The organism is Streptomyces musisoli, from assembly GCF_016741855.1.
GTDB lineage: Bacteria > Actinomycetota > Actinomycetes > Streptomycetales > Streptomycetaceae > Streptomyces > Streptomyces musisoli.
Genome location: NZ_JAERRH010000002.1, coordinates 228478 through 284833 on the forward strand (window position 1 = coordinate 228478; position 56356 = coordinate 284833).

Annotated in this window: 53 protein-coding genes (2 of these 53 running past the window's edge); 30 read left to right on the plus strand and 23 right to left on the minus strand. The window is 73.8% G+C overall.

The genetic code is table 11. The features are described 5' to 3' along the window. From JK361_RS04975 to rhaI, 4 genes are all read right to left on the minus strand, one after another. Positions 1-297: the 5' end (the start) of a (Fe-S)-binding protein gene (locus tag JK361_RS04975; RefSeq protein ID WP_201814423.1), read on the minus strand. The gene continues 459 nt to the left of window position 1, outside the view; 297 of the gene's 756 nt are visible here — the first part of the coding sequence; its start codon is at positions 295-297; its stop codon lies beyond the left edge, outside the window. A 79-nt stretch (positions 298-376) separates the two neighbouring features. Continuing rightward, a complete protein-coding gene (locus tag JK361_RS04980; RefSeq protein WP_201814424.1) occupies positions 377-1825 on the minus strand; it encodes a rhamnulokinase in 1449 nt (482 codons plus the stop codon). Next, the gene (locus JK361_RS04985; protein WP_201814425.1) at positions 1822-3861 is read right to left on the minus strand and encodes a bifunctional aldolase/short-chain dehydrogenase; all 2040 of its coding nucleotides are present in this window, start codon (positions 3859-3861) and stop codon (positions 1822-1824) included. Before JK361_RS04985 ends, JK361_RS04980 begins: the two co-directional genes overlap by 4 nt. Before the next feature lie 191 nt (positions 3862-4052). Then, entirely contained in the window at positions 4053-5213 is a 1161-nt protein-coding gene (rhaI, locus tag JK361_RS04990) for an L-rhamnose isomerase (protein ID WP_201814426.1), read from the minus strand. Positions 5214-5479: 266 nt separating this feature from the next. On the opposite strand from rhaI, the gene JK361_RS04995 reads away from it, so the two are divergent. From JK361_RS04995 to JK361_RS05040, 10 genes are all read left to right on the plus strand, one after another. Continuing rightward, the gene (locus JK361_RS04995) at positions 5480-6997 is read left to right on the plus strand and encodes a sugar ABC transporter ATP-binding protein (protein WP_201814427.1); all 1518 of its coding nucleotides are present in this window, start codon (positions 5480-5482) and stop codon (positions 6995-6997) included. Then, entirely contained in the window at positions 6994-8064 is a 1071-nt protein-coding gene (locus JK361_RS05000) for an ABC transporter permease (RefSeq protein WP_201814428.1), read from the plus strand. The genes JK361_RS04995 and JK361_RS05000 overlap by 4 nt, the downstream gene beginning before the upstream one ends. Beyond that, on the plus strand, positions 8057-9025 hold the full coding sequence (locus tag JK361_RS05005) for an ABC transporter permease (RefSeq protein ID WP_201814429.1): 969 nt from the start codon (positions 8057-8059) through the stop codon (positions 9023-9025). The genes JK361_RS05000 and JK361_RS05005 overlap by 8 nt, the downstream gene beginning before the upstream one ends. A gap of 149 nt (positions 9026-9174) precedes the next feature. Beyond that, positions 9175-10251: a rhamnose ABC transporter substrate-binding protein gene (gene rhaS / locus JK361_RS05010; protein ID WP_201814430.1), complete on the plus strand. Its 1077-nt coding sequence runs from the start codon at positions 9175-9177 to the stop codon at positions 10249-10251. 227 nt (positions 10252-10478) lie between these two features. Continuing rightward, positions 10479-11504, plus strand: coding sequence for a LacI family DNA-binding transcriptional regulator (locus JK361_RS05015; RefSeq protein WP_201814431.1), 1026 nt, complete (start codon positions 10479-10481; stop codon positions 11502-11504). A 98-nt stretch (positions 11505-11602) separates the two neighbouring features. Then, complete coding sequence (locus JK361_RS05020; protein ID WP_201814432.1) at positions 11603-12904, plus strand: alpha/beta fold hydrolase; 1302 nt, start codon at positions 11603-11605, stop codon at positions 12902-12904. A gap of 51 nt (positions 12905-12955) precedes the next feature. After that, a complete protein-coding gene (locus JK361_RS05025; protein ID WP_201814433.1) occupies positions 12956-13699 on the plus strand; it encodes a PIG-L deacetylase family protein in 744 nt (247 codons plus the stop codon). A 71-nt stretch (positions 13700-13770) separates the two neighbouring features. After that, complete coding sequence (locus tag JK361_RS05030; RefSeq protein ID WP_201814977.1) at positions 13771-14571, plus strand: MerR family transcriptional regulator; 801 nt, start codon at positions 13771-13773, stop codon at positions 14569-14571. Beyond that, positions 14568-15797: a glycosyltransferase gene (locus JK361_RS05035; protein ID WP_201814434.1), complete on the plus strand. Its 1230-nt coding sequence runs from the start codon at positions 14568-14570 to the stop codon at positions 15795-15797. Before JK361_RS05030 ends, JK361_RS05035 begins: the two co-directional genes overlap by 4 nt. 351 nt (positions 15798-16148) lie before the next feature. Next, entirely contained in the window at positions 16149-16991 is an 843-nt protein-coding gene (locus JK361_RS05040; RefSeq protein WP_201814435.1) for a pentapeptide repeat-containing protein, read from the plus strand. Here JK361_RS05040 and JK361_RS05045 read toward each other — a convergent pair. Then, positions 16953-18566, minus strand: coding sequence for a cytochrome P450 (locus JK361_RS05045; RefSeq protein ID WP_201814436.1), 1614 nt, complete (start codon positions 18564-18566; stop codon positions 16953-16955). The genes JK361_RS05040 and JK361_RS05045 overlap by 39 nt on opposite strands. A 122-nt stretch (positions 18567-18688) precedes the next feature. Between JK361_RS05045 and JK361_RS05050 the strand changes: the two genes are divergently transcribed. Together JK361_RS05050 and JK361_RS05055 are read left to right on the plus strand one after the other, a co-directional pair. Next, positions 18689-19297 (plus strand): TetR/AcrR family transcriptional regulator, encoded by a 609-nt coding sequence (locus JK361_RS05050; protein WP_201814437.1) that lies wholly within the window; start codon positions 18689-18691, stop codon positions 19295-19297. Positions 19298-19378: 81 nt separating this feature from the next. Beyond that, a complete protein-coding gene (locus JK361_RS05055; protein ID WP_201814438.1) occupies positions 19379-20104 on the plus strand; it encodes a DUF2470 domain-containing protein in 726 nt (241 codons plus the stop codon). On the opposite strand, the gene JK361_RS05060 is transcribed toward JK361_RS05055, so the two are convergent. The 5 genes from JK361_RS05060 to JK361_RS05080 all read right to left on the minus strand — a co-directional run bounded on the left by JK361_RS05060 (position 20072) and on the right by JK361_RS05080 (position 26039). After that, complete coding sequence (locus JK361_RS05060) at positions 20072-21217, minus strand: lactonase family protein (protein WP_307787216.1); 1146 nt, start codon at positions 21215-21217, stop codon at positions 20072-20074. The two genes, JK361_RS05055 and JK361_RS05060, sit on opposite strands and share 33 nt — an antisense overlap. A 358-nt stretch (positions 21218-21575) precedes the next feature. Continuing rightward, positions 21576-22649 (minus strand): hypothetical protein, encoded by a 1074-nt coding sequence (locus tag JK361_RS05065; RefSeq protein WP_201814439.1) that lies wholly within the window; start codon positions 22647-22649, stop codon positions 21576-21578. 46 nt (positions 22650-22695) lie between these two features. Further along, positions 22696-23949: an FUSC family protein gene (locus tag JK361_RS05070; protein ID WP_201814440.1), complete on the minus strand. Its 1254-nt coding sequence runs from the start codon at positions 23947-23949 to the stop codon at positions 22696-22698. 357 nt (positions 23950-24306) lie between these two features. After that, the gene (locus tag JK361_RS05075; protein ID WP_201814441.1) at positions 24307-24801 is read right to left on the minus strand and encodes an FBP domain-containing protein; all 495 of its coding nucleotides are present in this window, start codon (positions 24799-24801) and stop codon (positions 24307-24309) included. A gap of 590 nt (positions 24802-25391) precedes the next feature. After that, positions 25392-26039, minus strand: a complete 648-nt coding sequence (locus JK361_RS05080; protein ID WP_201814442.1) for a PAS domain-containing protein — start codon at positions 26037-26039, stop codon at positions 25392-25394. A gap of 564 nt (positions 26040-26603) precedes the next feature. Between JK361_RS05080 and JK361_RS05085 the strand changes: the two genes are divergently transcribed. The 3 genes from JK361_RS05085 (at position 26604) to JK361_RS05095 (ending at position 32390) form a co-directional block, all read left to right on the plus strand. Then, positions 26604-29801: a bifunctional cytochrome P450/NADPH--P450 reductase gene (locus JK361_RS05085; RefSeq protein WP_201814443.1), complete on the plus strand. Its 3198-nt coding sequence runs from the start codon at positions 26604-26606 to the stop codon at positions 29799-29801. Between the two features lie 317 nt (positions 29802-30118). Beyond that, positions 30119-31408, plus strand: coding sequence for an ROK family transcriptional regulator (locus JK361_RS05090; RefSeq protein ID WP_201814444.1), 1290 nt, complete (start codon positions 30119-30121; stop codon positions 31406-31408). A 262-nt stretch (positions 31409-31670) separates the two neighbouring features. After that, complete coding sequence (locus tag JK361_RS05095) at positions 31671-32390, plus strand: alpha/beta fold hydrolase (protein ID WP_201814445.1); 720 nt, start codon at positions 31671-31673, stop codon at positions 32388-32390. A gap of 139 nt (positions 32391-32529) precedes the next feature. On the opposite strand, the gene JK361_RS05100 is transcribed toward JK361_RS05095, so the two are convergent. From JK361_RS05100 to JK361_RS05115, 4 genes are all read right to left on the minus strand, one after another. Further along, positions 32530-32784 carry a hypothetical protein gene (locus JK361_RS05100; RefSeq protein WP_201814446.1) on the minus strand — a complete coding sequence of 85 codons (255 nt, stop codon included), beginning with the start codon at positions 32782-32784 and terminating at the stop codon, positions 32530-32532. Between the two features lie 40 nt (positions 32785-32824). Further along, positions 32825-33856 (minus strand): SDR family oxidoreductase, encoded by a 1032-nt coding sequence (locus JK361_RS05105; protein WP_201814447.1) that lies wholly within the window; start codon positions 33854-33856, stop codon positions 32825-32827. Between the two features lie 393 nt (positions 33857-34249). Next, the gene (locus JK361_RS05110) at positions 34250-34906 is read right to left on the minus strand and encodes an HAD family hydrolase (protein ID WP_201814448.1); all 657 of its coding nucleotides are present in this window, start codon (positions 34904-34906) and stop codon (positions 34250-34252) included. 51 nt (positions 34907-34957) lie between these two features. Then, positions 34958-36001, minus strand: coding sequence for a PHP domain-containing protein (locus JK361_RS05115; protein ID WP_201814449.1), 1044 nt, complete (start codon positions 35999-36001; stop codon positions 34958-34960). Positions 36002-36218: 217 nt separating this feature from the next. Here JK361_RS05115 and JK361_RS05120 point away from each other — a divergent pair, with 217 nt between their 5' ends. The 3 genes from JK361_RS05120 to JK361_RS05130 are packed head-to-tail and all read left to right on the plus strand — an operon-like array spanning position 36219 to position 38321. Next, positions 36219-37007 carry an SDR family oxidoreductase gene (locus tag JK361_RS05120; RefSeq protein ID WP_201814450.1) on the plus strand — a complete coding sequence of 263 codons (789 nt, stop codon included), beginning with the start codon at positions 36219-36221 and terminating at the stop codon, positions 37005-37007. A 7-nt stretch (positions 37008-37014) separates the two neighbouring features. Continuing rightward, positions 37015-38040, plus strand: coding sequence for a DNA topoisomerase IB (locus tag JK361_RS05125; protein ID WP_201814451.1), 1026 nt, complete (start codon positions 37015-37017; stop codon positions 38038-38040). 35 nt (positions 38041-38075) lie between these two features. Further along, the gene (locus tag JK361_RS05130) at positions 38076-38321 is read left to right on the plus strand and encodes a hypothetical protein (RefSeq protein WP_201814452.1); all 246 of its coding nucleotides are present in this window, start codon (positions 38076-38078) and stop codon (positions 38319-38321) included. 21 nt (positions 38322-38342) lie between these two features. Here JK361_RS05130 and JK361_RS05135 read toward each other — a convergent pair whose 3' ends face one another. Together JK361_RS05135 and JK361_RS40990 are read right to left on the minus strand one after the other, a co-directional pair. Then, positions 38343-39575 carry a ricin-type beta-trefoil lectin domain protein gene (locus tag JK361_RS05135; protein ID WP_201814453.1) on the minus strand — a complete coding sequence of 411 codons (1233 nt, stop codon included), beginning with the start codon at positions 39573-39575 and terminating at the stop codon, positions 38343-38345. 93 nt (positions 39576-39668) lie between these two features. Beyond that, on the minus strand, positions 39669-40352 hold the full coding sequence (locus JK361_RS40990; RefSeq protein ID WP_236052494.1) for a VanZ family protein: 684 nt from the start codon (positions 40350-40352) through the stop codon (positions 39669-39671). A 236-nt stretch (positions 40353-40588) separates the two neighbouring features. Between JK361_RS40990 and JK361_RS05145 the strand changes: the two genes are divergently transcribed. Genes JK361_RS05145 through JK361_RS05170 form a run of 6 tightly spaced genes read left to right on the plus strand, consistent with a single transcriptional unit; the run spans position 40589 to position 44367 of the window. Next, entirely contained in the window at positions 40589-40783 is a 195-nt protein-coding gene (locus JK361_RS05145; RefSeq protein WP_201814454.1) for a hypothetical protein, read from the plus strand. Beyond that, the gene (locus tag JK361_RS05150) at positions 40780-41232 is read left to right on the plus strand and encodes an MrpF/PhaF family protein (protein WP_201814455.1); all 453 of its coding nucleotides are present in this window, start codon (positions 40780-40782) and stop codon (positions 41230-41232) included. Before JK361_RS05145 ends, JK361_RS05150 begins: the two co-directional genes overlap by 4 nt. Positions 41233-41253: 21 nt before the next feature. Further along, entirely contained in the window at positions 41254-41514 is a 261-nt protein-coding gene (locus tag JK361_RS05155; RefSeq protein WP_201814456.1) for a Na(+)/H(+) antiporter subunit B, read from the plus strand. After that, the gene (locus JK361_RS05160) at positions 41511-42248 is read left to right on the plus strand and encodes an MnhB domain-containing protein (protein ID WP_201814457.1); all 738 of its coding nucleotides are present in this window, start codon (positions 41511-41513) and stop codon (positions 42246-42248) included. Before JK361_RS05155 ends, JK361_RS05160 begins: the two co-directional genes overlap by 4 nt. A gap of 8 nt (positions 42249-42256) precedes the next feature. Then, positions 42257-42604 (plus strand): sodium:proton antiporter, encoded by a 348-nt coding sequence (locus tag JK361_RS05165; RefSeq protein WP_201814980.1) that lies wholly within the window; start codon positions 42257-42259, stop codon positions 42602-42604. Then, a complete protein-coding gene (locus JK361_RS05170) occupies positions 42604-44367 on the plus strand; it encodes a complex I subunit 5 family protein (protein WP_201814458.1) in 1764 nt (587 codons plus the stop codon). Before JK361_RS05165 ends, JK361_RS05170 begins: the two co-directional genes overlap by 1 nt. On the opposite strand, the gene JK361_RS05175 is transcribed toward JK361_RS05170, so the two are convergent. The 4 genes from JK361_RS05175 to JK361_RS05190 all read right to left on the minus strand — a co-directional run bounded on the left by JK361_RS05175 (position 44368) and on the right by JK361_RS05190 (position 48866). Beyond that, positions 44368-45024 carry a DUF4230 domain-containing protein gene (locus JK361_RS05175; RefSeq protein WP_201814459.1) on the minus strand — a complete coding sequence of 219 codons (657 nt, stop codon included), beginning with the start codon at positions 45022-45024 and terminating at the stop codon, positions 44368-44370. 122 nt (positions 45025-45146) lie between these two features. Further along, positions 45147-45527, minus strand: coding sequence for an anti-sigma factor antagonist (locus JK361_RS05180; protein ID WP_201814460.1), 381 nt, complete (start codon positions 45525-45527; stop codon positions 45147-45149). A 192-nt stretch (positions 45528-45719) separates the two neighbouring features. After that, a complete protein-coding gene (locus JK361_RS05185) occupies positions 45720-47345 on the minus strand; it encodes an amidohydrolase (RefSeq protein WP_201814461.1) in 1626 nt (541 codons plus the stop codon). 18 nt (positions 47346-47363) lie between these two features. After that, complete coding sequence (locus JK361_RS05190; RefSeq protein WP_201814462.1) at positions 47364-48866, minus strand: APC family permease; 1503 nt, start codon at positions 48864-48866, stop codon at positions 47364-47366. A 127-nt stretch (positions 48867-48993) separates the two neighbouring features. Here JK361_RS05190 and JK361_RS05195 point away from each other — a divergent pair, with 127 nt between their 5' ends. The 4 genes from JK361_RS05195 (at position 48994) to JK361_RS05210 (ending at position 51707) form a co-directional block, all read left to right on the plus strand. Then, positions 48994-49725 carry a TetR/AcrR family transcriptional regulator gene (locus tag JK361_RS05195; protein WP_201814463.1) on the plus strand — a complete coding sequence of 244 codons (732 nt, stop codon included), beginning with the start codon at positions 48994-48996 and terminating at the stop codon, positions 49723-49725. A gap of 33 nt (positions 49726-49758) precedes the next feature. Continuing rightward, entirely contained in the window at positions 49759-50223 is a 465-nt protein-coding gene (locus tag JK361_RS05200) for a pyridoxamine 5'-phosphate oxidase family protein (RefSeq protein ID WP_201814464.1), read from the plus strand. Between the two features lie 53 nt (positions 50224-50276). After that, positions 50277-50669, plus strand: a complete 393-nt coding sequence (locus JK361_RS05205; RefSeq protein WP_201814465.1) for a VOC family protein — start codon at positions 50277-50279, stop codon at positions 50667-50669. A gap of 309 nt (positions 50670-50978) precedes the next feature. Beyond that, positions 50979-51707 carry a dienelactone hydrolase family protein gene (locus JK361_RS05210; RefSeq protein ID WP_201814466.1) on the plus strand — a complete coding sequence of 243 codons (729 nt, stop codon included), beginning with the start codon at positions 50979-50981 and terminating at the stop codon, positions 51705-51707. 208 nt (positions 51708-51915) lie between these two features. Here JK361_RS05210 and JK361_RS05215 read toward each other — a convergent pair whose 3' ends face one another. Together JK361_RS05215 and JK361_RS05220 are read right to left on the minus strand one after the other, a co-directional pair. Continuing rightward, positions 51916-52218 carry a DUF4235 domain-containing protein gene (locus JK361_RS05215; protein ID WP_201814467.1) on the minus strand — a complete coding sequence of 101 codons (303 nt, stop codon included), beginning with the start codon at positions 52216-52218 and terminating at the stop codon, positions 51916-51918. A 28-nt stretch (positions 52219-52246) separates the two neighbouring features. Further along, the gene (locus JK361_RS05220) at positions 52247-53263 is read right to left on the minus strand and encodes a glutathione S-transferase family protein (protein WP_201814468.1); all 1017 of its coding nucleotides are present in this window, start codon (positions 53261-53263) and stop codon (positions 52247-52249) included. Positions 53264-53414: 151 nt separating this feature from the next. Here JK361_RS05220 and JK361_RS05225 point away from each other — a divergent pair, with 151 nt between their 5' ends. After that, complete coding sequence (locus tag JK361_RS05225) at positions 53415-54470, plus strand: cation diffusion facilitator family transporter (RefSeq protein WP_372448684.1); 1056 nt, start codon at positions 53415-53417, stop codon at positions 54468-54470. 261 nt (positions 54471-54731) lie between these two features. Here the strand turns inward: JK361_RS05225 and JK361_RS05230 are convergent, their stop codons facing one another. Next, the gene (locus tag JK361_RS05230; protein ID WP_201814470.1) at positions 54732-55181 is read right to left on the minus strand and encodes a nitroreductase family deazaflavin-dependent oxidoreductase; all 450 of its coding nucleotides are present in this window, start codon (positions 55179-55181) and stop codon (positions 54732-54734) included. Between the two features lie 282 nt (positions 55182-55463). Here JK361_RS05230 and JK361_RS05235 point away from each other — a divergent pair, with 282 nt between their 5' ends. Continuing rightward, positions 55464-56356 carry the 5' portion of a cytochrome P450 gene (locus JK361_RS05235; RefSeq protein WP_201814471.1) on the plus strand. It continues 337 nt past the right edge of the window, so the window shows 893 of its 1230 coding nt (coding positions 1-893); its start codon is at positions 55464-55466; its stop codon lies off the right edge, out of view.

The following is a 56356-nucleotide window of genomic DNA, read 5'->3' on the forward strand; positions in this document are numbered from 1 at the left end:
GCGCCCCTCGGCCCGGGCCCGCTCACCCATGCGGGGATACAGCTCCCGCACCATCGCCCCGCACGACCCGGACGGGGTCACGATCGCCTCGTACTCCCCGAAGACATCGGCGAAGTGCCGGGCCAGCGGCTCGGCCTCGTGCCGGTAGCCGGTGTTGTAGTGCGCCTGCCCGCAACAGCTCTGGGCCGCCGGGAAATCGACCTCGACACCCAGCCTGGTCAGCAGCTTCACCACAGCCCGCCCGGTGTCCGGATACAGCGTGTCGTTGACACAGGTCAGGAACAGGGCGACACGCATCGCGGCTCCTCGGCGTCGGTCGTCGGTCGTCGGACGAGTGCAGGGTAGTGGGCAGGTCCCGGCGGGAGGAGACCGCGGCTCACCGCACGGCGAGCCGCGCCTCGGCCGCCCGCCACGGGCCGGCGCCCCCGCGGGGTGTGTACCGGGTGCGGCGCCGGGTGCGGATGAGCAGCCGGCGCAGGGCCGGCAGGTCGCCGGCCAGCCCGTGCGCGCGGGCCTGCACCAGGACGTTGCCGAGGGCCGCCGCCTCGGTCGCGCCGGCCACCACCGGCAGGCCGCAGGCGTCGGCCGTCAGCTGGCACAGCAGCGCGTTGCGGGTGCCGCCGCCGACCAGGTACACCACGTCCACCGGACGGTCGGCCAGCCGCTGCGCGTCCAGCACGGCACGCCGGTGGGCGAGGGCGAGCGAATCCAGGATGCACCGGGTCACCTCGGCCCGCGTCGCCGGCACCGGCTGACCCGACGCCCGGCACGCCTCGGCGATCCGCTGCGGCATCCGCCCCGGCGCCAGGAACGCCTCGTCCCCGGCGTCCACCACCGCACGCAGCGCCGGCACGCCGGCCGCCTCCCGCAGCAGCAGCCCGAGATCCGGCCCGCCCCACGCCCGTACGCACTCCTGGAGCAGCCACAGCCCCATGATGTTGCGCAGGTAGCGCACGGTGCCGTCGAGCCCCAGCTCGTTGGTGAAGTTCGCCGCCCGGCTCTCCTCGGTGAGCACCGGAGCGGACAGTTCCAGGCCCGCCAGGGACCAGGTGCCGGTGCAGATGTAGGCGAAGCGCTCCACGGACGCCGGGATCGCGGCGACCGCCGACGCGGTGTCGTGCGAGCCGACCGCCGTCACCGGCACCGGGCCGGCGAGCCCCGTCTCCGCCAGCACCTCCGGCCGCAGCGTCCCGGCCGGATCGCCCGGCTGCCGCAGCGGCGCGAACAGGCCGAGGTCGATGCCCAGCCGCTCGGCGACCTCGGACGACCAGGTCCGGGTCCGGGGGTCGACGAGCTGGGTGGTGGAGGCGTTGGTCAGCTCGGTGCCCAGCTCGCCGGTGAGCCAGTACGTCAGCAGGTCCGGGATGAGCAACACCCGTGCCGCGCGCGCGAACTGGGCGGTCGACCGGGCGGCCGTGAGCTGGTAGAGGGTGTTGAACGGCGCGTGCTGGATGCCCGTCGCCGCGTACAGCTCCGACGCCGGCACGGTCGCCCACACCTTCTCCGCGACCCCCTCGGTGCGGGTGTCGCGATAGTGCACCGGGTTGCCGAGCAGGGCCCCGTCGGCATCCAGCAGACCGTAGTCGACCGCCCAGCCGTCCACGCCCACCGAGTCGACCGGACCCGCCGCACGCAGCCCGTCCAGGACACCGCCGTACAGCGCCAGCACGTCCCAGCGCAGCCCCTCCGGCACCCGTACCGGCCGGTTCGGGAACCGGTGCGCCTCGCTCAGCTCCACCGAGTCCGGGCCCACCCTGCCCACCATGACACGCCCGCTGGACGCGCCCAGGTCGACGGCCGCGTACGCCTTCACGCCCGCGCTCATCGCAGGAACGCGGCCGCCACGCCCGCGTCGACCGGGATGTGCAGCCCGGTGGTGTGCGTGAGGTCCCCGCCGGTGAGCGCGAACACCGCGTTGGCCACGTGCTCGGGCAGCACCTCGCGCTTGAGCAGGGTCCGCTGCGCGTAGAACTCGCCCAGCTTCTCCTCCGGCACCCCGTACACCGCGGCCCGCCGCGCCCCCCAGCCGCCGGCGAAGATCCCGGATCCGCGCACCACCCCGTCCGGGTTGACGCCGTTGACCCGGATCCCGTGCTCACCCAGCTCGGCGGCCAAAAGCCGCACCTGGTGGGCCTGGTCGGCCTTGGTGGCGGAGTAGGCGATGTTGTTCGGCCCGGCGAAGACGGCGTTCTTCGACGCGATGTACACGATGTCGCCGCCCAGCCCCTGCGCGGTCATCACGCGGGCCGCCTCCCGCGACACCAGGAACGACCCGCGGGCCATGACGTCGTGCTGGAGGTCCCAGTCCGCGGCGGTCGTCTCCAGCAGCGGCTTGGAGACGGAGATCCCGGCGTTGTTGACGACGAGGTCCACCCCGCCGAACGCGAGCACGGCCGCCCGGAACGCGGCGGCGATCTGCTCCTCGTCCGTCACGTCGACGGTGACGGCGACGGCCCGGTCCGCCCCGCCCAGCTCCCCGGCCACCCGCGCGGCGCTCCCCCCGTCCAGGTCGGCGACGACGACACACGCCCCTTCCGCCACCAGCCGGTGCGCGATGGCCTTCCCGATCCCGCTGCCGGCACCCGTGACGAGCGCGACCCGGGTGGCGAGCGGCTTGGGCTCCGGCATGCGCCGGAGCTTGGCCTCCTCCAGCGACCAGTACTCGATGCGGAACTTCTCGGCCTCCTCGATCGGCGCGTAGGCCGACACGGCCTCGGCGCCGCGCATCACGTTGACGGCGTTGACGTAGAACTCCCCGGCGACGCGGGCGGTCTGCTTGTCCCGGCCGAAGGAGAACATGCCGACACCCGGGACGAGTACGACGGCGGGGTCGGCGCCGCGCATGGCGGGGGAGTCGGGCAGGGCGTGCCGCCGGTAGTAGGCGGCGTACTCCTCGCGGTAGGCGGCGTGCAGTTCCCGCAGCCGGGCGACGGCGTCGTCGAGGGGTGCGGCCGGCGGCAGGTCGAGGACGAGCGGCCGCACCTTCGTGCGCAGGAAGTGGTCGGGGCAGGAGGTGCCGAGGGCGGCCAGCCGGGGGTGCCCGGCGCGGGAGAGGAAGTCGAGCACGACGTCGGAGTCGGTGAAGTGCCCGACCTGCGGCCGGTCCTGCGAGGCGAGCGCGCGGACGTACGGCGCGAGGGCGGCGGCCCGCTCCCTGCGGCGGGGCCCGGGCAGCGGCTCGTAGCCGGCGATCACGGGTCCGAAGGGTTCCGCCCTGCCCCGGCGGGCGAGGAACTCCTCGGCGGTGCGGATGATGTGCAGCGAGTTGCGCTCGCACTCCTCGGACGAGTCGCCCCAGGCGGTGATGCCGTGCCCGCCCAGAACGCAGCCGACGGCGCGCGGGTTGGCCTCCTTGACCGCGGCGATGTCCAGCCCCAGCCGGAACCCGGGCCGCCGCCACGGCACCCACACCACGCTGTCCCCGAAGCACTCGGCGGTCAGCTTCTCCCCGTCCGCCGCGCAGGCGAGCGCGATACCGGAGTCCGGGTGCAGGTGATCCACGTGGGGAGCGTCCACCAGCCCGTGCATGGCGGTGTCGATGGAGGGCGCGGCCCCGCCCCTGCCGTGCAGGCAGTAGTCGAAGGCGCCCGCCATCTCGTCCTCGTGCTCGACACCCGGATAGACGTCGACGAGCGCCCGCAACCGGTCCAGCCGCAGCACGGCGAGCCCGGAGCCGGTGAGGGTGCCGAGGTCGCCTCCGGACCCCTTCACCCACATCAGCTCCACGTCCGCACCGGTGACGGGATCGGTGGCGGTGCCCTTGGCGGAGGCGTTCCCGCCGGCGTAGTTGGTGTTGCGGGGGTCGGCGCCGAGGCGGTGGGAGCGGGCGAGGAGAGCGGCGACTTCGGGATGGGTTGCCATGGGTACCGGTTCCTTTCAGGGCAGGGAGGCACGAAGAGGGGCGCGGGGCGGTGTCGACCGCGGCTGCGCCGCGCGGGCGCGATCGGTCACGTACGGCGGGGTGCGGGGTGGTGCCGACCGCGGCTGCGCCGCGCGGGTGCGAGCGGCCGCGCACGGCCCGCTGCCCGCAGCCGGCGGGACCCGGCGGCCGCTCACGCCCCCCAGCCGGCCTGCTCGCCGCCGGTCCGCTCGGCGACGATGCGCTCGGCCCATCCCGAACGCCGGTACGCCGCCAGGGGATCGGGCGCCAGCCCCATCTCCTCGCGCACCTCACGCAGCAACGGGCGCACGTCTGTGTCGTATGCATCCATCAGCACGGCGTTGGCACCCAGCACGTCCCCGGCGGCCTGGGCCCCGGCCAGCGCGTCCCGGTCGACCAGCAGCGCCTTGGCCGTGGCCTCCTGGACGTTCATCACCGACCGGATGACCGCCGGGATCTTCGGCTCGATGTTGTGGCACTGGTCGAGCATGAAGGCGACCTCCGGGGTCAACCCCCCGCCCCGCACCACCTCGTACATGATCCGGAACAGCTGGAAGGGATCGGCCGCCCCCACCATCAGGTCGTCGTCCGCGTAGAACCGCGAGTTGAAGTCGAACCCGCCGAGCCTGCCCTCCCGCAGCAGCGTGGCGACGATGAACTCGATGTTGGTGCCCGGTGCGTGGTGTCCGGTGTCCACCACCACCCGCGCCCGCTCGCCGAGCTTCAGGCAGTGTGCGTAGGCCGTGCCCCAGTCCGGCACGTCCGTCGTGTAGAACGCCGGCTCGAAGAGCTTGTACTCCAGCAGCATCCGCTGCCCGTGCCCGAGCCTGGCGTACACCTCGGCCAGTCCCTCGGCCAGCCGGTCCTGGCGTGCCCGGACGTCGTCCTGCCCGGGGTAGTTCGTACCGTCCGCGAACCACAGCTTCAGATCGCGGGACCCGGTGGCGTCCATGATGTCGACGCAGCGCAGCAGATGTCCGACGGCCTTGCGCCGCACGGCCGCGTCCGGATGGCAGATGCTGCCCAGCCTGTAGTCGTCGTCCTGGAAGGTGTTGGAGTTGATCGCGCCCAGCCGCACCCCCCGCTCCTCGGCGTACTTCGCGAGCGTCGTGTAGTCCTCCACGGTGTCCCAGGGGATGTGCAGGGCCACCGTCGGCGCCACCCCGGTGAACGCGTGCACCTGCGCCGCGTCCTGGAGCTTCTCCCACGGCGAGCGCGGCACTCCTGCCTGCGTGAACACCTTGAACCGGGTGCCCGAGTTCCCGTACGCCCACGACGGCGTCTCGACGGCCTGGGTCTTGAGCGCGGCCTTCACCGCGGCGAGGTCGGTCACTTCAGGGCTCCTGTGAGGTGGGCGGAACGGCTGAACGTGTGAAACGATTCAGAAGGGCAAGCTAGGTGCCGCCCCGAGGGGTGTCAAGCACTCCGGCCGACCCCGCCCCGTGCGCCCCCTAAAGGGCTACGGCTGTGGAAAGTTTTTCGCTGCGGACCCATTGACGCGACATGGCTGCGGTGCCTACCGTCCCGGCCATCCAGTTGAAACCTTTCACGACATCGCTCGGCCTCACGGCCCTGCGCCGGTGTCGTCGAGGAGCCCCCATGACCCACCCGCCTGACACGGGACCGGCCCCGGTGCTGGCGCTGAAGGGCGTCTCCAAGTCCTTCGGTGCCGTACGCGCCCTGAGGGACGTCTCCCTGGAACTGCTGCCCGGCGAGGTGCACGCACTCGCCGGCGAGAACGGCGCGGGCAAGTCGACACTGATCAAGACCCTCGCCGGAGTGCACCGCCCGGACGCCGGGCAGGTGCTGCTCGACGGCGAGCCCGTCGTCTTCCACGGCCCGGGCGACGCCCGCGACGCCGGCATCGCCGTCATCTACCAGGAGCCCACGCTCTTCCCCGACCTGTCGATCGCCGAGAACATCTTCATGGGCCGGCAGCCCAGGCGCGCCCTGGGCCGGATCGACCACAAGGCCACCCGCGCGGCGACGGCCGCGCTGATGCGGCGGCTCGGCGTCGGCCTCGACCCCGACCGGCCCGCCCGCGGACTGTCCATCGCCGACCAGCAGATCGTGGAGATCGCCAAGGCGCTGTCCTTCGACGCCCGGGTCCTGATCATGGACGAGCCGACCGCGGCCCTCACCGGCAGCGAGGTCGCCCGGCTCTTCGGCGTCGTCCGGACCCTGCGCGAGCAGGGCACCGCCGTGCTGTTCATCTCCCACCGGCTGGAGGAGATCTTCCGGATCTGCCAGAAGGTCACCACGCTGCGGGACGGCACCCGGATCGCCTCCGAGACCCTCGACAAGATGACCGAGGACGACCTGGTCCGCCGCATGGTCGGCCGCGAACTGGCCGAGCTGTATCCCGAGCGGCGGGCCCAGACCGGTGATGTCGCGCTGGGCGTGCGCCGGCTGACCCGGGAGGGCGTCTTCACCGACGTCTCCTTCGAGGTGCGGCGCGGAGAGATCGTCGGCCTCGCCGGACTGGTGGGCGCCGGCCGTACCGAGGTCGCCCGGGCCGTCTTCGGCATCGACCGCTGGGACGCGGGCGAGGTCGAGGTGGCCGGGCGGCGGCTCCCCAAGGGCGCGCCGTCCGCCGCGATGGCGGCCGGACTGGCCCTCGTGCCGGAGGACCGGCGGGCCCAGGGGCTGGTGATGGACCTGTCCATCGAACGCAACATCGGCCTGACCGGCCTGCGTACGACCGCCCGCGCCGGACTGATGGACCGGGGCGCCGAACGCAGCCGGTCCCTGGACTGGGCGGTGCGGCTCCAGGTGAAGTACGCCCGGATCGCGGACGCCGTCTCCACCCTGTCCGGCGGCAACCAGCAGAAGGTCGTCCTCGCCAAATGGCTCGCCACCGGCCCCAAGGTGCTCATCGTCGACGAGCCGACCCGGGGCATCGACGTCGGGACCAAGGCCGAAGTGCACCGCCTGCTGGCCGAGTTGGCCGCCGACGGAGTGGCCGTCCTGATGATCTCGTCCGACCTGCCGGAGATCCTCGGCATGGCCGACCGGGTCCTCGTCATGCACGAGGGCCGGATCAGCGCCGAGATCCCGCGCGCCGACGCCACCGAGGAGAGCGTGCTGGCCGCCGCCACCGGGAGGGCCGCCGCATGACGGTGACCACCACGGACGACACCCCCGTCACCGAAGTGCCCCGGTCGAGCGGCACCCGGCTCGTCGAGCGCGTCTTCAGGATGCGCGAACTCGCCGTCCTGGCCGTCTTCCTGGTGATGATCGCCGTCACCCAGGCGGGCAACAGCGAGTTCCTTTCCGAGCAGGGCATCAAGGACCTGCTCCTCAACGCGACCATCCTGGTGCTGGTCGCCACCGGCCAGTCGCTGGTCGTCCTCACCCGCAACGTCGACCTGTCCGTCGGCTCCACGCTCGGGATCAGCGCCTTCGCCGCCGGCACCTGGCTGCACGGCGGCGGGAACGCGGTGGTCGCGGTCCTCCTCGCCGTCCTGCTCGGCATAGGCTTCGGGCTGCTCAACGGCCTGCTCGTCAGCCTCGGCCAGGTCCCCGCCCTCGTCGTCACCCTCGGCACCCTGTACATCATCCGGGGCGTCGACTCCATCTGGGTCGGCGCCCGCCAGATCACCGCGGCCGATCTCCCCGGCGGCTTCGTCGACTTCGGGTCCGGCGGTATCTCCGCGGTGCCCTGGCCGGCGTCGATCGCGCTGGTCGTGCTGGTCGTGACCGCGTACTACCTCAGGCACTTCGGCAGCGGGCGGGAGCTGTACGCCCTCGGCTCCAACCCGGAGGCGGCCCGGCTGGCCGGCATCCCGGTCCGCAGGCGGATCCTGACCGCGTACACCGTCTGCGGCGCCCTCGCCGGTCTGGCGGGAGCGATGTACCTGGCCCGGTTCGGCAACGTCGACTCCGGCACCGGCAACGGCTACGAACTCACCGTCGTCAGCGCCGTCGTGGTCGGCGGCATCGCCTTCACCGGCGGCTCCGGCGGCGTCTACGGCGCCGCCCTCGGCGCGCTGCTGCTCACCTCGGTGAACAGCGTGCTGCCCGCGCTCGGCGTCAGCTCCGTGTGGGTGCTCGCCATCAACGGCGTCCTGCTGCTGCTCGCCATCGCCGTCGACCGGATCGTGGCGCTGCGGGTGGCCGCCGCCCTGAAGAAGAAGTCGGCCCCCAGGAGGACCGCCATGGCGAAGGAGAAGGCCGGTGCCTGAGTCGCTCACCCGCGCGATCCGCTGGGACACCGTCGTCGGCACGCTGCTGATCGTCCTGCTGCTGTCGTTCGGCTTCGTCGACGGCTTCGGCAACGCGCTCAACCTGTCGTTCCTCATCGGCAACACGCTTCCGATCGCGCTGATCGCCCTGCCGATGACCCTGCTCGTCGTCTCCGGAGAGATCGACCTGTCGGTGGCGTCGACCGCCGGGCTGTCCGGAGCGGTGATGGGCAGGCTGTGGAACGCGGGCCTGCCCATCGAGACGATCATCCCGCTGTGCCTGCTGCTGGGAGTGGTGTGCGGGCTGCTCAACGGCCTGCTGGTGACCCGGCTCGGGCTTCCCTCGCTCGCGGTGACGATCGGCACGCTCGCCGCGTACCGGGGTGTCGCACAGATCGTGCTCGGCTCCGACGCGGTGACCGACTTCCCTCCGCGGTACCTGGACTTCGCGGCGGGCCGGCTCGGCGGGACCTTCGTACCGCGGGCTCTCGTGCCCTTCCTGGTGCTGCTGGCGATCGCCGTGGTCGTGCTGCACGCCACGCCGTTCGGACGGTCGCTGTTCGCGATCGGAGCGGGGGAGGAGGCGGCGTGGTTCGCCGGGATCCGGGTGAGGCGCACCAAGCTCCTCCTGTTCGTCGCCACCGGGCTCATGTCGGCACTGACGGGCGTCTTCTGGGCCCTGCACTACGCCAGCGCCCGCTACGACAACGCCACGGGGCTCGAACTCTCGGTCGTCGCCGCCGTGCTGCTGGGCGGGATCGACTTCGACGGGGGCAGGGGCACGCTGGGCGGTGCGATCGCCGGGGTGTTTCTGCTGGGCGCGTTGCAGAACGTCATGAGCCTCGAGGACGTCTCCGCCCAGTCGCAGATCGTCGTCACGGGTGTGCTGCTCGTCCTGTCCGTGCTCGGACCGCGGGTGGCACGGCAGATCGCCGTCCTGCGGGCCCAGTCGTCCGGCTGACCGCCCTCTCGCGGCCGGCCGCGCCCGCACGGCGGCAGCCGCCTGCCCACCCACAGCCCCGCGCCCCTCCCGCACGGCGGTAGCCGCCTGCCCTCCCACAGCCCCGCGCCCCTGGAAAGGGGCCACGCCCCCAGCAAAGGACCCTCGTCATGCCGAAATCCGTCATCCGCCGCTCCTGCGCCGCCCTCGCCGCGGGCACCTCCCTCGCCCTCGCCCTCACCGCCTGCGGCGGCACCACGAAGGACGACGTCAAGGCCGACAACGCCGCCGCCACCGCCGGCAAGGCCGACCCGAACGCGGCCACCAAGAAGGGGCTGACCGTCGGCTTCCTGCCCAAGCAGGTCAACAACCCCTACTTCACCAGCGCCGACAAGGGCGGCCGGCAGGCGCTCACCGAACTCGGCTCGGCCTACAAGGAGGTGGGCCCCTCCAGCGCCACCGACACCAGCGGCCAGGTCGGTTACGTCAACACCCTCACCCAGCAGCAGGTGGACGCCATGGCAGTGTCCGCGCAGGACCCGGGCGCCCTGTGCACCGCGCTGAAGCAGGCCATGAGCAACGGCATCAAGGTCGTCACCTACGACTCCGACACCACGCCCGGCTGCCGCAACGCGTTCGTCTCGCAGGCCGGCGCCGAGGACCTGGGCCGCACCGAGGTACAGCTGCTCGCGGAACAGATCGGCTACAAGGGCGAGATCGCGATCCTGTCGGCCGCGCAGACCGCGACCAACCAGAACACCTGGATCGGTTTCATGAAGGACGAGCTGAAGGACCCGAAGTACAAGGACATCAGGCTCGTCGAGATCGCCTACGGCAACGACGACGCCCAGCAGTCCTTCCAGCAGACCCAGGGCCTGCTCCAGGAACACCCGGGTCTGAAGGGGATCATCTGCCCGACCACGGTCGGCATCAAGGCCGCCGCCCAGTACCTGTCCGGGGCCAAGTACAAGGGCAAGGTCAAGCTCACCGGCCTCGGCACCCCCAACGACATGCGCAAGTACGTCAAGAACGGCACGGTCGACGCCTTCGAGCTGTGGGACCCGGCGAAGCTCGGCGACCTCGCGGCCCGTACCGCGGTGGCCCTGGCCTCGGGGCAGATCAGCGGCAGGGAGGGCGAGAGCTTCAGGGCCGGCGGGACGACGTACACCATCGGCAAGGACGGCGTGATCAACCTGGGCAGGCCGACCGTGTTCGACGCGAAGAACATCGACCGGTTCGACTTCTGACCGGCGCGGCACGGCCGTCCCGGCGCGCCGCCTCCCACTTCCGCCCGGAACGGCCGCCGCCCGGTCCGGTCCCGCCCGGTCCGGTCCCGCCCGGTTCTGCTCCTGACCGGCTCGGCTTCCGCCGGCACGGGGCCCCGGCGCCCGCACGCGGCCGACTTCGCCCTGCCGGCGTGACGGTAATGTGAAGGTCGTCCCGCCGCCCTCGTTCCCTGGAGGTCCGAAGCCCGATGGCCCAGTCGGTGGGTATCAAGGATGTCGCCCGCGCCGCCGGAGTGTCGGTGGGCACGGTGTCCAACGTCATCAACCGCCCGGACACCGTCGCCGGAGAGACCCGGGCCCGGGTGCTCTCCGCGATCGACCGGCTCGGCTACGTCCGCAGCGAGTCGGCGCGTCAGCTGCGGGCGGGCCGCAGCCGGATCATGGGGCTGCTCGTGCTCGACATGGGCAACCCGTTCTTCGTGGACGTGGCGCGCGGCGCCGAGCGGGCCGCCCGGGAGGCGGGGCTCGGCGTGATGGTGTGCAACAGCGCGCAGAACGCGGCCGAGGAGGCGGAGTACCTCTCGCTCTTCGCCGAGCAGCGGGTGCGCGGCGTGCTGCTCACCCCGGCCGACGCCACGGGCCGCAACATCGAGACCTTCCGCCGGCACGGCATCCCCTTCGTGCTGGTCGACCGGGTCGCCGAGGGCACCACCGAGTGCTCGGTCTCCGTGGACGACGTCGCGGGCGGCGCGCTCGCCGTGCGCCATCTGGTGGACGCCGGGCACCGCTCGATCGCCTACGTCAGTGGTCCGCCTGGGCTCAACCAGGTCCGCGACCGGCGCACCGGCGCGCTGACCGCCCTGGCGGAGGCCGGGCTCGGCCCCGAGGCGCTGCGCGAGCTGCCCACCGAACGCCTCGACGTGGCCGCCGGCCGGGACGCGGGCGCCCGCCTGCTCGGCCTCGCCGACCGTCCCACCGCCGTGTTCTGCGCCAACGACCTGCTCGCCCTCGGCGTCCTCCAGGCCATGTACGCGGCGGGCGTGGCCGTCCCGGACGAGCTGGCGATCGTCGGCTACGACGACATCGAGTTCGCCGCGGCGGCGGCCGTACCCCTCACCTCCGTACGCCAGCCCGCCGTCACCCTGGGCGCCCTCGCCGCCGGACTGCTCCTTGAGGAGACCGAGCAGGGAGAGGGGCCGAAGACCCACGAGCACCGTCGGGTGGTGCTCCAGCCGGAGCTGGTGGTGCGCCGCTCCAGCCTGGTCGCGCGCTGACCCGAAGTTCAGTGACAATCCATGATCCCGGCCTTCGGCCCGGCCGCGATCCTGTGCTGAACTGGGACGCGTCCGTGCCGTCCGTCCCGGGAGATTCGTTGAGCCTCAGCTACCGCCAGCCCGGCGTCGTCCTCACCGACCGTCACTTCACCGTGCCCCTGGACCACGCCGACCCGGGCGGCGAGACCATCGAGCTGTACGCCCGCGAGGCCGTGGCGAGCGACAAGGCCGGGCAGGACCTGCCCTGGCTGGTGTACCTCCAGGGCGGCCCCGGATTCGGGGCGAATCGTTTCGTCGGACGTCAGGCGTGGCTCGACCGGGCCCTGAAGGAGTTCCGCGTCCTCCTGCTCGACCAGCGCGGCACCGGGCGCTCCACGCCCGCCACCCGGCAGACGCTCCCGCTGCGCGGCGGCCCGGCCGCCCAGGCCGACTACCTCACCCACTTCCGCGCCGACTCCATCGTCCGCGACTGCGAGGCCATCCGCCCCCAGCTCACCGGCGGCGCCCCGTGGACCGTGCTCGGCCAGAGCTTCGGCGGCTTCTGCACGGTCTCGTACCTCTCCCTCGCCCCCGAGGGCGTCCACACCGCGATCATCACCGGTGGGCTGCCCGGCCTGCACGCCCACGCCGACGACGTCTACCGCGCCGCCTACCCGCGCATCGAGCGCAAGGTCACCGCCCACTACGCCCGCTACCCGCAGGACGTGGAGCGGGCCCGGCGGATCGCCGACCACCTCCTCGGGCACGACGTGGTGCTGCCGAACGGCTACCGCCTCACGGTGGAGGCCTTCCAGTCCCTGGGCCTGATGCTCGGCACCGGCGACGGCAGCCACCGGCTGCACCACCTGCTGGAGGACGCCTTCGTCCGCACCCCCGGCGGCCCGGAGCTGTCCGACGCCTTCCAGGAACAGGCGCAGGCCCTGCTGTCGTACGCCTCGCACCCCCTCTACGCCCTCGTCCACGAGTCGATCTACGGACAGGACGTCCGCCCCACCGCCTGGGCCGCCGAACGCGTCCGCGCCGACTTCCCGCAGTTCGACGCGGCCAAGGCGCTCGCGGGCGACGGTCCCGTGCTCTTCACCGGCGAGACCGTCCACCCCTGGACGTTCGACGCCGACCCGGCCCTGCGGCCCCTGCGCGAGACGGCCGAACTGCTCGCCGCCCGCACCGACTGGCGCCCGCTGTACGACCCCGCCCGCCTCGCCGCCAACGAGGTCCCCGTCGCCGCGGCCGTCTACCACGACGACATGTACGTCGACACCGCCCACTCGCTGGGGACCGCCCGCGCCATCCGCGGCCTGCGCACCTGGGTCACCGACGAGTTCGAGCACGACGGCCTGCGCACGGGCGCGCCGCGCGTCCTGGACCGACTGCTGGCGCTGGCCCGCGACGAGGTGTGACCCAGCGCCCCGGCAGGGGGCGCGGGACGGTGTGCGCGTAGTGTGCGGCCCATGACCGAGGCGAAGATCACCGAGCTGCTGCCCCTGCCCGACGACTGGCGGCGCGCCCTGGCCGTGGTGGCCCACCCGGACGACCTGGAGTACGGCTGCTCGGCGGCCGTCGCCGCCTGGACCGACGCCGGACGCGAGGTCGCCTATGTGCTGGCCAGCCGCGGCGAGGCCGGCATAGACACCCTGGACCCCGCCCGCTGCGCCCCGCTGCGCGAGCGCGAGCAGCGGGCCAGCGCGGCCGTGGTCGGCGTCGACACCGTGGAGTTCCTCGACCACCGGGACGGCGTGATCGAGTACGGCCCCGCGCTGCGCCGCGACATCGCCGCCGCGATCCGCCGCCACCGCCCCGAACTCATCATCACCCTCAACCACCGTGACACGTGGGGCGGTGTCGTCTGGAACACCCCCGACCACGTCGCCGTCGGCCGCGCCACCCTGGACGCCGCGGCCGACGCCGGCAACCGCTGGATCTTCCCCGAACTCGCCGAGCAGGGCCTCGAACCGTGGAACGGCGTCCGCTGGGTGGCCGTCGCCGGCTCCAGCGCCCCCACCCATGCCGTCGACGCCACGCCCGGCCTGGAACGGGCGATGCGCTCGCTGCTCGAACACCGCACCTACCTGGAGGCGTTGACCGACCAGGATCCGGAAGCCTACGTCCGCGACTTCCTGACCGAGACCACCACCGCCACCGGCAAGCGCTTCGGCGGCCGGCCCGCGGTGTCCTTCGAGCTGTTCGGCCGATAGCCGACGCCCTGCCGAGTTGACCCTCCCCTTACGTCAGGCTTGAGGCTGTGAGCGGACGAAAGGGCAGGCAGATGGGCTACTCGGTGGGACAGGTGGCGGCGTTCGCCGGGGTGACCGTGCGGACACTGCACCACTACGACAAGGCGGGGCTGCTCTCGCCCGGCGAACGCAGCCCCGCCGGCTACCGCTTCTACAGCGACGCCGACCTGGCCCGGCTCCAGCAGATCCTCTTCTACCGCGAACTGGACTTCCCGCTCGACGAGATAGCCGTCATCCTGCGCGACCCACAGGCCGACGCCCTGCACCACCTGCGGGAGAGGCAGCGGCGGCTGCGTGAGGAGATCGCCCGGCTGGAACGCCTCGCGGAGGTGGCCGAGCAGGCCATCGAGGTCCAGCGGACCGGAGTGGCGCTCACCCCCGAGGAACGCTTCGAGGTCTTCGGCGAGATCTCCTTCGACCTCAGCTACGCCACCGAGGCACAGCTGAAGTGGCGGGACTCGGCCGCGTACCGCGAGGCGATGGCCAGGGCCCGGGCCCACACCAAGGAGGACTGGCGGCAGCTCATGAACGAGGCCGCCGCCTGGCGGGCCGAGCTGCTCGCCGCCTTCGACGCGGACCAGCCCGCCGACGGTGGGCTGGCCATGGACCTCGCCGAGCGGCACCGCCGCCATCTGACCCGCTGGTTCACCCCCTGCCCGCCGGACACGCACCGGCGCATCGCGGACGACCTCGCCGCCGACCCGCGCGCCTTCGCCCTCCTCGTCCCGCCGTCACAGCAGCGTCCCGGCCTCGCCGCCTACGTGAGCAAGGCGATCCACGCCAACGCCTCCCGCCGTGACGGCTCCCGCACCGACTCCGAGGAGCACCCATGAGAATCCTGATCGCCACGGCCGGATCACGCGGCGACGTCGCCCCCTACACCGGCGTCGGCGCCGAACTGGCCCGCGCCGGGCACGAGGTGACGCTGGCCGCCACCGATGGCTTCGCCTCCCTCGCCCAGGGCGCCGGGCTGGGCTTCCGGCGGCTGCCCGCCGACCCGCGGGCGCACGGGAAGCCCGCCGGCCGGCGGGAACTGATGCGTACGGCCGCCGCGTTCGTCACGGAACTCGGCGGGGGATTCGCCGACGCGGTCGCCGACGGTACGGACCTGCTCCTGCTGTCGGCCACCACGGCCCAGCTCGGCTGGCACCTCAGCGAGGCCACCGGCATCCCGAGCCTCGGCGTCCACCTCCAGCCGACCGCACCGACCGGCGACTTCCCGCCCGTGATCACCGGCACCCGTTCACTGGGCCGGGCCGGCAACCGGGCGGCCGGCCGGTTCGCCCTCCGCATGGCCGACCGTGTGTACGAACCGGCGGTCGCCGCGCTGCGCCGCCGGCTCGGGCTGCCGCCGCTGTCCGCCGCCGCGATGCGCCGGCGCCGGGAGAAGGCCAACTGGCCGGTGCTGTACGGCTTCAGCACGGCCCTCGTGCCGCGGCCCGCCGACTGGCGGCCCGGGCTGGAGGTCGCCGGCACCCTCTGGCCCCACCTCGGCCCCGCCGAACGGCTGCCCGCGGCCCTGGAGGACTTCCTCGACGCCGGGCCCCGGCCCGTCCTCATCGGCTTCGGGAGCATGGCGTCCGGAGAGGGCGAGCGGCTGAGCGAGCTGGCCGTGCACGCGCTCCGGCGCGCCGGACTGCGCGGCATCCTCCAGTCGGGAGCCGCCGGGCTCGCCGCCGACGGGGACGATGTGATCACCGTCGGCGAGGTGCCGCACGCCCTGCTGTTCCCGCGGCTGGCCGCGGTCGTCCACCATGCCGGGGCGGGCACGACGGCCGCCGCGCTGCGCGCCGGAGTGCCGGCGGTCGCGGTGCCGGTCACCGCGGACCAGCCGTTCTGGGCCGCCCGGCTCGCCGCGCTCGGCGCCGCCCCCGAGCCGATTCCGCTGCGTGCCCTGACCGCCGAACGGCTCGCCGTCGCGCTCGACCTGGTCACGAGCGGGCAGGGGTACACCCGGGCCGCCGCGGGGGCCGCGCGGCACATGGCCGGCGAGGACGGCGCGGGCCTCGTGGTCAAGGCGGTCGAGCGGCTGTCCCGGACCGACGGCGCCCCCGTATGACGGGCGACGCCGCCCGACGACCGACCCCACGGGTCCGCCCCGCGTGGTGACAACCCACCTCACCGGTCCGCCCGTCCGGCGACGGGCCGCACGGGTCCGCCCTGTGTGGTGACAACCCACCTCACCGGTCCGCCCGTCCGGCGATCGGCCTCACCGGCCGCATCCCCGGCGCGGCGGCCGGCCCCACCGGTTCGCCACCGTGCGGTGACAGGCCTCGCCGATCCCGCCCCGGTGCGGTGACCAGCCCCCACCGCTCCGACCGCCCCCGCGGTGGTGAACGGCCAACCGGTCACCGTCCCAGCGGTGACCGGTGACGGGCGGTGCGGCGGTGCGGGTCAGTAGGCTGTGGGCATGCCGGACCAGATGACCGACCCCTCCGACCTGCGCGGCGACTGCGCACAGTGCTTCGGGCTGTGCTGTGTCGCCCTGCCCTTCGCCCGCTCCGCCGACTTCGCGCTGGACAAGCCCGCGGGCAAGCCGTGCCCGAACCTCCAGGGCGACCACCGCTGCGGCGTCCACGCCGACCTGAGGCAGAAGGGCTTCACCGGCTGCACGGTCTACGACTGCTTCGGCGCCGGCCAGAAGGTCTCCCAGGTCAGCTTCGGCGGGCAGGACTGGCGCACGGGCTCGAAGGAGCACGCGCGCCGGATGTTCGACGTGTTCCCGGTCGTACGGCAGCTGCACGAACTGCTGTGGTACGTCACGGAGGCGCTGTCCCTGCCCGCCGCCCGCCCCGTCCACCCCGAGCTGCGGCAGGCACGGGAGAAGACCGAGCGGCTCACCCGGGGGACCCCCGGGGAACTGGCCGCGCTGGACGTGGCCGCGCACCGGCAGGAGGTCAACGTCCTCCTGCTGCGCACCAGCGAGCTGGCCCGGGCCGGCGTCGGCGGCAAGGGCCGGGGGAAGGGCAAGGACCGGCGGGGCGCGGACCTCATCGGCGCCCGCCTCAAGGGCGCCGACCTGCGCGGGGCGAGCCTGCGCGGCGCCTACCTGATCGCCGCCGACCTCACCGGTGCCGATCTGCGCGGCGCGGACCTCATCGGCGCGGACCTGCGCGACGCCGACCTGACCGACGCGGACCTCACCGGCGCCTTCTTCCTCACCCAGCCGCAGCTCAACGCGGCGCGGGGCAGCCTCGGCACCAGGCTGCCCGGGTCAGTCGGCCGCCCGGTGCACTGGACAGCCGTTCGTTGACGCCGGGTGCTCCAGTGGGAGTGCCCCCGTGTGCCGCGCCGCGCCGTCCTCCGTCCGCGGTCCGTCGTGGCGGGCCGCGCCCGCGCTGCGCAGCCGCAGGCCGGCACCGTCCCCGGCCCCTGCGGGGGGTTGCCGCCGTTCCAGTCGCAGCCGCAGCCCCTCCGGCATCAGGGTGAGGCGCTCGGCGACGGTCAGCCGGTAGCCGGGCTCGGCGTGCAGCTCGTAGCGGCGCAGCAGCAGGCCGAGGACGAGGGTCGCCTCGTGCAGGGCGAACTGGCGGCCGATGCAGGCCCGTGCGCCGGTGCCGAAGGGCTTGAACGTGTGCGGCGGCCGGGCCCGTACCGCCTCCGCGGTGAAGCGGTCCGGGTCGAACCGCTCGGCGTCCTCGCCCCACACCTCCGGCGCGCGGTGCAGCATCGGCGTCAGCACCAGGGCCCACGCGCCCCGGCGCATCGGATGTTCCCCGGCGAGAAGGGTGTCCTGCCGGGCCTCGCGGGCGAAGGCGGGCGCGGTCGGCCACAGCCGCAGTGACTCGTCCAGCACCCGGCGGACGTAGCGCAGCTTGGCGATCCGGTCGTAGCCGGGCAGCGGGGCGTCGCCCCAGACCCGGTCCACCTCGGCGCGGGCCCGGGCGGCGATCTCGGGGTGCCGGGCCAGGTAGTACAGGGCGAAGGAGAGCGCCCCCGAGGTGGTCTCGTGGCCCGCCACCAGGAACGTGATCACCTGCTTGCGGACGTTCTCCGGGGACAGCTTCTCGCCGGTCACGGGGTGCGCGGTCGCCAGCATGCGGTCCAGCAGGTCCCCCTCGCCGCCGCCGGACCGGCGCCGGGCGGCGACCAGCTCGTCGACCGTGCGGTCGAGGTGCTCCATGTCGGCCGCGTTGCGCCGGGCGGCGGCGCGCAGCAGCAGCGGGGCCAGCGGCCCGGGAACACTGTTCAGGCGCTGCGCGTAGGTGAGCGTGCCGACCATCGCCGTGACGAAGGGGTGCGGCCGGTCCCGTTCGAAGGAGCCGAAGTCGTGCCCGAAGCCGGTCCGGGCGATCGTCTCCAGGGTCAGCCGGGTCATGTCTCCGGCGACGTCCACCGTGCGCCCGGCCGCCAGCTGCCGGTCCCAGTGGTCGGTGAGCCGGCCGGCGACGGCCAGCATCATGCCGTGGTAGCCCTCCATGGCCTCACGGCTGAAGCCGGGGGCCAGGACGTCGTGTGCCAGCTGCCAGTTGGGCTCGTGGTTGTAGGCGGTGAACAGACCGTCCCCGGCCACCGGCCGCAGGTTGGCGACGCCCAGCCCGACGTGCTTGGCGAACCGCGACTCGTCGGCGAGGTCGGCGACGAGCCGCGCGCCCCACACGAACACGAACTCCTTGCCGAAGGCCCGCCGCCGGTAGATCGGGCCCAGCTCGTGCGCGAAGCGCATCGAGTCCTGGAGCGGCCGGCGCCGGTCGGCCCCGAGCACATCGCCGAGGAGCGGCAGCCGGTGTGGGGGACGCGGGATGCGGCGCAGCTCGGGCCAGCCCTGCTCGGCGCTTCGAAAACCCTTCGGCAGCCCGGTACCCGTGGTCTGCAACGTCTCCGCCATGACGCGATCTCCCTTGATCCAGCGGATGGTTGGAACTGTGACGCGCGCGTGTTGTACGTGGGTTCAATAACGTGATCCCAGTGTCGTCCTCTTGTTGAACGGACGTCAAGTAAAGTGACGCCATGCCCGCGAACCAGGGGGAGCGCGCCCGGCGCCGGCTCAGCACCGAGGAGCGGCGCGAGCAGTTGCTGTCGGTCGGCGCGCGGCTGTTCTCGGAGAGCCCCTACGACGAGGTCTGGATCGAGCAGGTCGCCGAGATCGCGGGTGTCTCGCGGGGGCTGCTGTACCACTACTTCCCGACCAAGCGGGACTTCTTCGCCGCCGTCGTGGAGCGGGAGAGCGCCCGCATGCTGCGGATGACGGCGGCCGAGCCCGGCGTGCCGGCGCGTGAGCAGCTCACCGCCGGCCTCGACACCTACCTCGGTTACGTCCAGGCCCACGCCCATGGCTTCCGCGCCTTCCACCGCGCCGACGCGGCCGGCGACCAGACCGTGCGCCGGGTCTACCGGCAGGCGCTGGCCGCACAGGAGAAGCAGATCCTGGCCGCGCTCGCCGCCGATCCCGAGTTCGGGCCGGTCTTCGGGGCCGCGCCCGAGGTGCGCCTGGCGGTGCGCGGTTGGCTCGCCTTCACGACCGCGGTCTGTCTCGAATGGCTGCGCGGCGAGGGTGAGTTGAGCCGCGAGCAGGTGCGCGACCTGTGCGCCCGCGCCCTGCTGGGCGTCCTCGCGTAACCCCGTCCGCCGGTACGGCGTGGTTGGCGCGCGCCCCGATCTTCGATAGGTTAGGCAAGGCTTACCTAAGGAGGTTGCGGGATGGGTGACACGCAGGACTGGACGGCCGCCCCCGGCGCGGCGGAACGGGCACGCTCGGTACTGGCCGCCGCATGGTCGTGCGCGGTGACCGCGGACGGCGTGCGCGAGGAGTACGTCGGCGCGCACACCGTGACCGGGGACGGCGCGGTACGGCTGGCGGTGCCCGACGACAGCGGCCTGTTCGCGGCGGCCCTGTGCGCCCCGCGCCAAGAGCCCTCCGCACTGCTGGAGTTCGCCGACGTGGCCCCCGTGCCGGTGCGCAACCGCATCCGCGCCCGGCTGTGGCTGTCCGGCTGGTTCGCCCCGGACGAAGGAGCGCTCCTCCTCCGGCCCACCCGGGTCGTGCTCCGGCAGGCATCCGGTCCCGTGGTCGTCGACCTGGACGAGTTCACCGGGGCCCGGCCCGACCCCCTCGCCGACGCCGAGGCCCGGCTGCTCACCCACCTCGCCGACGTCCACCCGGACGCCGTCGAGCGGCTCACCCGCCTGGTGCGCCCCGAGAGCCTGCACGCCGCGACCCGGGTGGCACCCCTCGCCGTCGACCGGCACGGCCTGACCCTGCGCATCGAACGTACCCGCGCCCACGGCGACGTCCGCCTGCCCTTCCACACGCCCGCCGACGACGTCACCCAGCTCACCGAGCGCATGCACGCACTCCTGGCGCAGGCCAGTGCCGCCGCCTGCCCTCGGGCGCTACAGCGGCAGCGCGCAGACGGCGACGGGTGACGCGAACGGCTCCCCGGCCGGGCGGAGGCCGCCGTCGCCGGCGTCGACATGGAAGACGGTGACCGTGCCGGAGCGCTGGTTCGCCGCGAACAGCAGCCGGCCGTCGGGCGAGAACGCGATCTGCCGCGGGAAGTCCCCGCCCGCCGGCACGGTGCCGAGCAGCCGCAGCCGGGCCCCGTCGGCCTCGACGGCGTACCGCGCGAGGCTGTTGTGCCCCCGGTTGGCGAGGAAGGCGTACCGGCCGTTCGCCGTCACCAGGAACTGCGCCGGATAGTTCGTGCCGCCGTCCGAGCCCGTCGGCTGCGGCTCGCCGATGTCCAGCCTGCCGGACCGCGGGTCGTAGGCGCAGACGGCCACGGTGTCGTCGACCTCGTTGGCCAGATAGGCGTACCGGCCGCCCGGATGGAAGGTCAGATGGCGGGGACCGGCGCCCGGCCGCGTGTGCGCCCGCGCCACCTCCGCGAGCGTGCCCTTCGTGAGGTCGAGGCGGTAGGTGTACACGGTGTCGGTGCCGAGGTCGACGGCGAGGACGTGTCCGCCGTCCGGGCCGGTGAGGAACTGGTGGGCGTGCGGGCCCTGTTGCCCGGGGCCGGGCGGCGGGGAGCCGTGCCTGACCGAGTCGGTGCGCTCGCCCAGGGCACCCGAGGCGTCGATCGGATGCACGGCGACACTGCCCGACCCGTAGTCGGCGGTCAGCAGCCAGCGCCCCGTGGGGTGCACCGACAGATGGCAGGGGCCCGCGCCGCCGGTGCTCCGGGTGCCCAGGACCCGCCGGTCGGCGAGGCGTACGGCCGTCACCCCGCCGTCCTGCCGCTCGTCCACCGCGTAGAGGGTGCGGCCGTCCGGGTGGACGGTGAGGTACGACGGGTCGGGGACTCCGGTGAGCGTGCCCGACCCCGTGATCCGGCCCGACTCCGGGTCGTACGACGCCAGGCCGATGCCGGTGCCGCCGCCCTCGGCGGACGTATAGGTGCCGAGGTACAGCGGGCGTGGCCCGGACGGCTTCCGGGCGGGCGCGGCGGCCCTCGGCCCGCTCTCTTCGGACGGGCTGCCGTCCCCGGCCGGCGGGGCCGCCGGGGACGGCACCGCCACGACGGCCGCCGTGCCGGCCACGGCCCCGACGAACCGGCGCCTGGTCCACCCGCCGCCGCGCCGCCGGTCCCGCCGGGGCCGCGGAGACCCCTCTTCCGCCGCCCGTGCCTCCGTGTCCATGCCGTACCTCAGGTCGTCGGTCACCCGTTCGTGACAGACACCTTGGCCCGCATCCACCCCTCGGGGCAAGGCGGGCAACAAGCGTTGCGCACGATGCAACCCGCCGGGAGGCTGCCGGATGAGTCTGCGCCGGGAGGCCGCCGGTGAGCCGTTCGGCGCCCGCGGTGGCCGCCCGCGACCGCGAGGCCGAGCCGGACCAGGCCGCGGACCGGCGGGCCGAGGCGGCCGGGTCAGGTGGCGAAGGCCGGACCGGGCGGCCCTACCAGTCCCCGTCCTCGACCGGCTTGCCCGGCGCGTCCTTCAGGGGCGTCACCTGGCCGGGGGAGGGGGCCTGCCACGGGTCCAGATCATCCCCGAGCCACTCGCCGACCGCCTTGACGCCCCCCAGGGTGTCCGTCGGGGCGAGGTCCTCGGCATCGTCGTCGTAGTAGTCGTACCAGGGCAGGCCCGCCCGGGTGTACGCCGCCCGGTCCACCGGCGACGGCGGGGGCGCCTCGCCGGTGATCCGGCGCCACTCCGGGGGCGTCACCAGGTGCACGAACACCCGCCCGGCCGGTTCCTCGGCCCAGTCCTTGAGCGACCGGTCGTCCCGGTAGACCTCCTGCCGCATCGAGCCGCCGACGCCGAGCCCCATGGCCGCGGCGCGCCGCCGGGGCGCCGCGGCCGGGGGCGCAGGTGCGCCGAAGGCCATGGCGGGCGCGGGCGGCGGCGACCCCGGAGGGCCGCCGGGGGCCGGCGCGGCCACGGGCGCGGCCGCGCCGTAGCCGGGGAACGCCTCGGCCTGCCGCTCCCGCTCCCGGCGCCGCCACTCGGCGAGCACCTCGTCCTTCAGCGGGAACGACTGGAGCTGCACCCCGCCCCACACCTCCTCGCCGGTGACCTGGCCCTCCACGGTCGCCCCCAGCCCCAGCGGGACGGCGACGAACTGGCGGACCGTGCCCTTGCCGGAGTTGATGCCGTCCAGCCAGGGCTGACGGGGCAGCACCACATAGTTCTGCGGGCGCCGGGTCAGTCCGTTCCGCCACGGCTTGCCGGACACCGCGCACACCTTGCCCACGCCGACCTGGAGCGCGGCCGGCTCCGTCGTGCCGGCGAAACTCAGCCACATGGCCTCGCGCAGATACACCGGCAGCATCACGCCGCCGCGCTTCCGCCACTCCTCCGGCACCCGGTCGGCGAAGTCGGCCACCCGCCGGACCGGGAACTCGCCCAGTCCCGGCGGCAGCGGATGCGTGCCCTTCTCCGGCAGCCGCAGGGTGCGCACGAACCGGACCACCACCCCGCCCGGCAGCCGCAGACTGTTGCCGTCGATCCGGACCTCGGCACCGCTCATCCGCCCGCCCCTTCGCTTCCCGCGCCGGCTCACCCCGGCGCCTCACTCAGCGATAACGCTCACCGAACCCCGCGCGGTTCCGCCACAGCTCCTCCTGGACGCCGAGCCGGTCGCGCAGCCGGGCCATCCGGGGGAGCTTCGCCCGCTGCTCCCGGGAGACCCGGTCCAGCTCCTCCAGCAGGCGGCGGGTGCGGTGCTCGGTGTTCAGTTCGTCGATGATCCTGGTGGTCTCGGTCAGCACGGCCCCCAGCAGCTGCCAGTTCGTCCAGTCCTCGGCGATCTCCTCCCGGAGCAGCTCGCCCAGCCGGTCCCGGGTGCCCGCCGCCGTGTGCAGCTCGGCCGACAGCCGGGCCTCCGCCGACTCGGCGTTCTCGCTCAGATCGGTGGTCACCAGCACGGCGAAGCTGACCACCGCGTCGGCGATCTCCGACAGCAGCTGCTCCACGGTCGCCCCCACCCGGGCCGGGAACAGGTCCTCGGACCCCCGGGCCTTCGCCAGGTCCGTGAACGAACGGGCCAGCACCCGCAGCACCACCGTGCAGATCTCCAGCGTGTCCAGGCCGGTGCGCAGCACCACCCGGTGCAGCAGCCCCTCCTTCACCCGCGGATTGAGCCGCAGGCTGTCCTCGGCCTGCCGCAGCGCCGCGTCCACCCGGACGATGTCGTGGTCCAGCCGGCGGGCCTCGTGCAGCCGCTCGGCCGCCCGCTGCCAGGGGATCCGGCCCGCGGCCTCCTCACCCATCCGCAGCATCAGCTGCCGCACCCGCCGTGCCAGGTCCTCGATGGACTCGCCCGCCTTGTCCACCCAGACGGGCGGGGGCAGCAGCAGGTTGCAGGCGGTGCCGACGACCGCGCCGATCAGCGTCTCCACGATCCGCGCCCACGCGGTGAACCCGACCGTGGTGACCCCGAGCACCAGCATCGCGCTGATCGCCACCTCGGCCACGTACTCGTCGACACGCACCAGGTGCCCCACGGCCAGCGACGCGACGATCAGCAGCGCGAGGCTCCACCAGGTCAGGCCCACCAGCACGCTGAAGGCGATGGCGACCAGTACACCGGCCACCACAGAGTTCACCCGGCGGATGCCGTTGGTGAGCGTGGCGTAGAAGGTCACCTGGACGACCAGCAGCGCGGTCAGCGGTGCGGTGAGCGGGGCCGGCTCGGGGCTCAGCCGGAGCGCGATGACATAGGCGACCGTGGCGGCCGCGGCCGAGCGCAGTGTCTGGACGACCACGGGTTCCCGGCGGCGCCGCACCAGACGCAGCGCTCCCGTGGTCCACTTTCGTACGTCGAGCATCCCTTGGCCTGTTCCCACTCATCGGGTGCATCGAACGTGGCCGTTTGCAGGCTATTTCCGGTCGTGCGTGTTCGCGTAGGGCCAGGTGGCCGAGGCGTCACCCTCGGGCGCGGGCCTCACGGGGAAGCCGGCGCGCCCGTTGTGCAGCCGATAACCGGCCACCTTCGGGGAACCTCCGCACCGCACCTCCCGGCCGCGGCGGCGCCGCGCCTGGGAGGGAGCGGGGCGTGCGGGGGAGGGAGCCGGCGTGCGGGGGAGGGTGCGGGCGTGCCTGGGAAGGCGAGGGCGTGCCGGGAGGGTGCGGGCGTACCCGGGGCAGCAACAGCCAGGGCGTGCCCGGTGTGGGGCGAACGGTGATCACGCGTACAGCTTGTCCACGAAGGCGGACAGATTGTTCCTCGTGCGGGCGATCTGCTCCTCCAGGGTCAGGCTCTCCTCGAACCGGGCGCCCGACTCGGGGACCTTCCTGCCGCGCACGTACAGCGAACACGCCAGGTCCGTGCACATGTACAGCCCGACCGAGTTGCCCTCGCGGCCCGCCGCCCCGGCCTTCCGGGCGGTCATCAGCGACACCCCGCCGCCGGGATGCGTGGTCAGGCAGAGCGAGCACATGCTGCGGTGCAGGAAGCCGCGCTGCGAGGCCGGGAAGCGCAGGGCGATGCCGGCGAGCCCGCCGTCCCGTTCGGTGACCAGGTAGCTGCGGTCGGGGGCCCCGGGGTCGCGCCAGCCGAGGAAGTCCAGGTCGTCCCAGGGGCGTTCACCGAGATCACGCGGGACGGCCAGCCGCTTCGCCTCGCCCTTGGAGCAGTTGATGAACGAGTTGCGGATGTCCTGCTCGGTGAGCGACTTCATGGGAGGGGTCCTTCCGGATTCCATAGCTATTCGTACCTAGGGACCCTAGGTAGACAGCTATCGTATTTAGCCGAAGCGGGGTGGGCCAATGGATTTCCGGGGCGGGCCGCCGCCACACGCCCGCCGGGGACCGGGCCACGTCGCGGCGCGTGCGGTCTGCCCCCGCCGTACTGCCGTGCATGTCGGCGCCGTCCGCACCGCGGAGCAGGGAAGCCGGCGCCACCTGCGCGCGTCCCCGGCACCGGCACCTTCACGCGCCTCCGGGCATCGCCACCGCCCCGCTGCGCGTACCTCTCCGGTGCCGCCGCCCATGCGCGCGCCTCCAGCATCGGCGCCCTGCGCGCGCCTCCAGCATCGGCGCCCTGCGCGCGCCTCCGGCACCGGCACTCTGCGTGCATCTCCGGCACCCAGAACGCGCCGCCGCCGTTGCGTGCGTCTCCGGCCGGCACCGGCACCCTCGCGCGCCTCCGCAGCCGCTTGCGCGCGTCTCCGGCACCGGCGCCCTGCATGCGCCTCGGCGTTGCCCCCCTTGCGTGCATCTGCTGCACCGGCGCCGATGCCCTCCCCGTTTCCCCCGGTGCGCGCGCCGGCTACTCCTCCTCCGCCTCGGTTGCTCTCGCCTCCGGGGGCCAGACTCCGGGGGTCAGCACGCCGAAGGCGTAGGCGCGGGCGACCAGTTCGGTGCGGTTGGCCGCGCCCCACCGTGCCGACAGGCGCCGCAGGTGATAGGTGAGGCCGTCCTTGCTGAGGCCCAGTTCGCGGGCGGCGCGGGCGGAGGTCGCGCCCCCGGCCAGCAGTACCAGCACCTGCCGCTCCACCGCACTGACCCGCGCCGGCTCCGGCGCGGGTGCCGGGCGCTCGCCCAGCACGCGCAGCATCACCAGCAGCGCCGGCGTCTCGTGCACGCTGTCGCTCACCGGATCCGCCGTCAGCTCCCCGTGCCGCTCGGCCCCGCCGGGCGCGCGCCAGCACACCGACACCTGGTAGCGGGAGCGGTGCCGCAGCCGCAGCGCCTCGACGATCCGCTCCACCTGGGTCGCCTCCTGCGGCCGGAACAGCTCCAGCACCTGCCGGCCGCGCAGCCGGCCCGGGGTCGTACCGCACTCCGCGGCCATCGCCGGGTTCGCCAGCACCACCTGGCCGTACACGTCGCACACCGCGACCGGTACCGACACCCGGTCGAACACCATCAGCGCGCGGTTGCGCCACACCACCGCGTCGGCCTGCGCCGCTGCCATGCCACCTCCCGGGCCGCTGCCATGCCACCTTCCGGGCCGCCCCATGCCGCCTCCCGGTTGGTCGGCCGCCCGCCATCAAAGGGGAAGACGCAGGTCAGCGGCAACTCGACGGAGCGGACGGCCGTGCCCGCACGGGCCGGCCGAGACCCGGTGCGGCAGTTCGGCACGCCGGACGGGGCGTGCCCGTGCACCGTCGGCCCACCTGCGCAAGCCACGTGGTCCATGCGCCCGGCCTCGCGGTGTGCCCGTGCCGCCTCGGCAAGCCCCGCAAGCCGGCCGCCTCCGGTCCCCGACCCTCGGGGCTGCCCGTGCCGCCTCGGCAAACCCCGTGGCTCACGTGTCCGGACCTTCGGTGTGCCCCGTGCCGACTCACCCGGCCCCCCGCAAGCCGGCCGCCCCTCGTCCCGCCCTCGTGGCGTGCCCCTGCCGCCTCGGCCGACCCGCGCAAGCCCCGGCGTCCACTTTCCACTGCACGATCGTGTAGTGCCGTGGCGTAGGCGCGGTCTGCCCGTCGACCACCCTGGAAGCCGTACGTCCGCCTCCACGAAAGGCAGTTGTCGCGTCATGCCCCCCACCGCACCGCACCCCGAGCCGTCCGGCACCCTGCCCGGCATCCCCGTCGTGGACATCACCGCCACCGGCCCCGGCCGCACCCCCATCCAGCAGGTCATGGAGCTCATGCGGACCCACGGCCCGGTGCTGGTGCGCCGGCTGCACGGCCGGGACGCGATGTTCGTCGCCGACGCGGACCTGGTAGCCGACCTGGCCGACGAGGAGCGGTTCGCCAAACACATCGGCCCCGCCCTGGAGAACGTACGGGAGTTCGCCGCCGACGGCCTGTTCACGGCGTACAACGACGAACCCAACTGGGCCAAGGCGCACGACATCCTGATGCCCGCCTTCGCCCTCGGCTCGATGCGCACCTACCACCCCGCGATGCTGCGGGTGGCGCGGCGGCTCATCGACTCCTGGGACCGCGCGGCCCTGGACGGACGGCCCGTAGACGTGCCCGAGGACATGACCCGCATGACGCTGGACACGATCGGACTGGCGGGGTTCGACTACGACTTCGGCTCCTTCGAACGCGACGAACCGCATCCCTTCGTGCGGTCGATGGTCCGCTGCCTGGAGTGGAGCATGGCCCGTCCGGCCCGCACCCCGGGCGAGGACCACTCGGCGGCCGACGCGTCCTTCCGGGCCGACGCCGGCTACCTCGCCCAGGTCGTGGACGACGTCATCGCCGCCCGCACCGGCACCGACCAGAGCGGCGCCGAGGATCTGCTCGGGCTGATGCTCAGCGCCCCGCACCCGGCCGAGGGCACCACCCTGGACGCGGCCAACATCCGCAACCAGGTCATCACCTTCCTGATCGCCGGTCACGAGACCACCTCCGGCGCGATGTCCTTCGCCCTGTACTACCTCGCCAAACACCCCGCCGTACTCCGGCTCGTGCAGCGCGAGGCCGACGCGCTGTGGGGCGACACGCCCGACCCGGAGCCGACGTACGACGACATCGGCCGGCTCACCTACACCCGCCAGGTCCTCAACGAGGCGCTGCGGCTGTGGCCGACGGCCGCCGCGTTCAGCCGGCACGCCCGCGAGGACACCCTGCTCGGCGGCCGGATCCCGCTGCGCGCCGGACAGGCCGTCACCGTGCTCGCGCCCATGCTGCACCGCCGGCCCGTCTGGGGCGACAACCCGGAGCTGTTCGACCCCGAGCGGTTCACCCCGGAGGCCGAGGCGGCCCGCCCCGTGCACGCGTTCAAGCCGTTCGGCACCGGTGAACGCGCCTGCATCGGGCGGCAGTTCGCGCTGCACGAGGCGACTATGCTGCTCGCCCTGCTGGTCCACCGCTACCGGCTGCACGACCACACCGGCTACCGGCTCACCGTGAAGGAGACCCTGACCCTCAAGCCCGAGGGCTTCACCCTCACGCTCACCCCGCGCACCCCGGACGACCGCCGCCACGCCCCGCTGCCCGGCGCCGCTCCCGCGCAGGCCGCGCAGCCCCCGGCCCCGGACGCCCTCCCGGCCCGGGTCCGCCCCGGCACCCGCGCCCTGTTCCTGCACGGCAGCAACTACGGCACCTGCCGGGACTTCGCCGCCCGACTCGCCGACGAGGCCGCGGCCGTCGGCTGCGCCACCGAGGTAGCCGCCCTGGACGCCTACGCGGACGGCCTGCCCACCGACCGGCCCGTCGTCATCACCGCCGCCTCCTACAACGGCCGCCCCACCGACGACGCCGTCGCGTTCACCGCCTGGCTCGACGGCACCCCCGACCTGACCGGCGTCACCTACGCCGTCCTCGGCGTCGGCGACCGCAACTGGGCCGCCACCTACCAGCAGGTCCCCACGCGCGTCGACGCCCGGCTCGCCGAACTCGGAGCCGCCCGGCTCACCGACCGCGCCGCCGCCGACGCCTCCGGCGATCTCACCGGCACCGTAGGGGAGTTCACGACCCGGCTGCGCACCGCGCTCCTCCAGAGGTACGGCGACCCCGACGCCGGGACCGACACCCCGGCCGAGCCCGCCCACGCCTACGCGGTGCGCACCCTCACCGGGGGCCCGCTGGACGCCCTCGCCGAACGGCACGGCCTGGTCCCGATGACGGTCACCGAGGCGTACGACCTCACCGCCCCGGACCACCCGCGCACCAAGCGGTTCCTGCGCATCGCCCTGCCCGAGGGCGTCACCTACCGCACCGCCGACCACCTGACCGTGCTGCCCGCCAACGCCCCGGAGCCGGTGGACCGCGCCCTCGCCGCGTTCGGCCTCGAGGCGGACGCCGTCCTGGACATCCGGCCCACCCGCCCCCGCCCGAACGCGGCGGAGCGGGCCGGCGGGCTCGCCGTCGACCGCCCGTTGACGGCACGTGAACTCCTCACGCTCCATGTTGAGTTGCAGGAACGGCCGACACAGCGGCAGCGTGACCTCCTCGCCGAGGCCAACCCCTGCCCGCCCGAGCGTGCCGCCCTCGCCGCCCTGACCGGCGACGATCCGCGCACCCTGGTCGAGCTGGCCGAGGACCACCCGGCGCTGCGCGGTGCCCTCGGCTGGCCGCTCCTGCTCGACCTGCTGACTCCGCTGCGCCCCCGCCACTACTCCATCTCCTCCGCGCCCGCGGCCGGCCCCCGCCACGCGGACCTCATGGTGTCCGTGCTCGACGCCCCCGCCCGGTCCGGCAAGGGCCGGTACCGCGGCACCGGATCCGGCCACCTCGCCTCCCTGCGGCCCGGCGACACCGTGTACGCCCGCGTCCAGCCCTGCCGCGAGGCGTTCCGGATCGACGGCTCGGCACCGGTCGTGATGGTCGCCGCGGGCACCGGGCTCGCGCCGTTCCGTGGTGCCGTCGCCGACCGCCTGGCCACCCGCCGCGCGGGCGCCGAACTCCCTTCCGCGCTCCTCTACTTCGGCTGCGACGCCCCCGGCGCCGACTATCTGCACGCCGACGAACTGCGGGCTGCCGAGCGGGCCGGAGCCGTGTCCCTGCGCCCCGCCTTCAGTGCCGCCCCCGAGAACGGCGCCGCCTTCGTCCAGCACCGCATCGCCGCCGAGGCCGACGAGGTGTGGCGGCTGCTCACGGCCGGGGCGCGGGTCTACGTCTGCGGCGACGGCGCCCGCATGGCACCCGGCGTCCGCGAGGCGTTCCGTACCCTGTACCGGGAACGCACCCCCGGCACCGACGAGACGGCTGCCCAGAGGTGGCTCGACACGCTGGTGGCGGACGGGCGCTACGTGGAGGACGTCTACGCGGCGGGCTGAGCCGCGGGGGAGGCGCACGGTGGGCGACGCGGAGGAGCGGGCGCGACGAGCCTCGGACGCGACGGGCACACCGCCCGCCCGCCGCGCGCCCCCTCGGCGACGGCCCCAGCCCGCCCGGCCGCCGTGCGCCCCTCGGCGACGGCCCCAGGCCCGCCCGCCCGCCGTGCGCCCCTCGGCGACGGTCCCGCGCCGCCGTGGACGGCATCCGGTGACGCCCCTCTTTGCTCATGGCGTGAACTAAGGTTTGTGGGAATGTCGCGCCCCGGCTGCCCGAAGGGGTATGTTGCAGGTCGGGCACGGTTCGTGAAGGGAGCCACATGGCGGGGCGCAACGGGCGCACGGTACGCGACCTGAGACGAGGCAACCGCACGGCGGTGCTCCAGCGGCTGTACTTCGACGGCCCGCTCAGCCGATTCGAGCTGGGCCCGGCCACCGGACTCAGCTCCGGCTCGGTCAGCAACGTGGTCGCGGACCTGATCGCCGACGGGCTGGTCGAGGAGGCCGGCAGCGTCGACTCCGACGGCGGCCGGCCCCGCACCCTGCTGCGCGTCGCCCCGCACAGCGGCCAGATGATCGGCGTCGACGTGGGCGAGACCCGCGTCCGGGTCGAGCTGTTCGACCTGGCCCTGACCGAACTCGCCCGCGTCGAGCGCCCCCTGGCACCGCAGGGCTACGACGCCGAGGTCATCGCCGGCCACATCCGCGACGGCGTCGCCGAGGTCCTCACCGCCGAGGAGGCCGCCCCCGACCGGCTGCTCGGCGTGGGCATCGGCGTCCCCGGCATCGTCGAGCACACCCCGGACCGGGGCGCCGTCGTCCACGGCCAGACCATCGGCTGGGACGCGGTCCCGCTGGAGCGGCTGCTCCGCTCGTCCTCCCCGCTCCCCGAGGGGGTGCCGTACTTCATCGACAACGGCGCCAAGACCCTCGGCCAGGCGGAGATGTGGTTCGGCGCGGGGCGCGGCGCCCGCAACGCCGTGGTCGTGCTCTTCGGCTCCGGTGTCGGCGCCTGCCTGGTCACCCCCGAGGTGGAGCACGGCCGGGCCGTGGAGTGGGGCCACCTGACGGTACGGGTACGCGGGCGCCGCTGCCGCTGCGGTGCCCCCGGCTGCCTGGAGGCCTACGCCGGCGCCGAGTCGCTGCTCGCCCGCTGGCGCGAGGAGGGCGGCCGGCCGCCGGAGGGCACGGACGAGGAGACCGCGCTCACCGCGATGCTCGCCGCCGCCTACCCGTCCGAGGGCACCGCACCCGACCCGGTCGCGCTGGCCGTCCTGGAGGAGACCGCCGAGTACCTCGGCGCCGGCCTGTCCGACCTGATCAACCTCTTCCAGCCCGAGCGCATCCTCATCGGCGGCTGGGCCGGGCTCCAGCTCGGCACGCGCTTCCTGCCGGCCGTCCGCCGGCACGCGGCGACGTACGCGCTGCGCCATCCGGCCGACAAGGTGACCATCGACCTCGGCCGGCTCGGCCCGGACGCGGTCACCGTCGGCGCCGCGATCCTGCCGCTGGCCGACTTCTTCGCCGGCGGCGGCCGGCGCCCCGAGCCGGCCACCCAGGACCGGCTGCCCGCCTGGCGGGCGGCGCTCCGCGAACGCGCCCCGCACTGAGGGAACTTAGCGGCGCCGCCGGTGCCGGGCCCACCCAGGGTCCTTCGTCCAGACCCGGCCGGATCAGGGAGCGGGGCCGGCGATGGGGGCACCTCCCTGCCTGCCGCCCCGGACGCGTGATCCGGCCGCCGACGGTGCAGGGGCCGCGCAGTATCGTCGGGAGTCCTGGGCGCGGCCACTCGCCCGCGGCCCAGGGGCGGGGCGGCCCGCTTGGCACCACGGTCTCGCGCCATCCGCAGCTCGGACGAAGGGGATACCGCACATGAACGCTGACACCGGCCGACCTACCTTCCTGCTGGTCCACGGAGGCTGGCACGGAGCCTGGTGCTGGGACCCCGTACGCGCCGCGCTCGACGCCGACGGTTGGCGGTCCCATGCCGTCGACCTGCCCAGCGCCAATCCCCCGGCCGGCCGGCCCGACGGCGCCCGGCCGGTGGGCATGCTGGACGACGCGGATGCCATCCGGGACAGCCTCCGGCGCATCGACGGTCCGGTGGTGGTGATCGCCCACTCCTACGGCGGCGTCCCCACCACGGAGGCCATCGCGGACGCCGCGAACGTCGTAGAGGCGGTGTACCTCGCCGGTTTCCAACTGGACGAGGGCGAGAGCGTCTTCACGTTCCTCGGAAAGCCCGTGCCGGACGACGGCACGGACCTCGCCCCGCCGTACGAGGCCGCCCCGCGGATACTCTTCCACGACGTGCCCGAGGCCGATACCGCCCGTGCCGTGGCGCGGCTGCGCCCGCAGAGCTTACGGTCCTTCACGGAGAAGGTGACCACGGCAGGATGGCGCACCGTGCCCTCCAGCTACGTCGTCTGCGACCGCGACCAGGCGCTCGACCCGTCCCGGCAACGCGAACTCGCCACACGCGCCGATTCCGTCCACCGGCTGCCGAGCAGCCACTCGCCGTTCCTCTCCATGCCCCGGCAACTCGCCACTCTCCTCGGCCGGATCGCCACCTCCGCCCTCTCCGCCCCCTGACAGCGGTGGGGATGTCGCTGAGCCGGCCGAGCGGTGCCGTGATCAGGACGACCAGGACGCCGGAGAAGGGCGGCGTCCAGTTCCCGGGAGCCGTAGGGGCGGGTGAAGGTGTTGCGATGATTCGCCCCGTCCCGGCCGGCTAGGCCGTCGGCTCCTCCGGCGTCGGGTGTTCGGGGTGCACGGTGCCCGACCGGGGGGCGCCGCGCGGACCCGTTCCGGCCTCGTCCGGGTCCGGCGCCGCCTCCTCGTCCGGCTCGTCGTCGGCCGCACGCCCCGAGGCGACGTCCCACGGGTCCGCGTCCTGACGGGCCTGCTGATCGGGCATGTCCCTGGGCACCGGAGCCCCGCCGGATCCGGACCCGCCACCGGGTCCCTGCTCTCGCTGCACGGCCATGGTCTCGTTCACTCCTCCGTCACAAGGGGATGCGGTCGGTTCAGCCGACCTTCCGCCCCCGCATCGGCTCGGTCTCCATCCCGCCGCCCTGCCGCAGGCCCTCCAGGAACTCCTGGATCACCTCGGTGGAGGCGCGCCGGGGCTGCCAGCCCAGCTCGGTACGCGCCCGCGTACAGTCCATCAGCGGCAGTCGCAGCACGGCGTCGAACAGGTGCGGGGAGGCCGGCAGCAGGTGCAGCCCCCAGGCGGCGGCGATCGCCGAGCGGGCCGCCGTACGCGGCAGCCGCACCGGCCGGGCACCGAGCAGCCCGGCGAGCACACCGGCGTCCAGCGGGGGATCGGCGGCCAGGTTGAACGCGCCCCGGGCGGTCTCCGAGTGCACCGCGAGCCGGTAGGCCTCGGCGGCGTCGTCCGTGTGCAGCGCCTGCACCCTGAGGCCCGGGACGTCCGGCAGGAACGGCAGCAGGTCCGGCCGGGCCAGCGGACCGGGCAGGAAGCGCCCGCCGAAGATGCGCCGCTGTTCGCTCGCCGACTGCCACTTGAACAGGAACGCCGGGCGCATCCGGACCACCCGCACCTCGGGGTGGTCGCGCTCGAACACGTCCAGGGTGCGCTCCAGGTACGCCTTCTCGCGGCAGTACGCGGCGTCCGGCCAGCCGTGCGTCGGCCAGGACTCGTCCACCGGGCGGTCCTTCGGCCCCGGCGAGTACGCCCCGACGGAGGAGGCGTGCACCAGCACCGGAACCCGGGCCGCGGCGACCGCCTCGAACACCCGGATGCCGCCGAGCACATTGGTCCGCCAGGTGGTGGCCGGATCGTGCGTCGGCTGGAACGCCCAGGCCAGATGGATCACCGCGTCGGCGCCCTCGAACCGCTCGGCGAGGTTCTCCCCGTCCGAGGCCAGGTCGACGGCGGACCACTCGGTCTTCGCCGGCGACCATTCGGGCGTCCGCCGGGCCAGTCCCCGCACCGACTTGATGCCGGGATCCTCCGAGAGCAGGCGCACCACACTCGTCCCGACATTGCCGGTGGCGCCTGTCACGATCACCCTGCTGCCCGCTGAGCTGCTCACCTTCGGCTCCTCTCGTCGGCACGGCGGAGGCTGCGACGATCGGCCGGGTACCCGGGCGCCGGTCCGGCACACGCGGCCCCAGGTCCGGCACACGCGGCCCCCGGTCCGGCAGGCGGGCGCCGGGCCGGCGCACGCGGCGCCGTCCGCGCAGGGAGCATGAGAGAGCCCCGGCCGTGACGGGGGAATCACGACCGGGGCGGTCAGGGGGTGGGCGCGGATGGCGGTCGCCTCTCGGCGAAAGGCTCCACAGGGCTTCAGCCGAACGATCGTCCCTGTGGGCAAAAGGTGAGGCCCGGGGACACTGTCCCATCCGCACCCACGGTTTGTTCAACGGGCAACCACCTCGTGGTGTTCCGGCCCCGTCCGTGACCTGCGTCACCCGGGAGGGGCGGGTCAGGCGAGCGGGCTCCCGGCCAGCCGCGCCAGCAGATCGGCCGGGTCGGCGTAGACCGCCTCCGCCCCCGCCTCCTCCAGGTCGGCCCGGGGGATCCCGCCGCACAGCACGCCCACGCAGCGCACCCCCGCCTTGCCGCCCGCCTGCATGTCCCACACGGTGTCCCCGACGAACACCGCCCGCGAGGCCGGCACCCCGGCCAGCTCCAGCGCGTGTTCCACGGGCTCGGGGGCCGGCTTGCCCTCCTGCACGTCCTCGGCGCTCGCCGTGCCCGCGATGGCGTCGTCCGCGTCGATCGCCCGGCGCAGCGCGCCCAGTTCGGCACCGCTCGCCGAGGTCGCGAGGACCACCGTCCAGCCGTCCCCGTGCAGCCGCCGCAGCAGTTCCCCGGCGCCCGGCAGGGCGGAGAGCCGGTCGAAGTACTGGCCGTACAACGCCTTGTGCGCGGCGCTCAGCTCGCCGTCCCGGTCCGGGTCGCGGTCGTCGCCCAGCAGGTGGGCGATCAGGTCCGCGGAGCCCAGGCCGACGGCCCGGTGCACGGCGTGCATGGGCACGTCGTGCCCGGCCTGGCGCAACGCCTCCCACCAGGTGACGACGTGCAGGTGATTGGTGTCGACGAGGGTTCCGTCGACGTCGAAGACGGCGGCTCGGTCCATGCGGGGTCCTTTCCTGGCTCTCGCTGGCAGCCGGGTACCACGCCGGGCAGGTCAGGAACCCACCGCCCGCGCCGGTACCCGGCCCTCCCGGGTCCAGCCCAGCAGCTCCTCGGCCGACCAGGTGGTCACCACCCGCCCGGACGGCACCCCGCACTCCTCGGCCCGGGCGCAGCCGAGGATCTGCCAGTCCAGCTGGCCGGGCGCGTGCGCGTCGGTGTCGACCGAGAACAGCACACCCGCCTCGACCGCCCGGCGCAGCAGCCGGCGCGGCGGGTCCAGCCGCTCCGGACGGCTGTTGATCTCCACGGCCGTCCCCGACTCGGCGCACGCGGCGAACACCTCGTCCGCGTCGAACTGCGATTCCGGCCGTCCCCGGCCCGTCACCAGGCGCCCGGTGCAGTGGCCGAGGACGTCGGCGTGCGGATTGCGCACGGCGGCCACCATCCGGCGGGTCATGGACCGGGCGTCCATCCGCAGCTTGGAGTGCACCGACACCACCACCACGTCCAGCCGCTGGAGCAGCTCCGGTTCCTGGTCCAGGGAGCCGTCGTCGAGGATGTCGCACTCGATGCCGGTGAACAGCCGGAACGGCGCCCACCGCGCGTTCAGGTCCGCCACCGCGGCCAGCTGCTCGCGCAGCCGCTCGGCCGACAGACCGCGCGCCACGGTCAGCCGTGGCGAGTGGTCGGTGAGCACGGTCCACTCGTGCCCCAGCTCGGCCGCCGCCCGCCCCATCTCCTCGATCGGGCTGCCGCCGTCGGACCAGTCCGAGTGCGTGTGGCAGTCCCCGCGGATCAGCGCCCGCAGACCGGCACCGGCCACGTCCGCGCCGAGCGGGGCGCCGGCCTCCGCCTCCAGCTTGCGCAGGTAACCGGGCACCTCACCGGCCAGCGCCTCCCGCACCACCTGCGCGGTCTTCGGCCCGACCCCCTTGAGCGACTCCAGCGTCCCCTCCGCCGCCCGCTCGGCGACCTCGTCCTCCGGCAGCGCGGCGAGCACCCGGGCGGCGGTCCGGAACGCCTTCACCCGGTACGTGGGTGCGAGGGCCCGCTCCAGCAGGAAGGCGATCCGCTCCAGCGCGACGACAGGTTCCATGGAACCAAGGTTCACATCCAGCGCCCGCAGGGGGCGCGGGGAACCGCGCGACGAGCCGCCGGTCACCCGCGGTCGGCGACGCGCCGCCCGTCCACGGCGGAACCGTTCGCCTCCCGTCCCCGGCGGACCCCGTCTGCCCGTCCCGCCCCTGGAGGGCCCCGTTTGCCGTCCCCGCCCCCGGGTACTGCGATGCCCACACCCACGGGAGGAGCCGGCCATGCCGAGCGCAGCGATCGTCACGGGCGCGGACAGCGGCATCGGCCGCGCCACCGCCGTACGCCTGGCCGAGGCCGGCCTGGACATCGGCATCACCTGGCACTCCGACGAGAAGGGCGCCGAGCGGACGGCCGAGGAGGTCCGCGCGCACGGCCGCCGGGCCGCCGTGGCACAGCTGGACCTGACCCGGCTGCCCGGGGCCGCCGACACCGTGGACGCCCTGTGCGAGGAGCTGGGCCGGATCGACGTCCTGGTCAACAACGCCGGTACGGGCACCATGACGCCCTTCCTCGACCTTACCCTGGCGGATGTGCGCCGGGTCCTGGACGTCGACCTCGTCGGCCCCTTCCTGCTCGGCCAGCGGGCCGCGCGGCGCATGATCCGGCAGGGCGACGGCGGCCGGATCGTCAACGTCACCTCCGTGCACGAGCACCAGCCCCGGGTCGGCGCGGCCCCGTACTGCGCGGCCAAGGGCGGGCTCGGGCTGCTCACCCAGGTGATGGCCCTGGAGCTGGCCGAGCACGGCATCACGGTGAACGCGGTCGCACCCGGCGAGATCGCCACCCCGATGACCGGCCAGGAGGACACCGACGTGCACACCGAGCGCCGCCCCGGCGTGCCGCTCGGCCGCCCCGGTGACGCCCGCGAGGTCGCCGCGGTGATCGCGTTCCTCGCGAGCCCGGACGCCTCCTACGTCACCGGCGCCTCCTGGAGCGTCGACGGCGGCATGCTGCGGATGGGCCCGCAGGCCGGGTCCCATCTGACCGGCGACGACTGGCGCAGGCCCTGAGGCCCCGGTGCGACTGCGGACCAGCGACTGCGACGGCCCCGGCTACGGACGCGTCCGCAGCGGCCGGGGCTTCCGCTACACCGACGCCACCGGCGGCCGCCTCACCGACCCCGGGCAGGTCGCCCGCATCCGCGCCCTGACCATCCCGCCCGCCTGGCGTGACGTGTGGATCTGCCCCTGGCCCAACGGTCACCTCCAGGCCGTGGGCACCGACGCCGCCGGGCGCCGCCAGTACCTGTACCACGAGCAGTTCCGGGCCGAGCAGGAGAAGGCCAAGCACGAGCACGTACGACAGGTCGCGCGGGCCCTGCCCGAGCTGCGCGCCCAGGTGGCCGCCGACCTGGGCGGACGCGGGCTGAGCCGGGACCGGGTCACCGCCTGCGCGGTACGCCTGCTCGACCTCGGCTTCTTCCGCGTCGGCAGCGACCGGCACACCCGTACCAGCGAGACCTACGGCCTGACGACCATGCTCCGCGAGCACGTCAGCTGCGCCCGCGGCGAGGTCATGTTCAGCTTCCCGGCCAAGGGAGGCGTCGAGACGGTGCGCGCCCTCGTCGACGACCAGGTGCGGACCGTCACCCACGCCCTGCTGCGCCGCCCGCGCGGCGGGGAGCGCTTCCTCGCCTTCCACGAGCGCGGCGCCTGGCACGACCTGCACAGCGACGACCTCAACGAGGCCCTGCGCCGGCTGTCCGGCACCGATGTCACCGCCAAGGACTTCCGCACCTGGCACGCCACCGTGCTGGCCGCCGTCGCGGTCGCCGTGGTCACGCACGGCGCCCGCGCCAGCGACGCCGCCCGGCGGCGGCAGACCGCCCGGGCCGTTCGCGAGGTCAGCCACTACCTGGGAAACACGCCCGCGGTGTGCCGGGCCTCGTACATCGATCCGAAGGTCTTCGAACTGTTCGAGCAGGGCGTGACCATCACCCCCGTGCTCACCCGGCTGGGCGAACACGGGGACTTCGGCCGCCCGGCCACGCAGGGGGCCGTCGAAGCCGCCGTCCTGGATCTTCTGGACGGCTCCGGTGGATGACCCGTCGGGGCGGGTTGCGTTCTACCCTCGATGACATGACCGAACAAGGAGCTCCGCACATCGCCCGTCCGCGGATCCTGGTCCTCGGCGTGTGCCCCGGCAAGCCGGGTGAGCCGCCGTTCCGGATCATGGAGATCGACGGTCAGGTGGTCGGTGAGGCCAGGACCGTCACCGACGTCCTGGAGGCGGCCGCCTCCTACGGCATCACCATTCACGATCTCGACGACCCGGACGTGGTCCGCTTCGTGGGCGGCGACAAGTACACCTGGAGGGTGCACTGAACGGTGCACCGGGCGGACGGCTCAGCCGACGGTCCACTTCTGGTTGGCGCCGCCCGTGCAGGTCCAGATCTGCAGCCGCGTCCCGTTGGCCGAGTTGTTCCCGGTGACGTCGAGGCACTTGTCCGCCTGCGGGTTGACGATGTCGTGCGCCCCCGTGACGGTCCACTTCTCATTGGGACCGCCGGTGCAGTCCCACAGCTGGACGGTCGAGCCGTCCGCCGTGCCGTTGCCCGTGACGTCCAGGCACTTGCCGAGCGCCCGCAGCGTGCCGTCCGAGCCGACGGTCCACGCCTGCGCCCCCGTGCCGTTGCAGTCGTAGAGCTGGACCGGGGTGCCGTTCGCGGGGTTCGCGCCGGCCACGTCCACGCACTTGCCCGCGAGCCCCCGGAGGGGCACCCCGGCGGCGCCGTCGCTCGTCGTCACCGACACCGAGTCCACGACCAGCTGCTGCGGGAGCCGGGTGGAGCCGTCCGGGTCGCCGGGCCAGTAGCCGCCGACCGCGAGGTTCAGGATCAGGAAGAACGGCTTGTTGAACACCCAGGTCTTCCCGCCCAGGTCGGCGGGGGTGCGCCGCTGGTAGACGTTCCCGTCCACCGACCAGGTGATCGAGTCGGGGGCCCAGTCGACGGCGAAGGTGTGGAATGCGTCCGCGAAGGCCTGCCCGTTCGGCAGCGAGTAGGGCGCGCCTATGCCGCCCGAGCCGGAGTAGCCGGGGCCGTGGATGGTGCCGTGCACGGTCGAGGGCTCGAAGCCGACGTTCTCCATCACGTCGATCTCGCCCGAGTCCGGCCAGTTGACCGGGGTGCCGAGCATCCAGAACGCCGGCCACATGCCCTGCCCGCGCGGGATCTTCATGCGCGCCTCGACATGGCCGTACCGGGCGTCGAACTTCCCGGCGGTGTTCAGCCGCGCGGAGGTGTACTGGCAGCTTCCGTACCAGCACTGATAGCCGGCCGGATTTTCCTTGCGGGCCGTGATCACCAGATGGCCCTGGCCGTCCAGGGCCGCGTTCTTCGTACCCGAGGTGTAGTACTGCCGCTCGTGGTTGTTGACGTTGTCTCCGGTCTCCAGTGTCCACTTCGAGCCGTCGACGGCCGAGCCCGCGGGCCCGTCGAAGGAGTCGGAGAAGGTGGTGACGGCCGCCGCCGCCGGGGCGGCGGTCCGGGCCCGCGCCGGGCCGACGGCGACGGATCCGACCAGTGCGGCCGACAGGACGGCCAGAAGACATCTGCGGAGCAGGCGGGGGGAGGCCATGGCTCTCCGTTCCGGTGGGGGGAATGACGCCTCTTGATTTAAGGAGTGAGATAAGAGGCAGTCAATACCTTGGTCCGGACCGGATCCTGACGATCACTCGGCCGACGGCCGCCGCACGCGCCGGTGCACCCCGTGTCCGAGCCGCCGCCCCAGCAGCAGCCAACCCAGCAGCGCCCCGGCCGTGTTGAGGATGACGTCGTCGATGTCGAAGGCCCGCCCGGTGACCAGCGCGCCCTGCGCGAGTTCCACCATCAGCATCACCAGCGCCGTGAGGCCCAGCACCCGCAGCACCCCCCGGGCGCGCGGGGCGAGCACCGGCACCAGCACCCCGAACGGCACACCGAGCAGCAGGTTCCCGCCGATCTGCTTGACGGTGTCCCGGAACTGTCCCTGCTCCAGGTAGGCGTTCAGCGAGCGGCCGGGGTGCAGGTTGCTGTGCGTCAGCGGCACCGAGGCCGGGGACGGTTGCAGGGTGAGGCGGGCCAGGACCACGGCGAACGCCACCATGCACGCGAAGGCGACCAGCATCGCCAGCAGCCGGACCGGCAGGGGGAGCGCGTGCCGCACCACCGGCGAACCGGGCTGCGCCTCCGCCTTCCGGGAGCGGCGCAGCGCGGCCGGCAGGCGGCGGCGGGCCGGGGTCGGCTCTGTGCGCTGCCGCTTGCGGGAGCGGCGCAGCGCTGCGGGCAGGCGCGGGGCGGAACGGGCCGGTCCTGCCGGCTCCCGCTTCCCGGGGATGCGCAGGGCCGCGGGCAGACGCGGCAGGGTCCGGGCCATTCGGTCCTCCTCAACTTCGCCGATTGGTAGGGCGGTTACCCGGCATCGGAGCCGGGATGCCGGCCCTCCCGGAGCGCCGGGCGCACACCCGGGTTTCCGTTCACGCCTCCGGGGCACTCCGGGTGCGGACCCGCGTGCCGCCGCTCCCGCCCGGGGCGGGCGGTGCTTGGATGCCCTCAGCGGCACATCGGACATATCGCCGCTTACCCATGCGCAACGGGCCGAGGAGGTGCCGCATGACCCGTCGTACGGCCCCCCGTGCGGTCCTCCTCGCCGCCGGTGAACTCCTCGCCTGGTGGGCCGCCCTGGCCCTGCTGTGGCTGGTGCTGATCTCGTCGGTCGACACCCTGGAACGGATCGTCGGCGCGAGCTGCGCCGCCGTGGGCGCGATCCTGGCCCGGCTCGGCCGGCGGGCGGTGACCTGGCGGTGAACGGCTGGATCCTCGCGGCGACCGTCGCACTGGGCGGGGGAGGGGCAGCGGTGCTGTGGGGCGTGACCACCGGGCCGCCGGCCCGTCGGGTGATCGCCCAGAACCTGGCCACCTCCGCCGTCTGCCCGGCCCTGCTGCTCCTGTCCCAGGGCTACGGCCGCCCGGCCTACGTCGACCTCGCCCTGCTGCTGGCGCTGCTCGGGCCGGTCGGCACGCTCGTCTTCGCCCGGCTGCTCTGCGACGACCTGTCCGAGGAGGGTGCGAGCGCCTGGGCTCTGACCTGGACGGCGGCCGGGCTGGGCGCGGCGGCCGTCGTGGCGCTGTGCGTGGCCGTCGGGCCGGGCCGGGCGATGGTGAAGCTGCTGGTGGTCGGCGCCCTGCTGATCAGCGGCAACGTGATCGCCTCGCGGGCGCTGGCCGGCGGGTTCCGAGGGGTGCGGGGTGGCTGACGGGCTGAGGGGAGACACACTGTGTCCGACGCGGTGATCGTCGTTGTCCTGCTGCTGGTGGCCGCCTGTGCCACCGCGGCCGTGGTCCAGCGCGACCCCGCCCGCCAGGCGCTGGTGCTGTCCGTCCTCGGCGTGCTGCTGGCCGCGCTGTTCACCGTGCTGCAGGCCCCGGACGTGGGCCTGTCCCAACTGGCCGTCGGTTCCGCGCTGACCCCGCTGCTGATCATGCTGTGCGTGCGCAAGATCAGACGCCGCGGGCGGCCGAAGGAGGACGCGCGGTGAACCGGCTGCGGCTGTGGCTGCTGGCCGTGGGCGGCGCGGGCCTGGCCGCCCTGCTCGTCGCCGCCTGTCTCGACCTGCCCGGCTTCGGCGGCCGGCGTCACCCCTACGGCGACCGGGCCGTCCAGGCCTCCCTCGCCCGGCACACCGCCAACACCATCTCCTCCGTCAACTTCGACCAGCGCGCCTACGACACCCTCGGCGAGATGAGCATCCTGTTCGCCGCCGTCCTCGGCTGTGTGGTGCTGCTGCGCCAGGCCCGCGACGAGCACCGGGACCGGCCCGAACCCGCCGAGGTGGCCCGCCCGGTCCGCCGCTACGCCCTGCTCGTGCTGCCCGTCGCCCTGGTCACCGGCCTGTACGTCGTCGCACACGGACAGCTCAGTCCCGGCGGCGGCTTCCAGGGCGGGGTCGTCGCCGCCACCGCCCTGCACCTGCTCTACCTCGGCGCCGACTACGGGGCGCTGGAACGCGTACGCCCGCTCGGCGTCTACGAGACCTCCGACGCGGTCGCCGTCTGCGCCTACCTCGTACTGGGCCTCGCGTCGGTCCTGGCCGGCACCGCGTTCCTGGCCAACACCCTGCTGCCGTACGGCACCTTCAACACGCTGTCCTCCGGCGGCACCGTCCCCCTGCTGAACGCGGCCATCGGCATGGAGGTGGCGAGCGCGGTCGTCGTCCTGCTCGCCCACTTCCTCGACCAGGCCGTCGAGATCGAGGAGGAGCAAGGAAGTTGAGAACCGTGATGCACATCCTGCCCTACCTGGTCGCCGCCTACGTCTTCGTGACCGGCTGCTACGGCCTCGCCACCAGCCGGAACCTCATCCACGCCGTCGGCTGTCTCGCCGTCTGCCAGTCCGCCACCTACGTCCTGCTGCTGGCGGTCGGCTACCGCGACGGCGCCACCGCGCCCGTCTTCTCCGACATCGCGCCAGGCTCCCGGCCGGTCGTCGACCCGGTCGTGCAGGCCCTCACCCTCACGGACATCGTCGTCGGCGCCACCGTCACCGCGCTGCTGCTCGCCCTCGTCCTCCAGATCGCCAAACGGCACGGCACGGTCGACCCCGACGAACTGCGGGAGCTGCGCGGCTGATGCACCACCTGATCCCGTTGCTCGTCGCGGTCCCGCTGCTCGGCGCCGCCCTGCTGGTGGCCACGGGCCGCGTCCTGCCCCGGATCGCCGCCGAGATCACCGGCTTCGTGGTCTCCGGCGGCACGGCCGCGCTGGCCGTCGTGCTGCTGCTGAACTCCGAGCCGCCCATGGTCGAGTGGATCGGCGGCTGGCTGCCCGTCGGCGGCGAGAGCGTCGGCATCCTCGTCGTCGGCGACGGTCCGGCACTCGGCATGGCCACGGCGGTCTCGCTGCTGACCCTGGCGGCCCTCGCCTACGCCTGGCGCTACTTCGACGAACCCCTGGGCGGCCACAGCGGCGCGTTCACCGCGCTGATGCTGGTCTTCCAGGGCGCCATGTGCGGATTCGCCATCGCCGGCGACCTGTTCAACGCGTTCGTGTTCTTCGAGCTGATGAGCGTGGTGGCGTACGCCCTGACCGGCTACCGCATCGACGAGGCGAAGGCCGTCCAGGGCGCCCTGACCTTCGGGGTCGTCAACTCCCTCGGCGCGTACGCCATGCTGATGGGCATCGCCCTGCTGTACGCCCGCACCGGCGAGCTGGCCATGACGAAGATCGGGCGCGGGCTCGACGCCACCGGGCACGGCGGCCCGGACGCGCTGGTCCTCGCCTCCTTCGTGCTGGTGCTCACCGGACTGCTGGTCAAGGCCGCGGCCGTCCCCTTCCACTTCTGGCTCCCGGACGCGCACGCCGTCGCGCCCACCCCGGTGTGCATGCTCCTGTCCGGTGTCATGGTCGAACTCGGCGCGTACGGCGTCTGGCGGGTGTACGGCACCGTCTTCGCCGGCCCCGGCGGCATCCCCGCCGCCGACCTGACCCGGGCCCTGGTGACGCTCGGCACCCTCACCGCCGCCATCGGCGCCGTCATGTGCTGGTACCAGCGGCACATCAAACGGCTCCTCGCCTACTCCACCGTCGCCCACACCGGCCTGTTCCTCGTCGGGCTCGGCATCCTCACCCCCGAGGGCGACGACGGCGTCGCCCTGTACATCCTCGGGCACGCCGGGGTGAAGGCCGCGCTGTTCGCCTGCGCGGGCGTCCTGCTGGACCGGTTCGGCAGCGTCGACGAGCACGCGCTGCACGGCCAGGCCCGCCGACTGCGGGCCACCGGAGTGATGTTCGCCGTGGGCGCCCTCGGCCTGGCCGGTCTGCCGCCGTTCGGCACGGCACTCGGAAAGTCCGTCACCGAGGAGGCGGTCGGCGGTCCGCTCACGCTGGTGTTCGTGGCCGCCTCCGCGATCACCGCCGGCGCGGTCCTGCGGGTCACCGCCCGGGTGTTCCTGGGCCTCGGGCCGCGCCCCGAGGACGCGGAGTACGAGACCAGCGGCTCCGACGAGGAGCCCGAGACCTCCGGCCTGCTGAGCCGGATCCCGGACACCATGACGACCGTGCCCGCCGTGCTGCTCGCCGCCGCCTTCGCCGCCGGGGTGGCCCCCGGATTCGGCGCCGTGGTGGCCCGCTCCGTCAACGAGGCCGGCTCGGGCGGCGCCCACGTCTTCGTCCACTGGACCCTGACCGGCGTGCTGCTGGGCGTGGCCTCCTCGGTGCTGGCCGTGGCGCTCGCCGGCCTCGCGGTCACCCGGCCGGGGTGGACGGCGGCTCCCGGCTGGGCCGCGCCCCTCAGGCGCCTCCAGTCCGGGCACGTGGGCGACTACGTGGCCTGGCTGCTGATGGGCGCGACCGTGCTGGGGGCGCTGGCCCTGCCGGGAGTGCTGGGCTCCTGATCAGCCCGCGGTGCCGTAGGAGACATGCACCTCCCGGAAGCCGAGGGAGCGGAGCAGGCCCTGGAGCATGCTGGTGGTGTTGCTCTCCGCCCGGGTGGTCAGCCCGCTGCTCCGCGCCGCGTCCCCGATGTGCCGGACGGCGAGCTTCTGCACGGCCTGCTCGCTGTTCGGGTTGTCCGAGAACAGGTCTCCGAGCCGGTCCAGCAGCCCGCGTTCCTTGGACACGGCGTAGGAGTGGTCGGGGTCCAGGGCCGGCCTGCCGAGCCGTGCGTGCGGCAGGCGGAGGGTGGCGGTCGTGCGGTCGTCGTCGACCGTCACGTCCTTCTCGCCGACCTGTCCGAGGTCGACGTAGGCGTCGACGGTGCCCGCGCCGACGTACAGGGTGCGGGTCCCGCGGATGGCGTCGGGCAGGAACTTCGCGTCCTTGTCCAGGTCCACGACGACCTGGAAGTTGCCCGAGGCGGCGTCGTAACGGCTCATGTCCTGGACGGACTTGAGGAGAGCCGGTCCGGAGCGGTCGTGGGTCTCGGTGCCGAACAGGTCCTTGATGCCCGGCAGTACGGCCAGCCGGATCCCGGCGAACAGCACGGCCATCACCAGTACGAGCGCCGCCACGGCCTTGGCCCAGCCCGGCGGGTGCCTCAGGGAAGTCGTCATCGCGACGGTCCTCCTTCCTGCCCACCGGATTCCCGCCAAGGGCCGTGACAGGCCGGTGCGTCGACCGAATCGCACCTATGACGTAGGCAGTCGTCGCCCCGGTCCGGCCGGTGGCCCGGCCCTCACAGTGAGCCGGACGCGGCCTCGGAGCGGGCCAGGGCCGCGTCCAGGGTCGGCTGCGGCGGCAGCAGCCGGGCCAGGCCGGTGACCCGGAAGACCCGCAGGGTCAGCGGTTGCGTGCACACGAGGTGCAGCTGCCCGCCGTGCTCCAGCACCCGGACGCGCGCCCGGTAGAGCAGCCGCAGCCCCGAGCAGTCGAAGAACTCCACCGGTCGCAGGTCGATCACGACCCGGGTGCCGGCCCGGCCGGTGACCCGGTCGAGCAACGGGCCGATCTCCGTCGCAGCGACGATGTCGATCTCGCCCCGGAACTCCAGCACCGTGTGCCCGCGGTACGTGTACGTGCCCAGCTGCCGGGTGAGAGGTACGGGTTCGTGTCGCACCTCGGCCCCACCTCCCACCCGCACCCCGACGTCGGTTTCCGATCGTCAAGTTACCCTCGATGGAAGGAATTTGAGCATGTTCGATTGACATATGTCTTCGAGTTTCGCCGCGTGTCGTCGGCGCGTGCCGCGCGCCGGGTGGACGCGACCGGGCGGCCAGGGGGACGGAGCCCCCTGGCCGGCCAGGCGGGATCACCCGGCGGCGTACACGCACGCGCCGCCCACATAGGTGAGCGCGACGCTCGTCCCGGCGATCGCCTCCGGCGGCCCGGCGAACGGGTCGCGGTCCAGGACCACCAGGTCCGCGAGCGCGCCGACGGCCACCCGGCCGCTGTCGTCGAGGTGGTTCACGTACGCCGACCCGGCCGTGTACGCGGTCAGCGCGTCGGTGAGGCCGAGCCGCTCGCCGGGCAGGAACACCGGCCGGGTACCGCCCGGCTCCACCCGGTTGACCGCGACATGGATCCCCTGGAGCGGATCGGGGCTGCTCACCGGCCAGTCGCTGCCCGCCGCGAGCCGCGCCCCCGAGCGCAGCAGCGACCCGAACGGATACTGCCGGGCCGCCCGCTCGGGCCCGAGGAACGGGATCGTCAGCTCGTCCATCTGCGGCTCGTGCGCGGCCCACAGCGGCTGGATGTTCGCAGTGGCGCCGAGCCGGGCGAACCGGGGCACGTCGTCGGGGTGCACGACCTGGAGATGCGCCAGGTGCGGCCGGGTGTCGCTCGGCCCGTTGGCCGCCCGGGCCGCCTCGACCGCGTCCAGCGCGTCCCGCACGGCCCGGTCGCCCAGCGCGTGGAAGTGGCACTGGAAGCCGAGCGCATCCAACTCGGTCACGAACCGCGGCAGTTGCTCAGGGTCGATGAAGCTCTTGCCCCGGTTGGCCGTGGCGCACCCGCACCGGTCCAGATACGGGTCGAGCAACGCCGCCGTGTGGTTCTCGGCCACACCGTCCAGCATCAGCTTCACCGTGCCCGCCCGGAACCGGCCCCGGCTCAGCGCCTCGCGCCTCGCCACGAGTTCGGGGATCTGCTCGGCCCCGCGCTCCCGGTCCCACCACAGGGCACCCACCACCCGTGCGGTCAGCGAACCCTCGGCGGCCGCGGTGAGATACGCCTGGGCCGGGTCGTCCATGCCGAGGAAGTCACCGACCAGGGCGTCCTGCCAGGCGGTGATGCCGAGCGCGTGCAGATGCCGCTGGGCGTGCAGCAGCGCGGCCAGCCGGTCGGCGGGGCCGGCGGGCGGGGTGAGCCGGCCGACCAGCTGCATCGCGCCCTCCTGGAGGGTGCCGCTCGGCTCCCCGGAGGCGTCCCGCTCGATCCGGCCGTCGGCCGGATCGGGGGTCCGCCGGTCGATCCCGGCCAGCTCCAGCGCCCGGCTGTTGACCCAGGCTCCGTGATGGTCCCGGTTGGGCAGATACACCGGCCGGTCCGGGACGACCGCGTCCAGCAGTTCCTTCGAGGGCGTACCGCCCGCGAACGCCTCCATCGACCAGCCGCCGCCGAGGATCCAGTCCCGCTCGGGGTGGGCGTCGGCGTAGGCGCGGACGGCGGCCACGGTCTCCTCGGCCGTCGTCGCCCCGGTCAGATCGCACTGGGACAGTTCGAGCCCGGCCGGCACCGGATGGACGTGCGCGTCCTGGAACCCGGGCAGCAGCAGCCGCCCGGCCAGGTCCACCACCTCCGTGCGCGGCCCGGCGAGTTCGCGCAGTTCCGCGTCCCCCACTGCGGTGATCCGGTCGCCGGTGACGGCCACGGCGGTGGCGGTGCGGCCCTCGGGGGTGAGGACGGGGCCGCCGGTGAAGAGCAGGTCAGCGTGCATGATGCCTTTCCTGGTAGGTCAGTTGGTGGGGGTGAGGAGCTTCGGCGAGCCGGCGTCGGTGCCCGCGCCGGTGCGGAAGTACGGCGACTTGCGCACCCATTTCGCCCAGCCGGCCACCACCAGACCGGACACGATCATCGCAACCGGCATGAGCAGCAGGAACCAGCCGTTGTCCGCGCTGATCTCGAAGTGGTCGGCCGAGGTGTAGAAGGACCAGCCGAGGTAGCCGCCGAGGCCCAGCAGGGCCAGGGCGGCGAGCGCGGGCAGCACCACCGCCCGCAGCGCCTGCCGCCGGTCCGTGCGCAGCAGCGAGCGGAAACGTGCGGCCGCCGCCAGCGCGGTGAGCGCGTAGGACAGGGCGACGACGATCCCGACCGCGTTCACCGTCGCCATGATCATGTCGGCGAGGCGGGGGATCACCAGGGCGAGTACCGCGACCCCCGTGGCCAGCGCCCCGATCAGCAGCGTCCCGGCCGCCGGGGTTCCGTACCGTGCGCTGAGCCGGGCCCACACCGGACCGAGCGTACGGTCCCGGCTCATCGCGAACGCCCCGCGGGCCGTCGGGATCACCCCGGCCTGAAGCGAGGCCACCGCCGAGAACATCAGCGCCACCAGCGGCAGCGCGGCCAGCGGCTGGTCGGCCAGCCGGTCGCCGTAGTAGGCGAGTCCCTGCGCGCCGTGCCCGGCCAGCTCCGGTGCGGACAGCACCCGCTGGAAGGCGACCGAGCCGAGCAGGAACAGCCCGAGCGTCGTCACCAGCGTGATCAGCCCGGCCCGCGAGGCGTCCCGCGGATCGCGCACCTCCTCGGTGACGGTGAACGCGGCCTCGAAACCCCAGTAGCAGAACACGGACAGCAGCAGGCCCTGTGCCAGCGCGGTGGCCGACGGGATGGCGAACGGGTCGAACCAGGACAGGCTGAAGGCGTGGGAACCGGTGACGATGCCGTAGCCGCAGAAGCCGAGCAGGACGACGTACTCGAAGACCAGCAGCCAGGCCTGGAACCGGGCCGCGGTACGCACCCCGGTCACGGCGGTCACGGTCACCGCGGCCAGCACCACGACGCCCAGCGCCGTCGTCTGCGCGGTCGAGTCCGGGTCGAGGCCGAGCGAGCCGATCCGGTGCAGACCGGCCCGCCCCGCCAGTTGCAGCAGGGTCGAACCGGTGACCGCCGTGGTGTAGGCGAGGAACGCCACGCTCGCCACGATGTTCACCCAGCCGACCGTGAAACCCAGCCAGGGGCTGAGCGAGCGGCCCACCCACACGTAGCCGTTGCCCGCGTTCGGCTCCACCCGGTTGAGCCGGCAGTAGGCCCCGGCTATGCCCAGCACCGGCAGGAACGCCAGCAGCATGATCGCGGGCAGATGCGGGCCGACCACCCCCGCGGTGACGCCGAGCCCGATGCCGATGCTGGTGGTCGCCGCCGTGCTGGAGGCGGCGACGGCGACGCCGTCCAGCACGCCCAGGGATCTGCGCAGTCCGGGACGCGCGGGGTCGTCCCCTCCGATGGTTCCGTCGTTCATGGCCGACTCTCCGCTCGCACCGCGGGGGCCTCGGTCGGCCCCGGTGAGCGGACATGAAACTGCCGGGGCACTTAACAGGTCAACGGTGTTGTCATAAGGTGCCGGGGCACGTCCCAGGGAGGCCTCCATGAGCGACCGCGTCGTCCCGCCCGCCGCCCGGCAGCGCAGACGCCCCACCAGACAGGGCGTCGTCCTGTCCGCCGAGCTGATCGTCGACACCGCGCTGCGGCTGATCGAGGAGCACGGCGCCGACGCCCTCTCCGTGCGCCGGCTCGGCCGGGCCCTGGGCGCCGACCCCAGCTCGCTGTACCGGTACTTCCGGCACACCGACGACCTGATGCTCGCCATCGCCGACGAGCTGATCGGCCGTACCCTGCGGTCCTGGCGGCCCACCGGCGACTGGATCGCCGACCTGCGCGATCTCGGGCTGCGCATGCACGCCGGTGCCCTCGCGCACCCCCGGGCCGCGGTGCTGAGCGCCCACCGCGTCACCGGCCGCGCGCACGAGATCCAGGCCGTGGAGAGCATCCTCGGCGTGCTGCGCCGGGCCGGGTTCCCGGGACAGGAGGCGGTGCGGATCTACCACGCGTTCGTCGACCAGGCCCTCGCCTTCGGCGCCCTGGACTCCGCGGGCACCGCCCTGCCGCGGGCCGCCCGAGAGGCCGAGGCGGAGGTGTGGCGGACCACGTACGGCCGGCTGGCCGCCGACAGCCACCCGCACATCGCGGCCACCGCCCGGCACCTGGTCACCACCATGCGCACCAGCTCCTACCCGGCCGCCCTGGATCTGTTCCTCACCGCCGCGCGGACACGCCTGGCGGAACTCCGTGCGGGAACCGGCCATCCCCGGCCACACTGATCGGAAACGATCAGACACAGGAGGCCGTACGCCATGACCCCGCCCCCCGCCCGCTCCGCCGAGCAGCGCAAGAAGGACACCCTCCACCGACTGGAGAACGACGTCGACGCGTGGGTCGCCACCGCCGGCCCCGACGGCGCGGCCCCGTACCTCGTGCCGCTGTCGTTCGTGTGGGACGGCACCGCGCTGCTGTTCGCCACTCCGGCGCAGAGCCCCACCGGCCGCAACCTCGTGGCCACCGGCAGGGCCCGGCTGGGCATCGGCCCCACGCGGGACGTCGTCCTGGTCGACGGCGTCGTCCGGGCGGTGACCCCCGAGGACCTGCCCGAGGAGGACGCCGAGGTCTTCGCGGGCAAGACCGGCTTCGACCCGCGCCGACTGGCCACCCCGTACCTGTACTTCACGGTCGTCCCGCAGCGGATCCAGGCCTGGCGCGAGGAGAACGAGCTGCGCGGGCGGGATCTGATGCGCGAGGGGGAGTGGCTGGTCGCCGACTGATTCCGGCGGCCCGGGATATCCGCTGGGGAGAGGACACATCCCGGGGAGGATCCATGGCACTGGTGAAAGCGGGCGTGGTCGTGCTGGATTGCGCCGAGCCCGAGAAACTCGCCGAGTTCTATCGGGAGTTGCTGGAGGGCGAGCGGACCGCCGCGTCCGCCAATCTGGTGGAGGTCCGGGGTGCCGACGGCGTCCGGCTGGCCTTCCGCCGTGACGTCAACGCGACCCCGCCCAGCTGGCCACGCCCGGAGAACTCCCTCCAGGTTCACCTCGACTTCCTGGTCGAGGACCTGGACGAGGCCGAGCGGCGGGTGGTGGGGCTCGGAGGCCGGCCGACCGAGACGAGGGACGCGGCGGGCCCGTACGAGGAGCGCGGCTACGCCGACCCCGCCGGACACTCCTTCACCCTGCGACTGCTGCCCCCGACGGCACCGAAACAGGGCTGACGGCCGCCCGGCGGAACAGGGCCGCCGGGGCAACCGCCGGGGGCAAGAGGGCCGCCGCCGGGGCAACAGGGCCGAGCGGCGCCGGGGCGCCAGGCGGCTCGGTGCGGGCTCCGCCGGGCGGCCGCGCAGCGTTCGGGGGTACTCCCGCGGTTCCCCGAGCCGCCACCGGTGCGGAGCGCTCGTCGGTGCCGATGTGCTCCGCCGGAACCAGAGCCCTCCGCGGCGCCCACCCCGGGCCCCGCGCCCGCCGTTCTGCCGACGGGAGAGAACGGCTTGGCAGGGCCCGGTCATCACCTACCGTCCGGTCTCATGAGGACGACGTTCACCACGCGCACGGTCGAATACCCCGCCGACGGCCTGACGATGATCGGGCACCTCGCGCTCCCCGCGGGTGCCGGCCGCCGGCCCGCGGTCCTGATCGGACCCGAGGGGGTGGGCCTGAACGACTTCCAGCGCGGCCGGGCCGACGCACTCGCCGAACTGGGATACGTGGCGCTGGCCTTCGACATCCACGGAGGGCGCTGGTTCACCGACCCGCAGGAGATGCTGGCGCGCACGACTCCGCTGCTCGCCGACCCCGACCGGATGCGGGGTATCGGCCATGCGGCACTCGATGTGCTGCGTGCGCAACCGCGGACCGACCCGGAGCGGATCGCCGCCGTCGGCTACGGCACCGGGGGTGCGATCGTGCTGGAACTCGGGCGCGACGGCGTCGACCTGCGGGCGATCGCAACGGTCAACGCGACCACCACGGGCCGACCGGGCGAGGCGGCGCGCATTCGCTGCCCGGTGTGGGCCGGGGTCGGGTCGGAGGACCCGATCATGCCGCCCGCGCAACGGGACGCGTTCACCGCCGAGATGCAGGCCGCGGGCGTCGACTGGCGCCTGGTGGTCTACGGCGGAGCCCGGCACGCCTTCCACCACCCGCCCGTCGACCAGGACGTGGTCCCCGGCGTCGGCTACCACCCGCGGCACGCTCAGCGGGCCTGGCACGACATCGTCGCCCTGCTCGCCGAGTGCCTGCCCGTGCCGGCGTGAGCCGGAGAGCCGGTGGAGAACCGCCGTCCCCACCGGGGCGCGAGCGGCCGCCGGCTGCCCGTAGGCACCGGACGTCCACCACGCCATGCCGCCTGGTCCGGTAGGGGTGCACACGCACTGTGACGATCCGCCGTGGCATCGCCTCCCGCCTTCCCGGCCGGCGTGGGCGGCGGACCGGCCTGCTGCCCGGCCCGCCGAGGACCGGTTCTCAGTCCCGGCCGCCCTTGTCGGTCGCCGGCCACACGCCCGTCGACCGGGCGATGGCCTTCGCGCCGGTGCGGTCCACGGCACTGCGCACCACCGCGAAGATCGCACCCTGGACCGCCGCGGCCAGCAGGATCTCGCCCCACCCGCGGTCCGGGTCCAGGGCGTCGGGCGCGTCGTCCTCGTGCCGGATCGCCTTCCACGCCTGCCGGAAGGCCATCCCGGCCAGCGCGCCGCCTGCCCAGCTGAGTGCGAATCCGACCGGCTTGTAGGCGAGAGGGAGCTTCTTCTTCTTGTTCTTGGCCATGTGTGACTACTTCCTCGTCAGGCGACCCTCATGCGGGCCTTCCCTGTGGGGCCACTCGTTCGCCCGGCGGCACCGGTCCCGGCGGTGTGCCCTCACCGAACGGCCGGCCGCCCAGCTCCTCCCGGTGGTGCGGGCCCAGCCAGCCGGCGAGATCCGGGCCGAGCGGCACGATGCCGGTGGGATTGATGCCGCTGTGCACCTGGTAGTAGTGCCGCTTGATGTGGTCGAAGTCGACCGTGTCGCCGAAGCCCGGCGTCTGGAACAGGTCCCGGGCGTACGCCTGGAGCACCGGGTGCTCCGCCAGCTTCCAGCGGTTGCACTTGAAGTGCCCGTGGTAGACGGCGTCGAACCGGACCAGGGTCGTGAACAGCCGGATGTCCGCTTCCGTGAGGGTGTCGCCGACCAGATACCGCTGCCCGGACAGCCGCTCACCGAGCAGTTCCAGCCGCCGGAACACCCCGGCGCACGCCTCCTCGTACTCCTTCTGGTGGGTGGCGAACCCGGCCCGGTACACGCCGTTGTTCACGTCCTCGTACACCTCGGCCATCACCTGGTCGATCTCGTCGCGCCGGCCGGCCGGGTACAGGTCCGGCGCACCCTCCCGGTGCAGGGCCGTCCACTCGGTGGCCAGGTCCAGAGTGATGCGCTGGTAGTCGTTGGTGACCAGCCGTCCGCTGGGGACGTCCACCACCGCGGGCACGCTCACCCCGCCCGGGTAGCCGGTCTCCCGCTTGTCGTAAGCCTCGCTCAGGAACCGGATGCCGAGCACCGGGTCCCGGCCGTCCGGGTCCAGGGTGAACCGCCAGCTGCGGTCGTCCTGGACCGGATCGGCGACCGCCAGCGACAGCGCGTCCTCCAGCCCCAGCAGCCGGCGCGAGACCGCCGCCCGGCTCGCCCACGGACAGGCACGGGAGATCACCAGCCGGTAGCGGCCCGCTTCCACCGGCCAGCCGTCCCGCCCGTCGGCGGTGATCCGGTCGCCGAAGTGGCTCCTGGACCTGCTGAACGTCCGGTGTCCGTACGCACTGTTGCCGTCCTCACCCATGTCTCCTCCTCGCCGCCCGGTCCTCCTGGCCAACGCGTTCCCCGTTTCACGCGGCCCGCACGGTGTGAGCCGACCGGTCGGGGGCAGTCGGCGAAAGGTGAGCGGGACATCCTCGGAACGGGAGACGGCCGCACGCACGGCCGAGAACAGTGTGAAGCGACCGGAACACACGCCGGGGCGGGAAGGGCCACCGGCACCCGCCAGGGGCGACGGAGAGCCACCGGCACGCCCCGACGGCAGCGACCGCCGGGCCGGCTCCAAGACCGACCGGCACACCAAGGTGACCGTCCTGGTCGCGCTCGTCGCCAATCTGGTGATCGCCGTGGCCAAGGCGGCCGGTGGCGTCCTCGCCGGCTCGCCGGCGCTGCTGTCCGAGGCCGCGCACTCGGTCGCCGACAGCCTCAACGAGGTCTTCCTGCTGGCCGCCCTGCGCCGCAGCCGCCGCCCGGCCGACACCCGGCACCCGTTCGGCTACGGCAAGGAGCGCTTCTTCTGGTCCCTGCTCGCCGCCGTGGGCATCTTCGTCATGGGCGGCTGCTTCTCCTTCTTCCAGGGCTTCGAGGCCCTGCGCGGCGGCGCCGAGGAGAAGTTCAGCGGCTACGTGGCGGGCCTGATCGTGCTGGGCGTGGCCCTGCTGGCCGAGGGCGCCTCGCTGCTGCGTGCGCTGCACCAGGTGCGCCGGCAGGGCGGCGGCCTGGGCGCGCTGCGCGATCCGGCCCTGCGCACCGTGGTCGCCGAGGACGCCACCGCGGTGCTCGGCGTGACCCTCGCCCTGGTCGGCATGGCCCTGCACATGGTGACCGGACAGGTCGCGTGGGAGGCGTCCGCCTCGCTGGCGATCGGCGTGCTCCTGGTCTACGTCGCCTACCGGCTCGGCCGCGACGCCCGGGACCAGCTGATCGGCGAGGCCGCCGACCCGGAGCAGAGCGGCAGGATCCGCGCGCTGCTGCGGGCGCAGCCGGAGATCGACAGCGTCGAGGCGCTGTTCACCATGAAGATGGGCCTCGAATCCACCCTGGTCGCCGCGCGCATCGACCTGGCGCCGGGCCTGGACAGCGAACAGGTCGAGGAAATCTCCGTACGCATCAAGCGGTCCATGGCCCGGATGTTCCCCGACACCGACCAGATCTTCCTCGACGTCACCGACCGGCCCGCGGGCGAGGCGCAAGAAAGCCCCGCCGCGACGGGGGAGCGCGGCGGGGCCTGACGCACGAGTGCCCGCCCGGGAACCGGTTCACACGTCCCCGAAACAGATTTTTCTGAAACGGACCGCTCTCCGGCCGGAATCGGCTCCGCCGGACAGGCACTCGTCGGACCGGCTCCCGCCCCACCCGATCGCCTCGGACCGGCTCTCGCCGACGCGGTTCCCGCCCCGCCCGATCAGCTCTCGGTGGCCCGGCTCCGGCGGATCAGTCGACGCGGTGACCGGCTCCGGCGGATCAGCCGGCGCCGAACGGGCTCCGGCGGATCAGCTGCCGCTGACGGGCTCCAGCACGAAGACCGGGATCTGCCGGGACGTCTTCTCCTGATACTCGGCGTACGGCGGATACGCGGCCACCGCCCGCTCCCACCACTCGGCCTTCTCCGCCCCGGTCACCTCACGGGCCCGCATGTCCCGCTTCTCGGGGCCGTCCTGGAGTTCGACGTGCGGATGGGACTTGACGTTGAAGTACCAGACCGGATGCCTGGGCGCACCGCCGACGGAGGCCACCGCCGCGTACCGGCCGTCGTGCTCCACCCGCATCAACGGCGTCTTGCGGATCTTTCCGCTCTTCACGCCCAGGGTCGTCAGCACGATCACCGGCAGCCCGGTGTCGAGCAGCGTCGTCCCCTTCGTCCCGCCGGAGCTCTCGTACAGCTCGACCTGGTCGCGCACCCACTGCGTCGGGCTGGGCTCGTACTCGCCTTCAAGAGGCATCGTCTGCCGTCCCTTCGTCGGTCCAACGTATGTCCGCCACCGTCGATACCGGTGATCGCTCGATGCATCCCTACCTCGTGCCGCGCCCGCCGACGCACCCGACGACCCCGGAGGCCGCCGGGAAGAGCGGGACGGCGGCCGGTTCCCGCCCCTCGGACCCGTGGTGCTTCGGTCAGATCACGAGGGTCACCGAAGTGGCCGAACTTGAGGTCGACCCATAGATGCCTGGGGCATCTAATGAAGATCGGTACGACGCAATTCCTTCGTCTGCGAGGTCTTCCCATGACGGAACTGACGGACATCACCGGCCCGGCTGCCCTTCCCGAACCCGTCGCCTTCCCCCAGGACCGCACCTGCCCGTACCACCCGCCCACCGGCTACGCGCCGCTGCGCGACGGACGACCCCTGTCCCGCGTCACCCTCTACGACGGCCGCGAGGTCTGGCTCGTCACCGCGCAGGCCACCGCCCGCGCCCTGCTCACCGACCCCCGTCTGTCCACCGACCGCCGCCGCCCCGGCTTCCCCGTGCCCACCCCCCGCTTCGAGGCCGGCCGCGACCGCAGGATCGCCCTGCTGGGGATGGACGACCCCGAACACCACCGGCAGCGGCGCATGCTGATCCCGTCGTTCACCGTGAAACGCGCGGCCGCGCTGCGCCCCTGGATCCAGCGGATCGTGGACGGACTGCTGGACGCGATGACCGAGCAGGGGCCGCCCGTCGACCTGGTCTCCGCCTTCGCGCTGCCCGTACCGTCGATGGTGATCTGCGGCCTGCTCGGTGTGCCCTACGCCGACCACGAGTTCTTCGAGGAACACTCCCGCCGGCTGCTGCGCGGACCGACCGCCGACGACACCCGCGAGGCCCGCGACCGGCTGGAGGAGTACCTCGACGGGCTGATCGAGGCCAAGTCCAAGGAGGCCGGCCCCGGCGACGGCATCCTCGACGACCTCGTCCACCACCGGCTCCGCGACGGCGACCTGGAGCGGGCCGACCTGGTGTCGCTCGCCCTCATCCTGCTGGTCGCCGGGCACGAGACCACCGCCAACATGATCTCCCTGGGCGCCTACACCCTCTTCCAGCACCCCGACCGGCTCGCCGAGCTGCGCGCCGACCCCGCGGTGCTGCCCGCCGTCGTCGAGGAACTGCTGCGGATGCTGTCCATCGCCGAGGGACT

Bases quoted from the DNA above. Each gene is read 5' to 3' on its own strand.
- JK361_RS04980 (WP_201814424.1), bottom strand. From the start codon at position 1,825: ATGAGCGCGGGCGTGAAGGCGTACGCGGCCGTCGACCTGGGCGCGTCC.
- JK361_RS04985 (WP_201814425.1), bottom strand. From the start codon at position 3,861: ATGGCAACCCATCCCGAAGTCGCCGCTCTCCTCGCCCGCTCCCACCGC.
- JK361_RS04995 (WP_201814427.1), top strand. From the start codon at position 5,480: ATGACCCACCCGCCTGACACGGGACCGGCCCCGGTGCTGGCGCTGAAG.
- JK361_RS05000 (WP_201814428.1), top strand. From the start codon at position 6,994: ATGACGGTGACCACCACGGACGACACCCCCGTCACCGAAGTGCCCCGG.
- rhaS (WP_201814430.1), top strand. From the start codon at position 9,175: ATGCCGAAATCCGTCATCCGCCGCTCCTGCGCCGCCCTCGCCGCGGGC.
- JK361_RS05015 (WP_201814431.1), top strand. From the start codon at position 10,479: ATGGCCCAGTCGGTGGGTATCAAGGATGTCGCCCGCGCCGCCGGAGTG.
- JK361_RS05025 (WP_201814433.1), top strand. From the start codon at position 12,956: ATGACCGAGGCGAAGATCACCGAGCTGCTGCCCCTGCCCGACGACTGG.
- JK361_RS05030 (WP_201814977.1), top strand. From the start codon at position 13,771: ATGGGCTACTCGGTGGGACAGGTGGCGGCGTTCGCCGGGGTGACCGTG.
- JK361_RS05035 (WP_201814434.1), top strand. From the start codon at position 14,568: ATGAGAATCCTGATCGCCACGGCCGGATCACGCGGCGACGTCGCCCCC.
- JK361_RS05040 (WP_201814435.1), top strand. From the start codon at position 16,149: ATGCCGGACCAGATGACCGACCCCTCCGACCTGCGCGGCGACTGCGCA.
- JK361_RS05045 (WP_201814436.1), bottom strand. From the start codon at position 18,566: ATGGCGGAGACGTTGCAGACCACGGGTACCGGGCTGCCGAAGGGTTTT.
- JK361_RS05050 (WP_201814437.1), top strand. From the start codon at position 18,689: ATGCCCGCGAACCAGGGGGAGCGCGCCCGGCGCCGGCTCAGCACCGAG.
- JK361_RS05055 (WP_201814438.1), top strand. From the start codon at position 19,379: ATGGGTGACACGCAGGACTGGACGGCCGCCCCCGGCGCGGCGGAACGG.
- JK361_RS05065 (WP_201814439.1), bottom strand. From the start codon at position 22,649: ATGAGCGGTGCCGAGGTCCGGATCGACGGCAACAGTCTGCGGCTGCCG.
- JK361_RS05070 (WP_201814440.1), bottom strand. From the start codon at position 23,949: ATGCTCGACGTACGAAAGTGGACCACGGGAGCGCTGCGTCTGGTGCGG.
- JK361_RS05075 (WP_201814441.1), bottom strand. From the start codon at position 24,801: ATGAAGTCGCTCACCGAGCAGGACATCCGCAACTCGTTCATCAACTGC.
- JK361_RS05080 (WP_201814442.1), bottom strand. From the start codon at position 26,039: ATGGCAGCGGCGCAGGCCGACGCGGTGGTGTGGCGCAACCGCGCGCTG.
- JK361_RS05085 (WP_201814443.1), top strand. From the start codon at position 26,604: ATGCCCCCCACCGCACCGCACCCCGAGCCGTCCGGCACCCTGCCCGGC.
- JK361_RS05090 (WP_201814444.1), top strand. From the start codon at position 30,119: ATGGCGGGGCGCAACGGGCGCACGGTACGCGACCTGAGACGAGGCAAC.
- JK361_RS05095 (WP_201814445.1), top strand. From the start codon at position 31,671: ATGAACGCTGACACCGGCCGACCTACCTTCCTGCTGGTCCACGGAGGC.
- JK361_RS05100 (WP_201814446.1), bottom strand. From the start codon at position 32,784: ATGGCCGTGCAGCGAGAGCAGGGACCCGGTGGCGGGTCCGGATCCGGC.
- JK361_RS05110 (WP_201814448.1), bottom strand. From the start codon at position 34,906: ATGGACCGAGCCGCCGTCTTCGACGTCGACGGAACCCTCGTCGACACC.
- JK361_RS05115 (WP_201814449.1), bottom strand. From the start codon at position 36,001: ATGGAACCTGTCGTCGCGCTGGAGCGGATCGCCTTCCTGCTGGAGCGG.
- JK361_RS05120 (WP_201814450.1), top strand. From the start codon at position 36,219: ATGCCGAGCGCAGCGATCGTCACGGGCGCGGACAGCGGCATCGGCCGC.
- JK361_RS05130 (WP_201814452.1), top strand. From the start codon at position 38,076: ATGACCGAACAAGGAGCTCCGCACATCGCCCGTCCGCGGATCCTGGTC.
- JK361_RS05135 (WP_201814453.1), bottom strand. From the start codon at position 39,575: ATGGCCTCCCCCCGCCTGCTCCGCAGATGTCTTCTGGCCGTCCTGTCG.
- JK361_RS40990 (WP_236052494.1), bottom strand. From the start codon at position 40,352: ATGGCCCGGACCCTGCCGCGTCTGCCCGCGGCCCTGCGCATCCCCGGG.
- JK361_RS05145 (WP_201814454.1), top strand. From the start codon at position 40,589: ATGACCCGTCGTACGGCCCCCCGTGCGGTCCTCCTCGCCGCCGGTGAA.
- JK361_RS05165 (WP_201814980.1), top strand. From the start codon at position 42,257: ATGCACATCCTGCCCTACCTGGTCGCCGCCTACGTCTTCGTGACCGGC.
- JK361_RS05170 (WP_201814458.1), top strand. From the start codon at position 42,604: ATGCACCACCTGATCCCGTTGCTCGTCGCGGTCCCGCTGCTCGGCGCC.
- JK361_RS05175 (WP_201814459.1), bottom strand. From the start codon at position 45,024: ATGACGACTTCCCTGAGGCACCCGCCGGGCTGGGCCAAGGCCGTGGCG.
- JK361_RS05185 (WP_201814461.1), bottom strand. From the start codon at position 47,345: ATGCACGCTGACCTGCTCTTCACCGGCGGCCCCGTCCTCACCCCCGAG.
- JK361_RS05190 (WP_201814462.1), bottom strand. From the start codon at position 48,866: ATGAACGACGGAACCATCGGAGGGGACGACCCCGCGCGTCCCGGACTG.
- JK361_RS05195 (WP_201814463.1), top strand. From the start codon at position 48,994: ATGAGCGACCGCGTCGTCCCGCCCGCCGCCCGGCAGCGCAGACGCCCC.
- JK361_RS05200 (WP_201814464.1), top strand. From the start codon at position 49,759: ATGACCCCGCCCCCCGCCCGCTCCGCCGAGCAGCGCAAGAAGGACACC.
- JK361_RS05205 (WP_201814465.1), top strand. From the start codon at position 50,277: ATGGCACTGGTGAAAGCGGGCGTGGTCGTGCTGGATTGCGCCGAGCCC.
- JK361_RS05210 (WP_201814466.1), top strand. From the start codon at position 50,979: ATGAGGACGACGTTCACCACGCGCACGGTCGAATACCCCGCCGACGGC.
- JK361_RS05215 (WP_201814467.1), bottom strand. From the start codon at position 52,218: ATGGCCAAGAACAAGAAGAAGAAGCTCCCTCTCGCCTACAAGCCGGTC.
- JK361_RS05220 (WP_201814468.1), bottom strand. From the start codon at position 53,263: ATGGGTGAGGACGGCAACAGTGCGTACGGACACCGGACGTTCAGCAGG.
- JK361_RS05230 (WP_201814470.1), bottom strand. From the start codon at position 55,181: ATGCCTCTTGAAGGCGAGTACGAGCCCAGCCCGACGCAGTGGGTGCGC.